Raw genomic sequence first — 57,671 nt, 5'->3', positions numbered from 1 at the left:
TTTTTGGATATGATTTAAAAAAATGGTAATAACTTGCTATTTTTTTTGCATTGAAAATCGTACTGATTTTGATTAAAAAAGAAGGACATTGAAACTAGACTGAAATGCTAGGAAATTCGTAACTGTACGAATCCATATAGTTCAAGATTCAGGTATAATCACAACATCTTATAAATATGTATACCTTAGGAGATCACATGACTGTAGATGTCACTGAAACCATTACTCAAACTGTTCATCCTGCGTTTCAGTTGATACGTCAACACCATGTTGAGGCCTTAGACGTTTTTGTGTCTGAATATAAACATAAAGTGACGGGTGCGACGCATTATCACCTTGCAAGTGATCTTGACGAAAATGTCTTTTTGGTGGCGTTCCGTACTCAACCAATGGATTCAAAGGGTGAGGCGCACATTTTAGAACATACCGCACTCTGTGGTTCTGAAAAATTCCCTGTCCGTGACCCATTCTTCCTGATGATTCGTCGTTCACTGAATACTTTTATGAATGCGTTTACCTCAGCTGATTGGACAGCCTATCCATTTGCAACGCAAAACAAAAAAGACTTTCAAAACTTACTGGAAGTGTATTTAGATGCTGCTTTTGCTGCGAATTTAAACGAACTGGATTTTGCTCAAGAAGGTATTCGTATTGAGCTAGAAAATGGCGAACCGGTTTATAAAGGCGTCGTGTTTAATGAAATGAAAGGAGCCATGAGCTCTCCTTCAGATCAGCTGTATCATCAATTGGCGCATCATTTATTCCCGAAAACCACCTATCATTACAATTCAGGTGGTGATCCTAAAGATATTCCAGATTTAACTTATCCAGAGTTAGTTAATTTCTATAAATCACATTACCATCCAAGTAATGCGGTGTTTATGACTTTTGGCAATGAATCTGCCTATCACTTGCAAGAACAATTTGAAACTTTGGCCTTGTCTAAATTTGAGAAAGGTCAAACGCTGCATTCAACACCTGAAACACGTTTAACTGCACCGGTTGAAGTCACAGAAACTTATGCTGTAGATGCAGAAGATTTAACAGATAAAACCTATCACGTGATTTCATGGTTATTACCTGAAGCGAGCGATATTAAACTGCGCTTAGGCATGCGTCTGGTTGAAGGGATTTTGCTTGAAGATTCTGCTTCGCCCTTGCTTCATTACCTCGAAACCTGTGATTATGCACAATCTACCGGTCCACTTATGGGCGTAGATGATTCAAACTTTGAAATGACTTTCTTCTGTGGCGTGCAAGGTTCAAATCCTGAACATGCGCAAGAATTCAAAGAGGGCGTATTCAAAATTCTGCAAGATGTTGCCTCTAAACCTGTTGATTCTGCAATGGTCGATGCCATTTTGCATCAGATTGAATTGCATCAGCGTGAAATCAATGGCGACGGTATGCCATATGGTTTAAGCCTGATTTTGAATGGTTTAGGCAGTGTGATTCATCACAGTGACCCGATTCATGTTTGGGATGTGGATACCGCGATTGAGCAAGTTAAAGAAGAACTCAAGGATCCAATGTGGTTGTCGAATCTGATTCAAGAACATTTGCTTGATAATACCCATCGTGTGCAGATGACTTTAGTACCTGATGCAACGAAATCTGCGAAGGAAGCTGAAGCTGAAAAAGCACGTTTGGCTGAAATTGGTGCCAAACTGACTGATGAGCAAAAAGCTGAAATCATTCAGCAAACTGAAGCGTTAAAAGTTCGTCAAGATACGCCAGATGATATGAACTTGTTGCCAAAAGTGGGTCTCGAAGATGTGCCTGCGGATCTGCATATTGTGCAAGGTCAATTACGCGAAATTATCAGTAATAATTACGATACGCCTTTGAATTTGTACCATGCAGGTACCAATGGTATTTACTATCAACAAGTGACGGTTAAAATTCCAGATGAAGTGGTGCAGTCACCATATTTCACCTTGTTGTCTGTATTGTTGGGTGAAGTCGGCGCTGGTGAGTACGATTATCTTGAGCTTCAGCAACTGCAAACAGCGGTCAGCGGTGGCGTTGGGATGGGGGCATCTTTACGCTCTAAAGTGGATGACAAAAATAAAATCAGCGCATGGTTAACCTTGACCACCAAATCGTTGGTGAATAATTTTGAAGCGATCCGTATATTGAAGTTGGCATTTGAACAACTGCGTTTTGATGAAAAAGACCGTATTATTGAATTATTGCAACAACGTAAAACTCGTTGGCAATCACGTATTTCAGGTTCAGGTCATAGTTATGCAATGCAAATTGCATCGCGTAATTGCAGTGCTTTAGCACAGCGTGATTACCAAAATACCGGCTTGGGTGCACTGAACTGGTTAGGTGACTTGGTTGCTAAAATTGAAAATGACGAAGCTGCATATGATGCTTTGATTGCGGAATTAAAAGCCATTCATCGTTTACTTTTACAAGCACCGAAACAATTCTTGTTGGTCTGTGAAGAACATCAATCTGATCGTTTGATTGAAGAAATTCAAGATGTTTGGGACAAGTTGGCCGTTGATAAAACACCGGTAGAATTAACGACAATTTTCACAGAAAATAGCAATAAAGACGAAGCATGGTTAATTCAGGCCAATGTTCAATTCTGTGCTTCCGCTTATCCTGCAGTTGAAGTATCTCATCCTGATGCAGCGCCGTTAATGGTGTTGGCTGCATACTTACGTAATGGCTTCTTGCATAGTGCGATTCGTGAAAAAGGTGGGGCTTACGGTGGTGGTGCGAGTTATGACGGCAATGCATGTTCGTTCCGTTTTTATAGCTATCGTGATCCGCGCTTGGCAGAAACATTTAAAGACTTTGAAGCAAGTATTGACTGGTTGTTGAATACCGAGCATCTAGAGCATCAACTTGAAGAAGCAATTTTAGGCTTGGTTGCAAGCATGGATAAACCGGGTTCTCCTGCGGGTGAAGCGATTAGTGCTTGCTATGCTTTATTACATGCACGTACGCCGGCAGTTCGAAAACAATTGCGTGCACGTTTACTTGCCGTGACTCTGGATGATTTAAAACGCGTTGCAGAACAATATCTAGTTCAGCAAAAACCAGTGAAAGCTGTGGTTGCACCCGTTGCGAAACGTGACACTTTGGTTGAACTTGGCTTTGATATCAAACAAGTAAACTAAAAGAATAAACTGAGGTAAGACCCTATGGCGTTCAAAACAATTGAACGCACTACTTTGCAACTGAGCATGATCATGCTCAGTTCATTGTATGTGACGAATGTAAATGCAGTAAGTCCCGAATCTTCAATTACACCGGCAAGTCCTGAAGCCTGTGTGGCATTGGAATCCAATGCAGATCGTTTAGCTTGTTACGATACTTTGTTTAAAGTTCCTGAGGCTGATAAAATACCGCTGCTTTCAGAACGTCAGGCAGCAAATGAAATGGCGCCTAAATCGACTGAACCAGCAACGATTAAAGAAAAAATCAGTCAGGGAGTCAGTAATCTGTTTGCTGTTGAAGGTCCGAAAATTGACCCAAATCGGTCATTGCTGGATAAGCGTTGGGAATTATCTTCCGACAGTAAACTCGGTACCTGGAATATTCGTGCCCATCAGCCGGTTTATCTCATGCCAGGATTTTGGACTTCTGATAAAAATGAACGTCCTTCAAGCCCGAATGAAAATAATACGGTTCAAGTGGGTGATGAGCAAAATCTGAAATCGATGGAAGCAAAATTCCAGTTATCATTAAAAACCAAAGCAGTTGAAAACCTGTTTGGTGACAATGGTGATATCTGGTTCGGTTATACGCAATCATCACGTTGGCAGGTCTATAACGCAGATGAATCTCGTCCATTCCGTGAAACCAACTATGAACCTGAAGCCAGTCTGATTTTTCGGACCAATTATGAAATCTTGGGTTTAAATGCACGTTTACTGGGTTTGACGTTAAACCATCAGTCCAATGGTCGAGCAGATCCTTTATCGCGTAGCTGGAATCGGGTGATTTTTAATCTTGGTTTTGAGCGAGATAACTTTGCGTTAATGGTGCGTCCTTGGTATCGCATTGAAGAAACTGCCAAAGATGATAACAATCCTGACATTAAAAATTATATTGGTCGTGGTGATTTAACTGCATTCTACCGCAAGAATGATCATGAATTTTCACTTATGCTGCGTCATTCGCTTAAAGGCGGTGATGATGCACATGGTGCTGCTCAGTTTGATTGGGCATTCCCCATTAGTGGGAAATTACGCGGACACTTTCAGTTGTTTGATGGTTATGGTGAAAGCCTTATTGATTATAACCACCGTGCGACCTATGTTGGTCTAGGTGTGTCATTGATGAATTGGTATTAAAATTTATTCAAGCATCATAAAAAAAACCACTCCATAGAGTTAATGCCAGTCAGTTAAGAAATTGGCTGGCATTTTCTATTTTGAATTCATCATGTTATTTGATACGCGGATACGTTATTCGCAACTGTTTGAGGCAGGATTACATTAAGAAGTTACTGTTTCTGCGATGGATTTGCTACTCGGTGGTAGTGGACGAGTTTTGCGAATGACAAATGCTTTTGGTTCTTTTGGCTAAACAAAAGAACTGATGAACTCCAAATATTTGATTTTAAAAAATAAGACTCCGCTGTGAATAATCCAAAAGCTAAGGAGTTTATGGTCAAATCCCTTAACTGATCAGCATTACTCCATAGAGTGGTTTTTTTACATCGAAAATTAATCACAGTTAACCAATTTGAATATCTGCCGGTGGGTGTTTCAAGCGACTCTTTTTAGGCGTGGCAATCAGGTAGGCTAAAGTAAGCGGTCCTAAACGACCTGCAAACATCAGCAAGATTAAAGCAATCAAGCTTGCAGGTTGAAGTTCACTGGTCACCCCACGGGATAAGCCTACGGTACAGGCGGCAGAAACCGCTTCAAAGAGTAAATCCAGAAAGTCTTTTTCTGGTTCTAAGATGAGCAGGGTGAAAAATCCAAAAAAGATTAAAATGGCCGTTATTGAAACGACGGCTAAAGCTTTAAATGAGGTGGTCTTGGAAACGGAATGATTAAAGACCCGCAATTCTTCAGAACGGCGTAAAAAAGTGATGACGCTTAAAACCACAATAATAAAGGTGCCGACTTTAATGCCACCTGCAGTACTTAATGAACCACCGCCAATAAACATCAGGATCATGGTGACTAGGGTTGAAGCATCGGTCATGCTGGACATATCCAGACTATTAAAACCTGATGAGCGTGGAACAGTTGCATGGAACCATGAATTTAGAGCTTGATCACCCAGACTCATGCTAGAAAGTGTTAGCGGATTGTTGGCCTCTAATGCCCAAATGACGATAAAGGCAAACAAGTTTAACCCTGCGATGGTGGAGAGTATTAATTTGCTATTGGTACTTAATTTTTTCCAGCGATGCGCACGTTTAATATCCATGAGGACCACAAAGCCAATTCCGCCAATAATGTAGAGCATGCTGATGGTAAAAGTAATCAAGTAATGGTCTGCAAAGCTCATTAAACTATTCGGAAAAAGGGAAAAGCCACCGTTATTAAAAGCAGAAACACTGTAAAAAGCGGCATAGAAAAAGGCGCGGGTAAACTCATATTCCTGCATCCAGGCAATGGTCAGAATAACCGTGCCCATAGCTTCAAAAAATAAGGAATATAAAAGCACGCCTTTAATGGTGAAAGACACTTTGGCCAGACTGGTTTGACCAATGGTTTCCTGCGCCATGACTTGCTGTTTTAATTTGATGTTGGAAGACAGGCTTAATGCAGCAAGGATGGCAAAAGTCATAAAACCTAAGCCACCAATCTGCAGCAAAAGCATAATCACGATTTGACCAAAGGTGGTATAGGCTTCCCCGACATTGACCACGGAAAGCCCGGTAATGGTCACGGCAGAGGTGGAGGTAAACAGGGCATTGAGCCAGCTTAATTCCCCATGATGTGAAATGGGCAGTTTAAGTAATAATGTACCTGCAAAAATAAAACTTAAGAACCCTAAGGCAAGTAAGCTGGGAGGGCTTAGATTGACGGTATGATGGTTTTTATTTTGCGCTTGATTCATATTTTATTTAAACCGGGCAGACAGTTTTCGTAATGGTTCAAGTTCACCTTCAACCACTAAGATATCACCTTCTTGCAGAATTAAATTGGGATCAATGCTATATATAATTTCCTTGCCGCGTTTGTGCAGAATCGTTTTGATCCCTGAGCCATGATCCATCAGATGATGAAAGCGCTCACCCTTTTGATTTGCCTTGATTTCAATTTTAACGATGAAATGGTTATCTTCTATACCCATATAACGACTAACCATCGGGTAGCTTAAAGACTGGGCCACGCGGGTACCCATATCTTCTTCTGGATGAATGATTTTATTCACGCCAAGATGGGTCAAAATCATGTGATGGGCTTTGGATTTAGCCTTGGCCCAAATCTTGTTCATGCCCATGTTTTTCAGATGCAGGACACATAAAATACTGGCTTCTATGTCCTCACCAATCGCAACCACGACGGCTTCACAGTTTTGAATATTCAGTTCTTTGAGCACATGTTCATCGGTGGCATCTGCAATCACAGCATGAGTGATTTGATCTGAAATGCTTTCAACATTTCTTTTGTTGTTGTCGATACCAATCACATCGTGATTTAAGTTCACCAGTTGGGTTGCAACGGTGGCACCAAAACTACCTAAACCAATGACTGTAAATAGTGCCATCCAGAGTATTCCTTATCCATTTTTATGTGGTTTTGATTCATAAAGTGTATGCAACTATAAACTCATTTTATAATTTTATTATTCATTCAGCTATCAGGCTTACAAAATTATATATAACAAAGGTTTATTTCTAAGAGGGCATAATCGCATGTAGGCAATATCAATATGCATGATTTTATAAATTATTGAATTTTTACTGCTTAATCATTTGAGGGAATTTTGAGGGTATAAAAGAATGATTGTGCTCATTGCATAACGTCACAAAAACTTCAAATAACCTGTATATAATTTGCTCAGATAATTTTCTATTTTTATAGTGAATTAAAATGGATGATAAAAAGATCTTTCAGATATTGCAGGGATGGTTTCCGCTGCTGGAACAACGGGAAATCCCAAAGAAGAAACACAGGCATACCTTTCAGCAATTTCTGGCGTGGATGGCAGCTGAAAAAGTGGCTAACCATTTCCAAGCTTATTTAATGTCTGTTGATTCTGAAAACCCTCATGAAAATGGGCTGGAGCGATGTGCTATTTTGCAGCACATGAATATTGATATGGGTTTAACCCAGCAACAAATTCGTAAAAGAACCACGCCTTTATATGAGCATTATAAGAAGCATAAAGAGGTCATTGGGAAATATTACAATGTGAATGCGCAAGCTTTTGATATTGTTTTTGAAGAAATTTTTACTTTTTTAGAGTCTAAAAATTTAGAATTATTAATCATTTATGCAGATACGGCGTATTGGATGGCAGTTCCGAATGAGGATGTTAAAATCCATAAATTCTGTAAGTCTTTCTCGAAGCAATTTAAGGATGAAGGGATTTGTATAGAACACTATATAAAACTGGACTGTTTAAGATCGACTTAAAAACTCAAAAAAGAGCCATTCACTTGCTCTTTTTTGATGTTTGAGTCTTATTTTAAGAAACGCTGATAACCCAGGTTGTTGGTAATTTCTGCATATGGATAAGTAATACTTTCCAATGTTTCGATTAAACCATCTGGATTCTGTTTCGCATCGCTTGCTTCTAAGCCAACCAGTACACGACCTTCCGCTGCACCGTGATTACGGTAGTGGAATAGGGTGATGTTATGCGTTGGACCTAGGCGTTCCAAGAAAGTCAGTAATGCACCTGGACGTTCCGGGAACTCGACACGGAATAAACGCTCATTTTCGATATCAGCATGGCCACCAACCAAATAACGGATATGCAGTTTTGCAACTTCATCATCAGACAAGTCATCAACATCATATTGCGTTGCCAAGGTGGCATAAATGTCGTGACGTTCTTTTTCACCACCTTTTAAGCTAATGCCGACAAACACTTGAGCAGCACTGGAAGTACTAGCACGATAGTTGAATTCAGTGATGTTACGACCTTGCAAGGCACGGCAGAAGTTTAGGAATGAACCTTTTTCTTCAGGAATGGTCACTGCAAAAATGGCTTCTTTACGTTCACCGAGTTCAGTACGTTCGGCAATATAACGTAGGCGGTCAAAGTTCATGTTGGCACCGCAAACAATCGACACCATGTTTTTATTTTCTAAGCCATGTTCAGCCACATATTTTTTGATCCCTGCAAGTGCCATGGCACCAGAAGGTTCAACAATACTACGGCATTCATCGTAGGTATCTTTAATGGCTGCACAGATTTCGTCAGTGTTGACCAAGACGACGTCACGTTCAACAATTGGACCTGAGTTATCCGATTTTTGCAGGCGAATCACATCAAATGGTTTTGCACCGATTTGAGCAACCGCAGTACCGTCAGCAAATAAACCTACCGATGGCAGAATCACACGTTCATTGGCTTCAAAAGCAGCTTTTAAACACGCTGATTCATCATATTCCACAGGAATGACTTTTACGTGTGGAGCAACATCGCCCAAGTAAGCAGCAACACCGGCAATTAAACCGCCACCGCCAACTGCAACGAATACATATTCCACATCGCGCCATTGACGTAAAATTTCATTGGCGATGGTGCCTTGACCGGCCATCACCAGTTCATCGTCATAAGGAGGAATAAAAGTCATGCCTTCATCTTGCGCACACTGAATGGCATATTTATTGGCAACGTCAAAAGAATCGCCATGTAATACCACTTCACCACCCAGGCGTTTTACTGCTTGGACTTTAATGTCAGGTGTCGTTTTAGGCATCACGATAATGGCGCGAATTCCCAGTTTTTGACCAGATAACGCCACACCTTGCGCATGGTTACCTGCTGAAGCCGTAATAACGCCACGTTCCAACTGAGATTTCGGTAATTGACTAATACGGTTATAAGCACCGCGTAGTTTAAAGGAAAAGACAGGTTGTAAATCTTCGCGTTTAAAGCGAATGTTATTGTTTAGCTTTTCACTAATTCGTGGCGCTGCTTCGAGTGGAGTTTCGATTGCAACGTCATACACCGTTGCTTGTAATATTTGTCGAACCAAACGAGACAGCATGTTAATTTTCCATCTAACAGTTTAAAATAGGCCTTTATTGTAACAAACCCCTGTACATTTGGGCTGAATAATCAGCAACAAATGTCAAAAAATAGTTGAGCCAAGTTATGAGTCTGTATGCGACCCAAGATGAAAAGAAACAAGCTGCTGCGAAAGCTGCTTTAAAGCACTTGCCTAAAGGCGGGATTTTGGGTGTAGGTACAGGAAGTACTGTGAACTTCCTCATTGAATTATTACCAGAATTGCAATTGGAAGCTGCGGTTGCAAGTTCTGAAGCGACAGCACAACGTCTTAAAAAATTAGGCATTGAAGTTGTCGATATGAACTCTGTAGGCGGCTTGGATGCTTATGTAGATGGCGCTGATGAAATTGACCGTCACATGCATATGATTAAAGGCGGCGGTGCTGCACTGACTCGTGAAAAAATTGTCGCTTCAATTGCGAAAAAATTCGTTTGTATCGTAGATGACTCTAAATGGGTTGAGCAATTGGGTCATGATTTCCCATTACCTGTAGAAGTCATTCCAATGGCGCGTTCTGCGGTAGCCCGTAAAATTGTGTCTCTAGGTGGTGATCCGGTTTATCGTGAAGGTGTAATTACTGATAACGGTAACGTAATTTTAGATGTGCATAACTTCAATATTTTGAATGCGCTTGAACTTGAGAAAACCCTCAATAACATTCCGGGTGTGGTGTGTAACGGTATCTTTGCGATTAATAAAGCGGATATTGCTGTTGTTGCAACTGATAATGGTATTGAAGAGCGTACTGCGGTTTAATTTAAATACTCCCTCTAAAATCCCCCTTTTATAAAGAGAGACTTCGAAGCCTAACTGTATAAAAGCACGGTTTTCTCCCTCCTTTGAAAAAGGAGGGGTGGGGAGAATTCTAAGAATAAAAGAAAAATGACTCTAAACGAATTACCTGAAATCCAAATTATTCGAAACGTCAGATCGACGCGTTTACGCTTACGTGTTGAGCCGACTCAGATCCGTTTAACTGCACCAGTATTGTACTCTAAACGACAAATTCAAAATTTTATAGATCAGTCTGAGCAATGGCTGATTCAAACCTGGCAGAAACAACAAGAAAAAATTATTCAAATAGACAAGACTTTACCGAATGAATTACAGCTGTTTAATTTAGATCAATCAGTTGTAATAACTTATCAAAGCCAAAAGCATTGTTTTATTTTTGATGATGAAAATTTACAGCTATTCATCAGTGATCGTCAGCCTGAACAGTATTTAAAAGCATTTGTAATAGCCTATGCAAAGCAGCACCTTCCTCTTTATTTGGAGGAGGTGAGTCAAGCAAGTAGTTTAAGTTTTGGCAAATGTGCGATTCGTCAACCTAAAACACGTTGGGGGAGTTGTACCTCCAAGCATGACATTATGTTGAATAGTGGTTTGGTATTATTTCCGAAGCATATTACCCGTTATGTATGCGTACATGAATTGGCACATACCAAGCATTTTGATCATAGCCCGCATTTTTGGGCGGAAGTTCACAAGCATGATGCCAATTTTCAACAGCATCGTAAAATTCTAAAAAGTAGTCCAATGCCATATTGGTGGTATTCATCATAGAATAATATTTTAATTATTAAATTTAATGAGTTGTGTTAGGTATATAAATATAAAGTTAAATCTTAACTTTTAAAATACTGTCTGGCATAGAGGTAAAAATTAGGATTAAAATTTAATTTATTTGCTGGAATTTATAATGTGGAACTTAATAAAAAATGATTTATGAAAGAGTCTATTCTTTTTAGTTATCGGCCCAGTACAATGCAGTTATCATAATTATGTGAACTGGCAAGTTGCCAAAGTCGCTGTGGAGATTGAATTGGAAATTTGTATTGAAACACCAGACAAAGAGACTTGGGATAAAGCTCAACAGGCATGCTTTAAGCGTGGATGGGACTGGGAGAGAGAAGAATGGCCTGAGTGGGATGAAGAAACGGGCAAGGATGTATGGAAAGAAGATCCTGAATTTACATTAAATAATGATAGCTGGGATGAAACAGTGACTCATCTTTGTGTGGTAGAAGGAATCTTGTGCACCAATAATATTGAAGATGGTGATCCGACGGAAGATGGCTATAAATTAATGAGTATTAAAGATTTAGAAAATCTAGACGTTAAATAATATCCCAAAAGCCTCAACTCATCATATTTAATACAAGCCCTATTCATTAATGAACTGGGCTTTTTTAATGTCTGGGAAAAGTTATGAAAGAGGTCTGATTTTAAAATTACAAAAGATAGAAAGATTTCAGTTGGTGAGAGTAAACTTGATTTACTTCCTTTTTTGGAGGCGTATATAAAAAATACGGAGCGATTTATAAATGATCTATATCAATTGTTGTGATGCATATTCATAAGTGCGATATAAATACGTATATTGGGTTTTAAGGTTAAAAACTTTAATCAGCTATCCAAAACAGTTTAGAAAACCAAAACTTCCTGTCATACTACGCAGTTACGAAATGAACACTTTAAATTTGAGGTAGTGATCGTGATTACTGTTGGTATTGTCGGTGGTACAGGTTATACAGGCGTTGAATTGTTGCGTCTTTTACTACGACACCCAAATGTGCAAGTCAATGTACTGACATCACGTACCGAAAAAGGTCGCCGTGTAGATGACATGTTCCCAAGCTTGCGTGGTCATACCGATCTTGAATATTCAGATTTAAACGTTGATGAACTAAAAAAATGCGATGTGGTTTTCTTTGCTACCCCTCATGGTGTGGCAATGAAACATGCAGCAGAACTTGTGGCAGCAAATACTAAAGTCATCGACTTGGCAGCGGATTTCCGTTTACAAGACTTAGAACAATTTGAAAAATGGTATGGTCTTGAACATGCCTGCCCAGATATTTTAAAAGATTCGGTTTACGGTTTGTCTGAACTGAACCGTGACAAGATTAAACAAGCCAACGTGATTGGTAACCCTGGTTGCTATCCAACCACGGTACAATTGGGTCTTGCGCCATTATTTAAACAAGCTGAAGCTTTGGTAAAACCTGAAAGCATTATTATTGATGCAAAATCAGGTGTTTCTGGTGCAGGTCGTAAAGCCAGCCTTGGCATGATTTATTCTGAAAATGCCGACAACTTTAAGGCCTATGGCGTAGCAGGTCACCGTCATCATCCAGAAATTGTGGAAGCATTGGAAAATATTTCAGGTCAAAAAGGCGTGTTTGATCATATTCTTTTTGTACCGCATTTAGTTCCCATGATTCGTGGCATGCTCAGCACCATCTATATCGATTTAACGGATGCAGGTGATGCAGCAGACCTTCAAAGCTTGTATGAACAATTCTATGCCAATGAACAGTTTGTTGATGTGATGCCAGCAAACAGTTCACCTGAAACACGTTCTGTGCGCGGTGCAAACCAGCTTCGTATAGCTTTGTATAAACCACAGCCGAAAAAATTGGTGGTTTTATCCGTACAAGACAATTTGGTGAAAGGTGCTGCGGGTCAAGCTGTACAAAATATGAACCTGATGTTCGGTTTTGCTGAAAATGCAGGTCTGGCAGGGATTGGTTTATTACCATAAAAAACGTTTTTCAGCTTCACACACATTTGGATTTAGATTTAAATGTGTGTTTTGAATGAATCAAAATAAGAGATGACGATGCCGAACACTGAATCAAATACTCCGTCACAACAGACAGCACTGAGTAAAAAGCTTTTTGCTAAGGGGAATTTACCTTTAGCCATTGGAGCTGCAATTCTGGTTGCGGGGAGTGGCTTGCTGGGCTATTCAGTTGGGCATCGGCAAGGTTTGACTGTTGTCGGCTATGAAGCGGATGCAGAACAACTGGTTGAAGTTGTACAAAAGCAAAAGGCCAGTCTGGAAACACTGAACAAAAATTTGAATCTGGCTGTGCAAGAGCGTGATGTTGCAGTGAGTAATTCGAATGATTTGTTTACTGCGCTGAATCAAGCCCGTGAAGATAAAGTCCAGTCTGAAGGTTTGGGGGCGATTTATCGTGAAGTGTTGCGCCAGCGTGGCGGTCTGAGCCTGACGATCCAGAATATCGGGATTAAACCTTTACCTGACAATGCTTATGAATACCAACTTGATTTGGTTCAAGTGAGTCCGAGCAAACGTAGCACCTCTGGAACTGTGGAAATACGCTTAATTCAGGGTACAGAGGTTCTGGTTGTTCCAATGGAAGACAAGAACTTTAATTTTCAAGATTCCGAGCGTTTAACTGGCCGCTGGACTATGCCTAAAGGTTTTACGCCACAATTCATTGAAGTCCGTTTAACGGGTGGAACAAGTACGCCAGTGACTAAACGTTTTAGTTGGGGCCGTGGTAAACCGATTGAGAGTCAATCTGCATTTATTTCTGAAATTCCTCAAGCAGAAGCAAATGCACAATAAATGTGAATTTTAAATCCTATGCGAATGAATAAGCGTCAAAATTGTTTAAATGCCATCAAAAGTTCTTTTCATCAATCAGGATATGTCGATTGGCATATTAGTCCACGCTTAAGCAATGACTCGCAAGATGAATCTGAAGGTGAGATCGCGGTACAGACTGCGCCACCCGAATTAAAACGTCCACCCATGTATGCGGTTGTTTTGATGAACGACGATTACACCCCAATGGACTTTGTAATTGAAATTTTACAACAATACTTTGCTTTGAATCTTGACCAAGCCACCCAAGTAATGCTAACTGTACATTATGAAGGGAAAGGTGTTGCAGGCGTTTATCCACGAGACATTGCGGAAACGAAAGCGAACCAAGTCAATAATTATGCTCGGTCACAAGGTCATCCATTACTTTGTCAGATTGAGCCAAAAGATTAGGGGGATTACATGCTCAGTCGTCAATTAGAAGTATCTTTACGTTTGGCTGTAAGCATGGCTCGTCAAAAGAGACATGAGTTTCTCACGGTTGAACATTTATTGTTGGCTTTACTTGATAATGACTCTGCTGTGAATGCGCTTAAAGCGTGTGGTGCGGACATTATCGTTCTTCGTAAAGAACTAGAAGAATACGTTGAACAACACACCCCTAAATTAGGCGAACATAGCGATCAGGCGCCACATCCGACTGAAAGTTTTGATCGTATTCTGCAGCGTGCGATTTTCCATGTGCAATCCAGCGGTGGTGATCGAACTGTTGAAGGTGCAGACATTCTTGTTGCAATGTACTCTGAACGTGATTCTTTTGCGGTTTACTTGCTTAAACGTCATCAAATTAATCGTTTAACTTTAACTCAATATTTATCTCACGGTACGCGCAAAGAAGAAGTGCAAGCCGAAGAAGAAGTTGAAGAGTTGGATGGTGAAACATCGGGTTCTTCAAATGCAGGACCTCTCGATTTATATACCACTAATTTGAATACCGAAGCTCAAAAAGGAAAAACAGATCCTTTAATTGGGCGTGAAAAAGAAATTGAACGTGCCGCGCAAATTTTATGTCGCCGTCGTAAAAACAATCCTTTGCTGGTGGGTGATCCGGGTGTGGGTAAAACCTCGATTGCTGAAGGGTTGGCTTGGCTGATTGTGAACGGTAAAGCGCCTAAACCCCTGGCTCATGCAGAAGTGTATAGCCTGGATATTGGTGCACTGGTTGCAGGTACAAAATACCGTGGTGACTTTGAAAAACGCTTGAAACAATTGTTGAATGCGTTGAAAAAGAAACCAGAAGCGATTCTGTTTATTGATGAAATTCACATGATTATTGGTGCAGGCTCAAGTATGGGTAGCACCATGGATGCATCAAACTTAATTAAACCTGCTTTGTCGAATGGTTCATTACGTTGCATCGGTTCAACCACTTTCCAGGAATATCGCCAAGTTTTTGAAAAAGATCATGCTTTGTCGCGTCGTTTCCAGAAAATTGATGTCAATGAGCCCTCTATTTCTGAAACGATTGATATTTTACGTGGATTAAAATCTAAATTTGAAGATTTTCATCATGTTCAATATGACGATAAATCCTTGGTCGCAGCGGTGGAGCTGTCATCGAAATTTATTAATGATCGCTTCTTGCCGGATAAAGCCATTGATGTGATTGATGAGGCGGGTGCACAGCGCCGTTTGAAAGCAGAGGAAGATGATACTGTAATTACGGTTGAAAATATCGAAGATATCGTCTCTAAAATTGCGCGCATTCCACCTAAAACCGTATCGAAAGATGACAAAACGGTATTAAGTAATCTTGAACGTGATCTTAAGCGCGTGGTATTCGGTCAGGATGATGCAATTGAAGCACTTGCTTCTGCAATTAAATTGTCGCGTGCAGGCTTGAAATCACCCGATAAACCAGTGGGTAGCTTTGTATTTGCGGGTCCAACTGGGGTGGGTAAAACCGAAGTCACCAAACAGTTGGCTAAACTGTTAGGTGTGGAACTGGTTCGTTTCGATATGTCTGAATATATGGAACGTCATGCGGTTTCACGTTTAATTGGTGCACCTCCGGGTTATGTCGGGTTTGACCAAGGTGGTTTGCTGACCGATGCAATTCATAAAAATCCACATTGCGTATTGCTACTGGACGAAATTGAAAAAGCGCATCCAGATGTGTTTAATTTGTTATTGCAAATTATGGATCATGGCGCATTGACCGATAACAATGGTCGTAAGTCTGACTTCCGTAATGTGATTCTTGTTTTAACCACCAATATTGGTGCGGAAAGTATTTCTCGCGCGAGTATCGGATTTATGGAACAAGACAACAGTAATGACAATAAGGATGCAATGAAGAAAGCATTCTCGCCTGAATTCCGCAACCGTCTAGATGGTGTGATTCAATTCAATGCGTTGCCAACTACGGTTATTGAAAATGTAGTGGATAAATTCTTGACTGAACTTCAAGCGCAACTTGATGACAAGAAAGTCATTCTTGAAGTGGATCAAAGTGCACGTGAATGGATGGCTGAACATGGCTATGACCGTTTAATGGGTGCTCGTCCAATGCAACGTTTGATTCAGGAACATTTGAAGAAACCGCTTGCTGAAATGATTCTGTTTGGCGAGCTTGCTGAACACGGTGGTAATGTCGCTGTTTCTGTGAAGAAAGAAAATGGCAAAGCAGTGGGCTTGAAACTCGAAGTGTTTGAAGATCAAACTGCTGAACCTGCATAATCATCTAGATTGTTAAAATAACCCGTGTTCGCACGGGTTATTTTGTTTTTATTCAGCCTCATTCTGACCTTCTTTCAAAGAGAGAAGGAATGAATCAAACGATATAAGAATTCATGGATATTCAAATCACCAAGGTAGTGACCACTTTTTGCCTTTTTTTTATTACCGCAATAGCAGAAATTTTGGGTTGCTATTTTCCATATTTAATTTTAAACCAAGGAAAATCACATTGGTTGTGGCTTCCCACAATCTTAAGTTTGGCTGTGTTTGTATGGTTGCTCAGCTTGCATCCTGCGGCATCAGGTCGAATTTACGCAGCTTATGGCGGGATTTATATTTTTAGCGCTTTAATGTGGTTGCGCTATGTTGATCAGGTGATTTTGACGCGTTGGGATATGTTGGGCGGATTGGTGGTCATACTGGGTGCGATGATCATTATTTTACAGCCCCAAGGTTTAATACGTTAATAAGTTTTATATCTCAATAGTTTTAAATTTTGTATTGATTAATTAGCTTTTTTTAATAAACTTACTGTAATTTAAATGTTTTTAACTTATAAAAACTCTTTTATTTAAAAATTCTAATAAATTAAAAGGCAGTAATATCTCTAATAAGTATTTGTGTTTTGATTTGTAATCAAATGTAATGATTATAATTGCATTGAGCTAATAATTATGAAAAACATATACTTAATCAGGGCTATATACACAATTATTATTCTGTTTATCGTCTGTATTTTAGTGGCGATCAATAATTTTTTCTTTTACAAAAATGAAGAAAAAGCCACGATTCGTGAAATGAAGTATGAGGTGATGCAATTACAAGCACTGATTCAAGAGTGTGATGTAGATAATAAAATTTGCAATCACCTTATAAAAACATTTATTGATAATTCAAGCATAAAAGGTAAAGTGGCTTTAACTTTAGACTCAAAGCTTTTCCATGAGCAAAATTTAGAAAGCTATAGAGATAATCGCAAAGCTGTTTCATATAGTCAATCTATCCCGTATAAAGATCAAGTCTATAAAGTAACTTATGAAAAATTGGTAACACCGCCATTATTCAAGAGTATGCAGCGTAGTTTGACTTTTTCTGTATTGGAGTGGAACTATGTGGCGCAAAATGGAAAAGATACGAGTTATTGGAAGAATCTAAAAAACTTTTGGCAATTCATTGCAATTCCAAGATCTAGTCCTGCAATTTGTTATTTCTTCCTGATCATTTTTTTACTCTTTTTAGGTAGAGGCTATTTTAAAACGCTCTTAAGAAAGTGGGAAAACTCAGAAACGATTATTGTTGAAAAAAACAATCAAATTGATTTCTTGCATGAAGAAAAAAACAAATTGACGGTGCAGAATGCAGCCTTAAGTAAACAGTTGGATCAAGCTGAAGTCATTGTGGTTGAATTAGAAAAACAACAGTTGATTTTTACTCAGGAAAAGCAAAAACTAGATCAAGAACTTGCTGAAATTAACTCTAAAATTGTCATTGAAAAAGATTATTTAAATCAGCAGATTAATGAAATTAAAGAGGAAAAAATAAGGGCGATGCAGGCTGCAGAAGCTAAATATGCAAATGATGTAGATCATATTTTGAAAGAAAAAACTTTAGAAATTAACTGCCACTATGAAAATGAAATTAATTTAATTAAAGAAGACAGTCACAATAAAATTGAAAATTATGAGCAAAGTTTAAAAGAGCTTGCTGTGGCGAGTCATGATTTAGCTGTGAGGAATGGTGAGCTGGTTGATGAACTACAGACTTCATTGGCGTTAATGGATGAGGTTGCAGAGAGCTTAAAGTTAACTGAAGATGAAAATAAGCAATTAATTCGAAAGTTGACAGCGGTGCAGGATGAGCTTGTTCAAGAAAAGCAAACGCAAAATACATTCATGACGAAGGATTTGAAAAAATGGATTGCATGCTACCTTTTAGCAAATCCAAATTTTAATGCTAAATCAAATCATACTGCGCCTAAGCATAATGGAAATGATCATCATGGTAATGACTACGTTGAGAAAATTTTTAACTTAGTCAGAAAAAATGAAGAAATTTCTAAATTTGTTAAAGCTGTTAAATCTGTAAACAATAATGCATTTCAGCAAAGAACTATTGTGGTTTCTAAACTGAAGCAAAAAGGCTTAAATGATCTTAATTATGGTTATATCGCGGAAGTAGTTGGGGGAGATGATCGTGGCAGCTGTGCTGGACTTTTTCTGACAGCGCAAACTGATTGGGAAGCTATTGTACAGGCCAAACTTTTATTGATATATATTAAGCAGTTAGAGAAACATACGATTATCGACAAGATATCTAATTAAATCAAAAGCCCTAAATTTTTAGGGCTTTTCCCTTATTGGAATTTACACTCAGTGTTTTTAATTTTCATATGATAGTTTTTATTATCTGAACTGAGTTTGATTGCAACATGATATGGATTTATACGCTGGAATTCATGCTCAAAAAACAAATGACAATTTTGAACTAAATTTTGTTTAATCAGAAGTTTTACTTCTTTATCGCCAATATCTTCAGCAAATTGAGTGAAATCTGGTGTAGTGATAATGCCTTGAATATCAATATGGTCGGCATATAAACGCAATTGTTCAATCACTGTGTTTTGATCAACTTGAAAGGGCATGGTGCGAGAATCTTCATCACTTATTACATCTAAAAGTTCATTCAGTGCTTTGGTGTTTTTAATTTTATAAGTTTGGTCGAGGATTTGCTTTTTAAGCAAATATTGGTCGAGTTCTGTAGCTTTGGCTTGTGCTGTGTTGACTAAAAGCAAACTGCTTAGGTATAAAACGATTATTTTTAAAGACATGGTTATAATCACTTATAAAAGTTATGTATTTATTATAGTCATTCCAGTATAAAAAAAGCACCCGAAGGTGCTTAATTTTTTTTAAGATTTTTTTAATCAATTAGTCTTTCTTTAAATTTTCATTTAGTAAAAATTCAACCAAAGCTTTTTGAGCATGTAAACGGTTTTCTGCTTCATCCCAAACCACAGCATTTTTATGGTCAAGCATATTTTCAGAAATTTCTTCACCACGGTGAGCAGGCAAACAGTGCATGAACAGGCAATCTGGATGCGCTAAATCCATGAGTTTTTCATTGACCTGAAAATCAGCAAATGCTTTTTCACGAATTTTTTGCTCTTCTTCCTGGCCCATGCTTGCCCAAACGTCAGTCACGATCAGGTCGGCATTCACAGCTGCATCTTCAGCTGAATCAACAAGTTCTACGCAGTGCGCAAATTCAGACAAGAATCTCTCTTGTGGTTCATAACCTTTAGGTGCAGCAACTTTTAATTTAAAGCCCCACATGTGTGCTGCTTCAATATAAGAGTTACACATATTGTTGCCGTCACCAATCCATGCAACGGTTTTACCTTCAATAGAACCACGGTGTTCTAGATAGGTTTGCATGTCAGCAAGCAACTGGCAAGGGTGATGATCATCAGTCAAGGCATTGATGATGGGTACTTTGGAATAAGAAGCAAAGCGTTCTACGATGTCATGACCAAAAGTACGGATCATAATAATATCAAGCATGCTTGAAATCACACGTGCAGAATCTTCAATTGGCTCGCCACGACCCAGTTGAGTATCGCGAGAAGAGAGGAAAATTGCACTACCACCGAATTGACTCATACCTGCTTCAAACGAAACACGTGTGCGGGTACTCGATTTTTCAAAAATCATGCCCATAACTTTACCGACAAAAGGTTGGAACACCTCATTGCTATGTTGCTTGCGTTTAAGTTCAATCGCGCGCTGCAAAATTTGGTTAAGTTCTAAAGTCGATAAATCGCGTAAGGTCAGAAAGTGACGTAGAGCCATGGTTACTCCACAATAATTGCTGAATAGAAAACAAAACAACAATTAGTTGTTGGTTGGTTAAGTGAAAGGGAATCGATTAATATACTATAAGCGGGCTGAATTGCAAAAAAACTAGACTTTTTGATGACCTTCCAAGAAGCGATCGACGCAATATTCGATGTATTCGAGCGTTTCTTGATCATTTTCTTGAATTGGAAGACCCATTAAAATCCGCCATTCAATATTCCGGATAATTCCAAAATATAGTTCAGCAGAGTAAATGGGTTGTTTACAGTTAATAATACCGAGTTCATCGGCTTTTGTGAGTGCACAGGCTATTGCCATTTGAATATGTTTTGGACCTTGTTCATTAATATAAAGGGCCAGTTTTGGGCTGCGCTGAGTCTGTTCTATAATTAAACGAAAAAAAGCTGCATTTTCTGGAAGCACTAAGTGATTTTTAAGATTTATGAGGGTCTGAATTAGATAGGAGCGTAGATCATCTTCACTTTGTTCAAAAGGTACACAGATGTCTTTAAAAAATTGCTCACGGCGATAATCACAAATTGCAGTAAACAAGCCTTCTTTATTGCCAAAAAATTTGTAAATGGAAGCTTTAGAGCCACCTGCGTGATTGACAATATCATCTAAAGACACCGCATCATACCCCCGTTCTAGAAATAGCTCATTTGCGCTAAGCAAAAGCGCCAGGCATCGTTCATGGCCACGTTTTGTTTGCGGTATGTCACGAGCTAAAGGTTCTAATTGAGCGAGTTCTTGCATATGGTGTATAGAGTCAATAATCAAAGAAATGAAAACATTTGCAATGATAGCAAAAATATGCACACATTTCTTAAAATAAAGGTGTTGTCTTGTTAAGACACAATTATGAAAAATAAAAATAACACTATGTGTTTGATGAATATTTGACTAAAGTTTTAGAGTATAAGTTCTAAATAGTCATAGATATGAAGAACTTTATGGCTATACTCGGAATTCGATAAGTAAAGTGAAAACTGTGGAAAGGAATATGACACAACAAATGTCTGCAGGCTTAAGATTTAGACAAGCACTGGAAGTGGAAAAACCATTACAAATTATCGGCACAGTAAATGCCTACGCAGCCATGATGGCGAAGGAAGTGGGTTATAAAGCCATTTATGTCTCTGGTGCAGGTGTTGCCAATTATTCTTATGGTTTACCTGATTTAGGAATGACCAGCTTAGACAATGTTCTTGAAGATGTTCGTCGTATTACTGAACGTGTAGATACGCCGTTGTTGGTGGATATTGATACAGGTTGGGGCGGTGCATTTAATATCGCTCGTACTGTTAAACAAATGATTGCTGCAGGCGCTGCAGCCGTTCATATTGAAGATCAGGTTGCGCAAAAGCGTTGTGGTCACCGTCCAAATAAGGAAATCGTGACACAACAGGAAATGGTCGACCGTATTAAAGCTGCGGTAGATGCGAAAACTGACTCAAACTTTGTGGTCATGGCGCGTACTGATGCCTTGCAGAAAGAAGGTTTGCAAGCGGTCATTGATCGAGCCTGTGCCTGTGTAGAAGCGGGTGCGGATGCCATTTTTGCTGAGGCAATGACTGACATTACCATGTATCGCACGGTGTGTGATGCGGTCGGTGTGCCGGTACTGGCAAACATTACCGAATTTGGTGATACGCCTTATTACACGGTAGATGAACTGGGTGAACAAGGGATCAGCATGGTGCTTTATCCACTTTCTGCAACGCGTGCAATGCAAAAAGCGGCATTGGAAGTGATGCGCTCTATTCGTGAAAATGGGACGCAAGTTAACGTATTGGACAAGATGCAACAACGTAAGGAACTTTACGAATTCCTTGATTATCATACCTTTGAAAACACTTTAGATAAATTGTTCAAATAATTGATTCAAAATGGAGAATTAAAAAAATGGCTGAAGGAAAAGTACTCACCGGCGCGGGATTGCGCGGACAAGTGGCAGGTAAAACAGCGCTATCAACAGTGGGTAAGAGCGGCGCAGGCTTAACTTATCGTGGTTATGATGTGCAAGATCTGGCTGAAAACTGTCAATTTGAAGAAGTAGCATATCTAATTTTCTTTGGTGAATTGCCAACGGCAGAACAGCTTGATGCTTATAAAGCCAAATTAAAATCTTTACGTGCAATTCCACAAGCATTGAAAGAAGTATTGGAACGTATTCCAGCTGATTCGCATCCAATGGATGTGATGCGTACCGGTGTTTCTATGCTCGGTAATCTGGAAACAGAAAAATCTTTTGATGAACAGCAAGATGTTGCAGACCGTATTTTAGCGACTTTGCCTGCAATCATTTGCTATTGGTATCGTTATAGCCACGATGGCGTACGTATCGAAGAAAATACTGATGATGATTCAATCGGTGCACAATTCCTGCATTTACTTCGTGGTGAAAAGCCAAATGAATTGCATGAACAAGTGATGAATGTATCGTTAATTCTTTATGCAGAGCATGAATTTAACGCTTCAACATTTACTGCACGCGTATGCGCTTCAACATTGTCTGATATGCATTCGTGTATCACGGGTGCAATTGGTTCACTTCGTGGTCCATTGCATGGTGGTGCAAACGAAGCTGCTATGGAAATGATTGAAAACTGGACATCAGCCGATGAAGCTGAACGTGAAATGCTCGGTAAACTTGAGCGTAAAGAAAAGATCATGGGCTTTGGTCATGCAATCTATAAAGACAATGACCCGCGTAATGGTATCATCAAAATCTGGTCTGAGCGTTTAGCGAAAGATGTAGGTGATACGGTACTTTATCCTGTATCTGTACGCTGTGAAGAAGTGATGTGGCGTGAGAAGAAATTGTTCTGTAATGCGGATTTCTTCCATGCATCTGCATATCATTTCATGGGTATTCCAACCAAACTGTTCACGCCAATTTTTGTAATGAGTCGTGTAACAGGTTGGGCAGCGCATGTGATGGAACAACGTGCAGACAATCGTATTATTCGCCCAAGTGCGGATTATACCGGTCCAGAATTGCGTAAAGTGGTGCCGATTGCAGAGCGTACTGCAGCGTAAATTATAAAAGTTGTAATAAAGCCTCGATTGAGGCTTTATTTTTTAGCTCTTTATTTTTTTAGTGTGAGTAAAACAGGATCTTCAATGCTATAGCCCGTTTCAAAAGGAATACCGAGGTATTTAACCGCGACAACGATTTTGTTGTGTTGCGGAATTTTAAATGCTTGGGAAATATTTAAATAGGGTTTATAGGCTACGGCTTTATGTTGCAGACTGCTTAATTGTGGAGTGGTGACTTTATAACGATACTGATATTCAGTGATTAAATCATCAAATCCAGAGTTTACAGATTTTTGTACGCGTGTTTTTTTCACGATTTGAACTTTAGCTGATGCTTTATTTACAGCAATTAAGGGAGTTAATCTTTTTTTAATTTTTAAAATGTCTTTATTAAATTGCGTGCTGTCTTGATCGTAATCAATTTTCTTGGTTTTAGGATTGATATAAAGCGAATTGACCTGAATGAGTTTTTCAGGCTGCTTGTTGTTTTTAAATTGATAATAGTAGAGTTGTGGCAGACGACCACGACCATCTTCATAGTGTTTGAGTAGATAGACTTTTTGGTCTTTGACATCATAACCCAAGAATTCTACATTATGAGGTCCTCCCACAGTTGCAAAACTGGCGCAGGGGAGCAGGATTAAACCGAATATAAAAGTTTTGAATTTCAACATAACTAAACTCCATCAATGAGTTTGATAATTTCTGCTGCAATATGCTGGGTTAAGACAGAAAGCCTGTGTAAAGGTGTTCCATCAATAAAATAATGAAAGTTGTGGGTTTTATTTAAGTATAAAATTGAGATAAAAAAAGTGCCTTCGGGTTTTGTTTTTGTTGCACTACCACCAGGTTTGAGTAAGCCGGTACAAGCCACAACAATATCTGCGTGAGTAAATAGTTTTTTGCCATGGATCGCCATGGCTTCTGTGACTTCGGCAGATTCGGCCGTGTATTTTTCTATAAGCTCGGCATCAATATTCAGGAGATCAATCTTGATGGAAGGATCATAACTAACCACACCACCCAGCAAAATCTCTGCACCACTGTTCTTGCAAATAGAAAATTGACTGGAAAGGTAGCCAGAGCTGGCACTTTCAATAAAGGCAATCTTTAATTGATGTTGTTCAAGTAGGTCACAACATTTTTTTAACATGATTAAAAACCCTAAAAGTTATCTCTATTTTAACTCAAATATCACTCGGCTCTGGTATTGCAGTAGAGTAGGAGAGATCAAGTTTTAAATTTTTCTACTTAATTTTTTCATTTCAAAGAATAACGTGGATTATATTTTTAGTAGTACTATTTTTGGGATTAAACTTGGATTGTTATCCATAGTGATCAAATATGGATTAATCATCCAATAAAAAACCCAGTAAAATCACTGGGTTTTTTGCATTTAAACTAAAGTTTAACTTAGTTTTCAAGCGCAGGCGTTGCAGCAGCAATTGCAGCAGCAACCGCATCATCTTCAGACTGAGTAGCAGAATTTGATTTTGATGGCGTTGCTTGAGTCGGTTTTTCTTCGGCTTTAGGCGCTTCAGCCTTCGGTGCTGCAGTTTTAGGCGTTTCAGCTTTTGGAGCTTCCGTGGTTGCTGGTTGAGTTACTTCACGGCGAATTACAGTCGTTGTATTCGCAGTTTCCTGGCGTTCTATTTCAACATTTGTAGGAGTTTCAGCTTGTGTATTTTCAGTTGCATCTAATGGTTGTAATTGAACAGGTTCATTCACTTGTTCAGTTTGTTGAGTGGTCTCAACTTTTTCTTGTTCGTCTTCCTTCGGTGCTTCTTTTTTTACACACGCTGTCAATAATAAAGCTGCTGCAATAGCGCCACAAATCAAAAAATTTTTATTCATAATTGCACAAAACAAAGCATTAATAGGATGCAAGCATTATAACAGCAAATACCAAGATGAAAATCCTATAAAGTCCCTCTAATTTTTTATCGGAAATGCTGATAGAATAACCAATTGTTTGTTGTTCTTTGAATTGATGCGGAATGACTTTGCTTTATAGGTACAGAGTAAAGTAAAATTGCGCAACATTGCAGGCCGATTTAGGCTCGATTGTACGAGAAACCCAATGACCCATTTTATTTTCGTGACTGGTGGTGTAGTTTCATCACTAGGTAAAGGTATTTCAGCTGCTTCAGTTGCTGCACTTTTAGAAGCCCGTGGTTTAAAAGTAACCATGGTCAAAATGGATCCATACATTAATGTCGATCCAGGGACAATGAGTCCTTTCCAACATGGTGAAGTTTTTGTCACAGAGGATGGTGCTGAAACTGACCTAGATTTGGGTTATTACGAACGTTTCTTGCGTCGTGCGAAAATGACCAAACTGAATAACTTCACTTCAGGTCGTGTTTATCAAGACGTACTTAATAAAGAACGTCGTGGTGACTACCTTGGTGGTACTGTTCAGGTTATTCCACACATTACGGATAATATTAAAGAACGTGTTCTTCGCGCAGGTGAAGGCTATGACGTTGCGATTGTTGAAATTGGCGGCACAGTAGGTGACATTGAATCTCTCCCATTCATGGAATCTGTACGTCAGTTGATGGTTGAGCTTGGTCACAATCGTACCATGCTCATGCATTTAACTTTATTGCCATACATCAAATCTGCAGCTGAACTTAAAACCAAACCAACACAACACTCTGTAAAAGAGCTTTTGTCGATTGGTATTCAGCCAGATATCCTGATTTGCCGTACCGAATACGACGTCGATGCTGACACGACACGTAAAATTGCGTTATTTACCAACGTTCAAGCACGTGCTGTGGTTGTGTGCAAAGATGCGCGTTCGATTTACCAAATTCCACGTACGTTCTATGAGCAAAATGTTGATGATTTAATCTGTGAACGTTTTGGTTATAACGATTTGCCAGAAGCTGATCTTTCAGATTGGGATAATGTCGTTGAAGCATTATTTAATCCTGAATATACAGTTCGTGTAGCGATGGTTGGTAAATACGTTGAACTTCCAGATGCATATAAATCTGTAAATGAAGCGCTTTTGCATGCTGGGGTTAAAAACCGCGTTAAAGTTCAAATTGATTATGTCAATGCGGAAGAACTTGAAAGCCAAGATGTGAATGAAGTATTGAAAGATGCTGATGCAATCTTGGTTCCAGGTGGTTTCGGTGAACGTGGTACTGAAGGCAAAATGAAAGCAATTCAATTTGCTCGCGAAAACAAAGTACCATTTTTGGGTATTTGTCTAGGTATGCAACTTGCGGTGATTGAATATGCACGTAACGTTGCCGGTATTGCTGATGCTACTTCTACCGAATTTAACCGTTCAACCAAATCACCATTGATTGGTTTAATTACTGAATGGTTAGATGAACGTGGTGAGGTTCAACAACGCAGTGTTGAATCTGATCTTGGTGGAACCATGCGTTTGGGTGCCCAAAAATCAGAATTGGTTGAAGGTACTAAAACTCGTGAAGTGTATGGTAGTGCTGACATTATTGAACGTCACCGTCACCGTTACGAAATGAACAACCGTTATATTCCTGTGCTTGAAGAAAACGGCATGAAAATTTCAGGTTATTCACCAGTACAACATTTGGTAGAAACTGTTGAAATTCCTCAACATCCTTGGTTTATTGCTGTACAATTCCACCCGGAATTTACAAGTTCTCCACGTGATGGACATCCATTATTTGCTAGCTTTATTGACGCTGCTAAAAAACAGTATCAAAAAACCAAATAATGTTGCTCTAGGAATAAACTAGGAAAGTTTAAATAATGTCGCAATTAAAACCACAAGAAATTGTACGTTTAGGCGATATACAAATGGCAAATCACTTGCCATTTGTATTATTCGGCGGAATGAACGTACTTGAATCTAAAGACTTAGCTTTTGAAATTGCTGAAACTTATGTTGATATCTGCACACGTTTAGATATCCCATATGTATTTAAGGCAAGTTTTGATAAAGCCAATCGCTCTAGTTTGCACTCTTTCCGTGGCCCAGGTCTGGAAAAAGGTCTTGAGTGGTTAGCGGACATTAAAAAACATTTCAATGTACCGATCATTACCGATGTACATGAGCCTTACCAAGCTGCGCCTGTAGCTGAGGTGGCTGATATTATTCAGCTACCCGCATTTTTGAGTCGCCAGACTGACCTTGTTGAAGCAATGGCAAAAACTGATGCCATCATTAACATCAAAAAAGCACAATTCCTTGCTCCACATGAAATGCGCCATATTTTGCATAAGTGTTTAGAAGCAGGAAACGACAAACTGATTATTTGTGAGCGTGGTTCGGCATTTGGTTACAACAATTTGGTTGTAGACATGTTGGGCTTCGACATCATGAAAGAAATGGATGTCCCTGTGTTCTTTGATGTAACGCATGCGCTTCAAACCCCAGGTGGTCGTGCGGATTCAGCAGGTGGACGCCGTGCGCAAATCACCACGCTTGCGCGTGCAGGTATGGCAACTGGTTTGGCTGGTTTATTCCTGGAAGCACATCCAGATCCAGAACACGCCAAATGTGACGGTCCATGCGCACTCCGTATGTCACAGCTTGAGCCGTTCTTGGCGCAATTAAAAGAATTGGATACTTTGGTTAAAGGATTCAAAAAGTTAGATACTCATTGATGCTTTAAATAGCATCTAGTTATTCAATCAACTGAGGAATTGTTCATGAGTCAAATCGTTGACATCCGTGCACGTGAAATTTTAGACTCTCGTGGTAACCCAACCATCGAAGCAGACGTAATCTTAGAATCTGGCGTAGTTGGCCGTGCATGTGCACCATCTGGTGCTTCAACTGGTTCTCGTGAAGCTTTAGAACTTCGTGACGGTGATAAATCACGTTACTTAGGTAAAGGTGTTCGCACTGCTGTTAATAACGTAAATACGTTAATTCGTGATGCTTTAGTTGGTAAATCAGTATTCGAACAAAAAGACATCGACAATACGATGATCGCGTTGGACGGTACTGAAAATAAAGAAAAATTAGGCGCAAACGCAACTTTGGCAGTTTCTTTGGCTGCTGCGCGTGCTGCTGCTGATGAAAAGAAAATTCCTCTTTTCCAATACATCGCAGACTTACGTGGTCAATCAATCTTGACTATGCCTGTGCCAATGATGAACATCATCAATGGTGGTTCACATGCAGACAATAACGTTGATATTCAAGAGTTTATGATTGAGCCTGTGGGCTTTACTTCATTCTCTGAAGCGCTTCGTGCAGGTGCTGAAATCTTCCATTCTTTAAAATCAGTTTTAAAGAAACAAGGTTTAAATACAGCGGTTGGTGATGAAGGTGGTTTTGCACCAAACTTACGCTCAAACGAAGAAGCAATTACCGTAATTCTTGAAGCGATTGGTCAAACGGGTTACAAAGCTGGTTCTGACATCATGCTTGCGCTTGACTGTGCATCTTCAGAATTCTACAAAAATGGTCAATACATTCTTGCGGGCGAAGGCAACAAAGCGTTCACAAGCAATGAATTCTCTGACTATTTAGCTGGTTTGGTAAAACAATACCCAATTATCTCGATTGAAGATGGTTTGGACGAGTCTGACTGGGAAGGTTGGTCTTACTTGACTTCAATCCTTGGCGATAAAATCCAGTTGGTTGGTGATGACTTGTTCGTAACGAATCCTAAGATTTTACAACGCGGTATTAATGAGAAAGTCGGTAACTCGATCTTAATCAAATATAACCAGATTGGTACCTTGACTGAAACTTTAGATGCAATCTACCTGGCTAAAGCAAATGGTTACTCTACTGTAATTTCACACCGTTCAGGTGAAACTGAAGATTCTACCATTGCGGATCTTGCAGTAGGTACAGCAGCGGGTCAAATCAAGACCGGTTCACTTTGCCGTTCTGACCGTGTGGCTAAATATAACCAATTGCTTCGTATTGAAGAATTGACTCATGCTGCATATCGCGGTAAAGCTGAATTCAAAGGTTTGAACTAAGCGACTAATGCGATTTATGTTAAGTATATTTAACTCCGCTGCGAGTAAAGTATTATTGGGCCTTGCGATCATTTTGATCGCGGGGTTTCAGTACTTATTCTGGTTTGGCGAAGGTGGTTATCATGACCATCAAAAACTGGCCCAAAAAATTCAACAACAAACAGAAATAAATACGGAATTAAAAGAACGTAACCGTGTTTTAGCTGCTGAAGTCTATGACTTGAAAAATGGTATTGAAGCCATTGAAGAACATGCCCGTTTAGACCTAGGTTTGGTCAAGCCGCGTGAAACTTTTGTGCAAATGAGCATGATTGGCACGCACTATAAACCGATTTATATTGACCCAAATGCCAAAGTAGATTTAAGAACAAATGAAGACGACACGGGAGCACCACCCGCAAATGCGCCATAAAATTTGGGCGGTTATTCCTGCTGCGGGTTCTGGAAGTCGTTTTTCTAAAACTGAACTTAAACAGTATCAGATGATTCAAGGTCAGACTGTATTAGAGCATACAGTGAGCCGTTTGAATGATTTGCCACTTTCAGGTTATGTCTTGGCAATCAGTGAAGATGATTCGGTTGCAAAAACATTGAATTTTACTCAGCCTGATAAAGCTCATTTTTGTGTCGGTGGAGCAGAACGGGTTAATTCTGTTCTGAATGCGCTGACTTATTTAAGCCAGATGGCTTCACCTGATGATTTGGTCTTTGTGCATGATGCTGCACGTCCTTGTGTCACCCAAGATTGTTTGAATCGTTTAGTGAATACTGCAACACAGGAAAACTGTAGTGCGATTCTGGCCATTCCTGTTCGTGATACTTTAAAATTTGTTGAACAAGAAAATAATATTGATAAAACCGTAAGCCGTGATTATTTATGGCAAGCACAGACACCACAAATTTCAAAGTTAGGTATATTGAAGCACGCCATTGAAAAAGCGTTGCAGGATGGCATCACGATTACGGATGAAGCCAGTGCTTTGGAGTATGTGGGTGAGCCAGTAAAAGTGGTACAGAGTCGTTCAGACAATATTAAAATCACCTATTCTGATGATTTGGAACTGGCCAAATTGATTTTATCCTCACAAAAATAAAATAAAAAATGGCTTCAGATGTATTATCTCTAGAGCTTTAAATTTATACTTTGCCATCGCATTTAAACACTCAAATATTTCAAATGATACCATCACCTCAGTATCGTTTTTTACGTCACTCTTTACGTGATGGTAGAAGCATTAAACATGATTCATCCAGATGGACTAGATTACATTTAGATCCATGGCTACTTTGTTTTCTTTTATTGAATTCAGTGTTGGGATTGATGGTGGTCTATAGTGCAACCATGCAAGATAGCAGCATGGTCATCCGCCAAGCCACAAGTTTTGGTGTCGGCTTTATCATCATGTTTCTTTGTGCACAAGTTCCGCCAAAAGTCTATCAGGCAGCAAGCCCTTATTTTTATATACTGGGCATTGTGCTGTTGGTACTGGTGCTGATTATTGGTGATACCCGTTTGGGTGCCAAGCGTTGGCTAACCATCCCGGGTATAGGCAGTATGCAGCCCAGCGAGATTATGAAATTTGCCATGCCGTTAATGATGGCTTGGTTTTTCTCTCGTCGTGCTTTTCCACCGACATTCATGCAAATTGCCATTGGACTCATGTTAATGATGTTTCCTTTCGTATTGGTGGCTTTGCAACCTGACCTGAATATTGGACTTATTATTCCCGGTATTTTTGCTTTATTTCTTTGTGGGATGTCATGGCGCCTCATTTTGGGTGCATTGACGGCACTGGCGGTGGCAGCACCTCTTATTTGGATGTTCTTATTACAGACCTACCAAAAGAAACGGGTTTTAACTTTGTTTGATCCAGAATCGGATGCATTGGGGGCAGGCTGGAATATCATCCAGTCGAAAATTGCCATTGGTTCTGGCGGCTTAACCGGTAAAGGGTATTTGACCGGGACGCAATCGCATTTGGGTTACTTGCCTGAACATCATACTGACTTTATTATGTCGGCCTATGCTGAAGAATATGGCTTTATCGGGGTGTTTTTATTATTCAGTCTTTTTGCGGCCATTATTATTCGTTGCTTAATGATTGGGTTGAATAGCTTCCACAATTTTGGTCGTTTATTTGCCGGCACCATTGGATTGACGTTCTTCTTCTTTGTATTTTTAAACTCGGGCATGGCGAGCGGTATTTTACCCGTCACTGGAGATCCGTTGCCGCTGATGAGTTATGGTGGTTCAGCCGTTATTTCATTACTGGCAAGTATGGGTATTGTGATGTCGATTCATACTCATCGATAAACAAAATAACTATTTTAAAGCGAGATGATAATCTCGCTTTTTTGTGAGAGGGGAAAATGAATCTGTATGAAAAATCATCAATGATGATTGAAGAATTAAACAAACAATTAGATAGTTCAGAGCTGATTGATGGCGGGTTAAGACTTGATTTGGTTTATCAATGTTGCGAAATATCCATAGAACATGGAATTGCTGTAAAGACACTTTTAGAAACTGAATTGTATACTTCAGCACTTGCATTGTTTAGAGTGCAATTTGAGTCTACTGTCCGTGCATATTGGTTGCTTTTGAGTGCGACAAATAATCAAATTCTGAAATTTCAAACTACAAGCATTGCGGACCTATTTAAAAATGAAAAAATACCAATGGTTTCTGAAATGATAGAAAAATTAAAAAATATTGAAGAAATTAGGCCTATGGCACTACAGTTTGAAGAATTTAAATTTTATTCACTTAAGCACTTAAACTTGATTGTTCATACTGGTAAGCATTCTTTAGTAAGAAGTACATTTGGTCTAAATGAGAAGCAGTATAGTGATGTAATGAAACAATCCAATGGATTAACAACTATGGCTGGACAAATTCTTTTAAGACATAGTGGTAAAGAAAAATGGATACATATTTTGCATGCTAAGTACCGTGATTGTTTTTTGATGCAAAAGGATATTTCATCTGAAGAAAAAGCAAGAATTGATGCAATGTATAATAAGTAATAAAGAAAGCCCTCAATCGAGGGCTTTTTTGTTTAGGTGAAGAGCCACGTGTAGTAACCCCAAAACATCAGTGGCCATGCCAGAAATGGGCTAAACAACCATTTCCATAACCAAAACTTTGGAATAAAACCTACACCGTGAATAAAGCCCCCTGAAATACCGATCATGATATACATCATGGTACGGTGGCTATATTCACCATTTGCATCTAGCATCATCGCTGGATGAATCAATAAAATGGCTGCAAGCGGCAATGCCAACAAAAATGAAATGGCCATTGCAAACTTGTTCGGCTTCTTGGTCTCTGTTGTTATTGCAGCTTCAGTCATTTTCTATTCCTCATCCAGATCTTGATGGTGTTCAATGTAAAGGGCGCTGAGTACACCTGCAAAACACGCCATTAAAATTCCAAGAATCCAAGCGAAATACCACATATTTATTCTCCTGACACACAAGCCTAGTAAAGGCTGTGTGAATTATCCTGAACGTGTTTATTGGTGATTACACCCCACATTTTGTAGTAACACCAAGTGGTGTAACACAAGATTAGCGGTACAAAAATACAAGCTGCCACAGTCATTACAGTAAGTGTGTTTTTACTAGAAACCGCATCCCACATGGTCAAGCTGATGGCTGGATTAAGGCTTGATGGCATTAAGAATGGGAACAATGCAAAACCAGCAGTTAAGATTGAACCGATGACAGCCAGACTCGAACCTAAAAAGCTAAAACCAGCCTTGTTTTTCCCTGCAGCAAGCACCACGATGATGCCGCCAAGAATACCCATGATTGGTGCAATCATAGTGATTGGGTAGGTTGAGTAATTGTTCATCCAGCCGTGGTTGCCATTGGTAAGCACTTCTTTGGCTAATGGATTGGCAACCCCATTGGTATCAAATGGTTGTACCAATGTATAACCTTCAATACCACCGAAGTATAACCATGCACCTGCACCCAAGAAGCATGCTAAGAATACCATGCCCATGATTTGAGTGGCTTTGGCAGAACGTGCACGTAAATCACCATCGGTACGTAGCATCAACCAAGCACCACCATGTGCACAAAGCATTGATAAGCTGACTAAACCACAAATCACTGCAAATGGATTAAGCAGGGCAAAGAAGCTACCTGTGTAGGTTGATCGCACAGTTTCATCTAGGGTAAATGGAACACCTAAGAACATGTTGCCGAACGCGACACCAAAGACTAACGCTGGCACAGCACCGCCGACAGCTAAACCCCAATCCCAAGACGTACGCCATTTGGTATTTTCTAGTTTAGAGCGATAGTCGAAACCGACTGGTCGTAAGAATAAGGCGAACAAAACCAGAAGCAGTGCCCAATACATGCCAGAGAAGGCGGTTGCATAAACCATTGGCCATGCAGCAAACAGTGCGCCGCCGGCAGTAATAAACCAAACTTGGTTGCCGTCCCAGTGTGGGGCAATCGTATTGATTGCCGCACGACGTTCATCATCATTTTTACCCACGAATGGCATAATGGCCATTGAGCCCATGTCGAAACCATCGGTCAGGGCGAAACCAATCAGCAATACGCCAACCAATACCCACCAGATAATTTTGAGAAGTTCATATTCGATCATGATTGAGCCTCCGCAGCAGCGTGGTTTTGAGCATCATCTTTTTCAAAATGGTATTTACCAGTATGTAAAGAACTTGGACCCAAGCGAGCAAACTTGATCATTAAGTACATTTCGATAATCAGAAGTACTGTATAGAATGCTGCAAGTGCAATGATTGAACCCCAAATGTCACCAGTGCTTAAGCTTGAAGCAGATAGGTGTGTAGGTAAAACCTCACCAATTGTCCACGGCTGACGACCACCTTCAGCCACATACCAGCCAGTTTGTGTAGCGATCCAAGGCAATGGAAGCCCGTAAAGCGCAAATTTAAGTAGCCAAGGCTTGTTCTCTGCATTGCGTTTAGCCACTGCATAAGTTGCAAGGATAAATAAAAGCAGCATTAAGAAACCTGAAGCCACCATGGCACGGAATGAGAAGAACAATGCAGTTACGTTAGGAATAGTATCCTTGGTTGCTGCTTTAATGTGCTCTTCAGAAGCATCTACGACATTTGGTGTATATTTTTTAAGAAGTAAGCCATAACCTAAGTCTTTTTGATTTTCTTTGAAAGAAGCCATAAGCGCTGGAGAACGGTCGCCTGCACGAAGTTTTTCAAGTTCACCATAAGCATTCATACCATTGCGGATACGGAGTTCATGTTGAACCATTAGGTCTTTAAGACCAGTCACTTCTTTATCTAAAGAACGTGTCGCAATAATCCCCATTACATATGGAATTTTGATGGCGTAGTCAGTGCGTTGTTCTTCCTGATTAGGAATACCAAACAATGTGAATGGTGCTGGAGCAGGGTGTGTATCCCATTCTGCTTCAATTGCAGCAAGTTTTGTTTTTTGCACATCACCTAACTCATAACCTGATTCATCACCCAATAAAATTACAGATAATGTAGAGGCTAAACCGAAGATGGCAGCGATGGCGAAAGAACGACGTGCAAATGGAACATCGCGTTTTTTCAACAAGTAGAAACTTGAAATTGCCAGAACAAAGATTGCACCAGTGACATAACCTGAAGATACAGTGTGTACAAATTTAACCTGAGCCACTGGGTTGAAAATCAAGGCACCGAAGTCAACTAACTCCATACGCATGGTTTCAAAGTTAAACTCTGCACCTACAGGGTTTTGCATCCAGCCATTCGCCACCAGAATCCAGAGTGCTGACATGTTGGAACCGAGAGCAACCAGCCAAGTCACACTTAAATGCTGGACTTTAGAAAGTCGATCCCATCCGAAGAAGAATAAACCAATAAAAGTTGATTCCAGGAAGAATGCCATCAGGCCTTCAATCGCCAGTGGAGCGCCGAAAATGTCACCGACATAATGCGAATAGTACGCCCAGTTTGTACCAAACTGGAATTCCATGGTTAAACCAGTGGTCACCCCTAAAGCGAAGTTAATACCAAAAAGTTTTCCCCAGAATTTAGTCATGTCTTTATAAATTTCTTTACCGGAAATCACATAGGTGGTTTCCATAATGGCAAGAATAAAAGCCAGACCAAGAGTAAGAGGTACAAAAATAAAGTGATACAACGCGGTCATTGCAAATTGGAACCGCGAAAGATCGACCACGCTTTCAGAAATCATCAACGTGTCTCCTTGATTTGGGAAGGACTGCCGGCGATACGCTCGGCAACTTGAGAGTCAAAATTTTTGGGAATAGTGGGGGCGTCGAACCAGATATGTTTAATCGTCAACAAGAGAGCAATCTTAATTATTAATATGATTGTTATCTCGCGAACTAATCGTTGATTAAAATCTTTGGGTATTAAGCTCATGCAAATAAGCCTATTTTTAAAACATAATGGATATTATTAAACAAAAAGTAACTAAAAATAAATAGATTAAACAGTTAAAATAAAAATATATTATTTAAATTAGTAAAAACAATAACTTGTTTGTTGTATATGTTAAAAAATAAACTAATATTTATTTGCTTTAAAGTAGACTAAAAAGCTTTGTATTAATGTTTTTAATCCCAACTAAAATGGTCATGTATTATATTTGAAGTTGACTAAAGCAGTTAAGTGTTGTATTTAAATCCGACTAAAACAGTCGTATATAATTAAAAAAATATTTATTAAATGAGATTGATTCATATTTTAATTAAAATTAAAGGACTTTTAAAAAAGAGAATAATAGGGTTGTGGAATTAAATATTCTATTCATCAAAGCTGTTATGAAAATTTAGTTTAAATAAAAAAGACCGCCCTCAGGCAGTCTCATGTTGGATATTTTGAATTCTAGAATTTGATTTCCATACCTAAACCGTAAACACTTTCATCAGCGTTACCTTTTTTAGGTGAGTTATCCCATTCACGCTGAACTGCGTTAGCAAACAATTTGGTTTGGCTATTTAATTTGTAATCTGCTCCAATACCCCATTGGTCTACAGAGCTATCACCCGATGCACCACCCAGTACTGCATAGTCAGTATCAGCTTGTTGATATTGGGCTTTAAAAGTCCACGGTGTATTTGCAAGTTTGTAAGTTGCAGAGATTAACCATGCATCTTCTTCTACTTTGTTATAGTCACCTGCATAAGCTTCATTAACTGCTAGTGTAGCGGGATTATCGAGAGTTAATCCTTTAAGATTGGTATAATCTGAAATCTCAGCAGTTTGCCACATTGCACCTACAGATAAACCGGTAGCACCAATTTTACCTAGGTCGAAAGAACCACCTACACGGATTGCATCAGCAGGAGCATTTGAGATACCGACAGCAGCGAAGTCGCCTACAGATTTGAAGTTTCCTGCAATCACGCCTTCGAAGCCTAAATCTTTATTGGCATATGAAAGTGAAGTAGAGATACCATCACCAATGCTGTCACGTGCTCCATCAGTATATTTAGTTGTTTCAGTGGTAGACTCACCTTGTTGAGCTTGAAGTGCAAATACTAAACCACCCATCAGTTTAGGATCGGTTTCAATCCCAATGACATTTTCTACACGCTCTTCACCATACATCATTTCTTTGATGTCAGCATGTGCGTAGTCATTAAATACGTCACGGTATCCACCAGCAGCGTCTTTAAATGGGGTATCTATAATACCTGCTTTTAATGTACCTACATCAGCCCACTTTAAACCAGCGAAGATATTACGTTTTTTAAATACGTCATCACCACCATCTACATCTACTTCCCATTCGGCTTGGTAAATAGCAGCAAGTTTATCAGTCAGTTTTTCTTCACCTTTAACACCAAGACGTGAAGCATTGGAGTTTAATTCAGTGACTGAATCTGTACCATTATCATAGCTGTCAACACTTACATTCAATTTACCATATACAGTTGGTGCTGCTTGTGCTGCACTCATCCCCATAGCCGCTACTACAGTAGCGAGAAGCAATTTTTTCATTGAGATTTCTCCAAAACACGGTTCTAAATGGCATTCGCCTTACTTAACACTTCTTTTTAGTTTGCTTAAGTACAAAAAGTTACAGAAGCTCACCAACTTGCTATGCAGTATCTGTAATCTTTGTGACAAAAAAGTGAATGACAAATGACAGTTTGATGACGCGTTTAGATTGATCTTTAAACTAAATATTTCTTTTTTATTCTGTATTTATAAAAAAATGGAGCCAAAGCTCCATTTTTTGGATTCATTTTAAATCAAAGTGCGGCTTTAATTTTTTCCGCCAAGGCTTGGATTTTTTCTTGATCACCCATGTGCAAAGCATGCTTACCTAATTCATGAACCGAACTTGGAATAAGGTGAAAATGTACATGCGGCACAGTCTGACCAGCGGATGCGCCTGAAAGTTGCATCAGTACAATGCCTTTTACTTCAAGTGCTATTTCCATCGCTTGCGCAACTTTTTGCACAATTTGAATGGTGTAAGCAGCAGCGTCAGGAGGTAGATCAAGCAATGTTATAGCAGGTGTTTTAGGGATGACCAGCGTGTGACCTTCAGCTTGAGGCATGATGTCCATAAAAGCGAGAACTTGATCGTCTTCATACACTTTAATTGCAGGAATTTCGTTGCGGATAATTCGTGCAAAAATATTTTGATCATCGTAAAGCATGTCTAATCCTTGAAAGTGATTGTGTACTGTAATTATTTACAGTTCAATTCTTTCTGACGATCTTTGATAGCGTCAAGTCGTTGTTGCTCTTTTTCTGAAAATTTTGGTTTAGTTGTATAGCAATTATCATTGCCAAACTTCGCCTTTGCATCCGGGTCTTTAAAGCAAAAACCTTTAGATGCGTAAATGACATCATGGTCATTTTTCAATTTTTGACATTCTTGCTCTGGCGTTGCTGCAAAAGCACTTGCCCCAATAAAAGTTGCAACACTAGCAAAAATTGCAAAACTTAACTTAGTCATGAGAGTTTCCTCTGTAAGAACATTGTGTATAACACATAATCACAATATTAGGTTTCGTTATCATTATTCAATGGCGAGTTATTACTCAAGTGTAATTTTACTCCATGATTCGTACATTTTTACAGCGCTAGAAAAGTCACTGTCTTTTTCAGCTAAATTACTGGAAGCCTGAATTAAACTTTGGGTGAGGGCAATGACTGGCGCAGAAAGTTTGGCTTCACGAACCAAGTCTAAAGCAATACCGGTATCTTTGGCTAATAACGGTAGGGCAAAGGTCAGAGGAAAACTACGGTTTAAAATACGCTGCGGTAAAACAGTTTCCGTGACACCGCTTTTACCACTGGATGCATTAATACAATCTAAGGCTTCGTTCAAGTTTACGCCATGTGCTTTGAGGGCAGTAAAACCTTCGGCAACTGAACAAAGATTTACAGCCAATAACATATTGTTTACTGCTTTAACTGCAAATCCTGCACCTGGGCCACCGACATGTTTAATCAGTTTGCCGAAGGCTTGAATAGCGGGCAGGGCTTTTTCAAAAGCTGTAGCTTCTCCACCAATCATCACAGTCAACGTAGCATTTTCTGCACCAATGGTTTGACCACTGACAGGTGCATCAAGGAAATCTACATTTTGTAATTTGAGTTGCTTTGCTAAGTTTTTTGCAGATTCAGGAACACCACTGGTGCAATCTACCCATATCGCGCCAGATTTAATCTGAATCGTTGCAATGAGATCTTCCACTTCTTTACTGGTCGGCAGGCAAGAAAAAATGATATCTGCCTGAACCGCTTGTTCCAGTTCGACTGCCTGAGTGCCAAATTCAGTTGCATGTTGTTTGGCTTTTTCGAAATTACGGTTCCATACATAGACCGTGTCGAAATGTTGAGGCAAATGTGCTGCCATGCGGTAACCCATAGCCCCTAAGCCGATGAATGCAACTGACTGAATCATGATGTGTCCTTTATATTTTGCTTGATCTGTGTTTTAGCCAAGTGGTCATAAATGGCCAGAACTCATTGGCACTGGCTCGGCTGGACATCAGCCCTAAATGACCACCGGGGATAAGAGTAAACGTGACATCTGGACTATTTGTCAATTCAATTAAAGGCTTAACCGCTTCTATAGATACAATCTGATCGCTACGACCCGCACCCACCAATACAGAGCACTCGATATTCTTTAATTCGATATTCTTATCTTGTAATTGGATAATGCCATTTTTTAGTGGATTTTGTAGCCAGACATTAAAAATCATGTCCTGATTGATCCCACCGGGATAATCAATCATGCGGTTGAGGAAGCGTCCCATCGTCGCGTGCTCATACAAAACTTGCGTGTTATCCAGATTCAGCAGCAGCTGCTTTTGACTTTGAATCCATCCAATAGGATCAATAATTTTAAACCCGAATGAATTTAATACTCCCGGAGTATGGAGCAGCGATTTAGGTAAAGTTTCGGAATAGATTTTGTTTTGCAGCGCTTTATTTTTGGTAATGAGTTGATTGACCTTTTGAAAAAGTTTACCGGTACGACCCGAGGCATGACTGTCCACCGGACTGCCCAATACAATTAAATTTTTAACGTAGTTCGGTTTATGCAGTGCGCAATACAGCATGACAAATACACCGGCCATACTCCAGCCATGCAGTGAAATTTCATCGCTGTTGGAATGCTGACGAATTTGGGCAATGCAATGGGGGATTGCATCATCAATAAATGACATGAAATTGAGGAAACGGTCTTTATAGTTGTATTGACCCCATTCCACTAAATAGACATCAAAACCACTATTTTGAAAATGCTTTACCAATGAACGGTAAGGGTATAAGTCATAAATGGCCATGCTGATTGCCAGAGGTGCAACAAAAACCAGTGGTTCTTTATATTGTCTATCCGGCGAGGCGTAATAACGAATACGGGTTTGTTTGTACTCTGCAATGATTTCATAGGGCGTAGTTTGCGATAAAACTAGCGATTTTGAATTAAACAAACGGGTCGACAGGTTTTTAAGCTTGCTTTTCTGTTTGGCAATTTTATTTTTAACTTGAATCATTGCTGCGGGTACTAACATATGAGTGGATTGATCGAAGTGTAGGCGATAATTATGGATTATACCTTGACCTTAAATACCATAGGCGCTCAAAATGTTGGCAATTATTAGCAACGGCAGTCCAAGGACTGGGTAGGAAAGATGAGCCAACAAGACGACATTGAATACCAATTAGATACTTTAGCCATTCGTACAGGTCATACACGTAGTTTTGAAGGTGAACACAGCGAGCCAATTTTCCTGACATCTTCATTTGTTTATGAAAATGCAGCAGAAGCAGCCGCTAAATTTTCGGGTCAAGAACCGGGAAATATTTATTCACGTTTTACCAATCCGACTGTAGCGATGTTCGAAAAACGTTTAGCAGCTTTGGAAGGTGCTGAACGTGCTGTGGCAACCAGTTCTGGTATGGCAGCCATTATGGCTGTTGCAATGTCCTATTTGAAAATGGGCGATCATGTTATCTGTTCACGCGCCGTGTTTGGTTCGACTGTATCTTTGTTTGAAAAATACGTGGCTAAATTTGGTGTAACTGTTGATTTTGTTGATTTGACAGATTTGCAGGCATGGAAAAATGCCATCAAGCCTGAAACCAAACTATTGTTTGTAGAATCTCCATCCAATCCGCTTGCTGAAGTTGCTGATGTTCAAGCCTTGGCAGATCTTGCCCATGCCAATGGTGCATTACTTGCGATTGATAACAGCTTCTGTACTCCAGTCTTGCAACAGCCGATTAAATTTGGCGCGGACTTGGTGGTTTACTCGGCGACTAAATATCTTGATGGTCAAGGCCGTGCTTTGGGTGGCGCCGTAGTCGGTAACCACAAACTGCTTGAAGAAGTATTTGGTTATGTACGTACCACCGGTCCATCAATGAGCCCATTTAACGCTTGGGTATTCTTGAAAGGTCTGGAAACTTTACGTTTACGTATGCGTGAACATTCAGCAAGTGCACAGAAACTGGCTGAATTCTTGAACAACCATGAAAAAGTTGAAAAAGTGTATTACGCTGGTTTAACTTCGCATGTGGGTCATGAGCTTGCAGCGAAGCAACAAACTGGTTTTGGCGGTATTGTTTCGTTTGAAGTAAAAGGTGGTCGTGAAGGGGCTTGGAAAGTCATCGACAATACCCAATTTATATCTATCACCGGTAATTTAGGTGATGCGAAATCGACAATTACTCACCCAGCGACGACAACTCACGGTAAACTCTCAGCGGAAGCGAAAGAAGCTGCAGGTATTCGTGAAGGTTTAATTCGTGTATCTGTTGGTTTAGAAGATATTGATGATATTATTCGCGACATTAGTCGTGGTTTAGATTTAATCTAATTTTTTATAAACATTGATTTAGAAATTGATTGTTCGGAGAATTTTATGAACATTAATATGTTGATGCAGCAAGCGCAGCGCATGCAGAAAGATGTTGAAAGCAACATGAAAAAAGCCAAAGAAGAGCTTGCTCAAACAGAAGTTCATGCTGAAGCAGGCGGTGGCTTGGTGAAAGTGACCATGACTTGCCGTAACGTGGTAAAACGTATCGAAATCAATCCTGAACTTCTTCAAGAAGATGCAGATATGATTGAAGACTTGATCGCTGCTGCCATGAATGATGCTGCACGTCAGGCTGAAGCGGTTTCTGAAGAACGAATGAAAGCGGCTAACTCTGGTATGGGCTTGCCACCAGGCCTTGCTGGTTTATTCTAAGGAATACGTTTAGTGTTTAGTGATCGATTTGATCAACTGGTACAAGCTTTACGTATTTTGCCAAGTGTTGGGCCGAAATCGGCTCAGCGCATGGCATTACACCTGATCATGAAAAATAGAGAAGGTGCAGTCGGCTTGGCACATGCCTTAAATGAAGCAACGACCTATATTCATGAATGTAGCGTTTGTCATTCGCTGACTGAAAATGAAGTGTGTGATATTTGCCTGTCACATGAACGCGATGATCAGCTGTTATGTGTGGTGGAATCGCCTGCAGATGTCATGGCAATTGAGCAAAGTGGCAGTTTTCGTGGCAAGTACCATGTACTGGGTGGGCATTTATCGCCACTGGATGGTATTGGCCCTGAAGAAATCGGTATTCCGTATCTGATTCAGCGCTTAAGTCAAGGCAATGTTTCTGAAGTGATCCTCGCAACCAATGCCACAGTAGAAGGTCAGGCAACTGCACATTATCTGGTTGAAGCCACCAAGCATTTACCTCTGAAAATGACCCGAATTGCTCAAGGTGTTCCTCAAGGGGGGGAGCTTGAATATGTGGATAGTCATACTTTAAGTCAGGCTGTTCATAACCGGATGCGTATGAAATAAGTGCCATGCTACTTATTTCATCACTTTTGTTTAGCTTGAAATTTGAGTTTTCCTAGTTTTAATTAAGCTTAAACTTATACAAAAAATATATAAAAGCTGATTGTGTTTTGATTTAAACCCTAAAATAGAGTGAATATGCGTGCTAGATGTAAAATTTGTTATATCTAAATGTTATATATCGGTTAATATGTTTTTAAAGAGAATCTGATTTTAGACTCGGTAATATGTTTCAGTTCATTCAGCAACAAAAAGACTTAGATAATATTTTGCATTTGATGGGTCAGACATCCATTTATGGATTAGACACAGAATTCATCAAAGTGGATACCCTGTGGCCTAAATTAGGTGTATTTCAAATCAATGTTGCAGGTCAGGTCTTTTTGCTCGATGGGACAAGTCTGGATTTGTCTGCATTTTGGCAAAAATTATTTCAAGCACATCAGAATATCTTCCATGCCTGTAGTGAAGATATCGATCTAATTTATCACTATGCACAGCAAAAAAGCCTAAGCAATGTTTTTGATACTCAAGTGGGATTGTCTTTTCTGGGACACGGACTGCAAGTCAGTTATCAAAATGCATTGAAACAGATGCTTGATGTCGATATTGATAAAGGTCAAACGCGATCTGACTGGTTGGCACGTCCGCTTAGTCCAGAACAGCTGACTTATGCTGCAAATGATGTGTTTTATTTGATGAATTTATCCAATAAAATTCAGCATGAATTAACTGAAAAATATTTGCTCGATTTTGCACTCGAAGATTGCCGTCATCTGACCCATGAAATTGGTCAGGAAACTCCATTAGATTTGCTCTACCATGATATTGGTAATTATCGACATTCGCGCCGTCAACTGATGCAGTTACAACAACTGGCTGTGTGGCGTGAACAGATGGTTAAAGCGCTGAATTATCCACGCAGCTTTATTCTGAAAAGTTCAACCATGATTGATTTGGTGGAAAAAAATCCCCGTAATCCTTTCCAGTTATCCGGCATTAAAGATATTCGTCAAAATATCGTGCGCGATCATGGGAAGACCCTTCTAGATTTATTGAAATTCTTGCCCGAGCAGGCGGAATGGCCCCTTCGTATGGCACGTCCAATTCGTCATTCATCAAAAGATATTGGTGAAAAGGTCGATAAAGTCATTCAGGCTGTAGTAGAAGAAACCACCGTACCGAAAGAAGTGCTGATGCGTAAAAAATGGCTCAATGCTCTGTATCAACATGTGGTATTTCATAATGATGAGCAGGATTTACCGGCTTATCTTTTAGGTTGGCGCTATGACCTGTTAACCAAGCCACTGATTGATGTTTTGCATGCTGACGAACAATACCTGTCTACCCAGATGAAGGTGGTGGAATAATTTTTAAACAGATTGATTAAAGAATTATCGTTTATACAAAATCAAGACTGATGCGTTAATAATCACTAATGTATCCGTCTTTTTTTTGCTGTATGCTTGAGCTAAGTTTTATGAGTACTGTTTCACCTATGCATTGTTCAATTTTCAAATCTAGCAAAAAAGATGAAATGTATCTTTACATTGCCCGTCCTGAGCCAACTGAAAACGAAGCTGAAGCAGCAAGTCCACTTGAAATTTTGCCAGAACCGATGCGTATTGCATTTGGTCGTGCAACTTTTGTGATGGATTTAGAGCTATCTGAAAGCCGTAAATTGGCACGTGTAAATGTGTTGCATGTGATTGACTCAATTCAAACCAAAGGCTTCTTTATTCAAGTGCCGCCAGAAGGTTTAATTAATCCTAATCAACCTGCCCCAGAAGGGTTGCGCGGTGCCTAAAGTCGATTCAGGAGTTGCACGATGAATAGTTTTCTTTCACTACTAGATTCAATTCCTGAAGACAGCATCGCTGTCACGGTTTATGTATTAGGCAGCATTATTATTCTTTGGGCGTGGTATGCGATTGCAAAACGCTTGCCTAAACCTTTGGGTGGAATCACGTGGATCATTGGATTTGCGATTTTACTCACGCCTACGGTATCTGAAGGAAATAATGCTTCCATCGCCCCGGCAATTTTTGGGTTGTTATTTGGCATTTTAACCAAAGAAACCGTTTTGGTGTGGTCAAATGCTTCTCTCATTTTATTTGTTGTGGGACTTGGTTTAGTGGTTGGCTATTTATGGTCAAGATACACAGCCAACAAAGCAAAATTTGTAGTACGCAAAAATAGTTCACCGCTTTAAGTAAAACAATAAGGTTAAATCATGTCTGTGGATACTCAACAATTTTCTGGTACAGATCAGTACATTGCGACTGATAGTTTAAAACTTGCTGTAAAAGCTGCACGTGCATTGCAAAAACCACTTTTGGTTAAAGGTGAGCCGGGTACAGGTAAAACTTTACTTGCCGAACAAGTCGCTGAAAGTTTAGGGCTTGAACTGATTACCTGGCATATCAAGTCAACCACCAAGGCGCAGCAAGGTTTGTATGAATACGATGCAGTATCACGTTTGCGTGATAGCCAACTGGGCGACGATCGTGTTTATGACATTAAAAACTACATCAAACCTGGAAAATTGTGGGAAGCATTCACCCGCGAACAACGCTGTGTATTGTTGATTGATGAAATTGATAAGGCAGACATTGAATTTCCAAACGACTTATTGCATGAACTGGACAAAATGTCGTTCTTTGTTTATGAAACCGGGGAAACCATCACCGCGACGCATCGTCCGATCGTGATTATTACTTCAAATAATGAAAAAGAATTGCCGGATGCATTCTTGCGCCGTTGTTTCTTCCATTATATTGAATTCCCTGATGAAGCGACCATGCGCGAGATTATTGATGTGCATTTCCCGCAGGTTTCATCAGCTTTGGTCAATGAAGCTTTGCAAGTTTTCTTCAAACTTCGTCAAATTCCGGGTTTAAAGAAACCGCCTTCAACCTCTGAATTGATTGACTGGTTAAGCTTGCTGATGGCAGATGATATGCCGGAAGACATATTGCGTAACCATGATAAATCGAAAGCCATTCCACCGCTGTATGGTGCGCTGATTAAAAACGAGCAAGATGTGCAGTTGCTTGAACGTTTAGCCTTTATGTCGCGTCGTTAATAAGGAGACATCGCCCCATGTTTGTGCGATTGTTTTATACCTTGCGACGTTACGGCATACCGGTTTCAACACGTGAACTGATTGATCTGAATGAGGCGGTTGCTTCTGGTCTGGTTTTTGCAGATCAGGACGAGTTTTATCAACTCGCTAAAACCGTCATGGTCAAAGATGAACGTTTCTTTGACAAGTTTGACCGTGCCATGAAAGATTACTTTGATGGCATCTCAACCTTTGATCTGGATGATTTACTCAATCAAGTGCATAAATTGCCGAAAGACTGGTTTGATCTTGAATTGATTGAAAAGCATCTGACACCCGAACAGCGTGAAGAGCTTAAAAAAGCCGGTTCACTTGAAGATCTAATGAAGATGCTGGAAGAGCGTCTTCGTGAGCAGCACAAGAAGCATCAGGGCGGCAACAAGATGATCGGTACGGGTGGCACATCGCCATTCGGTGCTTATGGTGATCATCCTGAAGGTGTGCGCATTGGTGGACCGGGACGTAAACGTTCTGCCGTTAAAGTCTGGGAACAGCGTAAATATCAAAATCTCGATGACGAACAGATTTTAGGGACACGCCAAATGCAAATGGCACTCCGTCGTTTGCGTAAATTTGCCCGTCAAGGTGCTGCTGAAGAACTGGATATTAATGGTACGATTCGTGAAACGGCGAAGCAGGGTATTTTAGATGTGCAACTGGTGCCTGAACGTCGTAACCGTATTAAAGTTTTGATGTTGTTCGATGTCGGTGGATCAATGGATTCACACATCGCCCAATGTGAAAAACTCTTCAGCGCTGCCAAAACAGAATTTAAAACTTTAGAGTATTTCTATTTCCATAATTGTCTTTACGATTATGTGTGGAAGGACAATATCCGTCGTTCTAACACCCGTATGAACACATGGGATTTGTTCAATACTTATGGTCGAGACTATCGGGTAATTGTTGTGGGCGATGCCAGTATGGCACCCTATGAGCTAAGCTCGGTGGGTGGTTCGGTTGAATATATGAATGATGAAGCGGGCAATGTCTGGTTGCAGCGTTTACGTCAGCATTTTGAAAAAACCGCATGGCTGAATCCTGAAGAAGACCGTTATTGGCATTACACCCATACCATTGGTCAAATTAAGCAGATTTTTGAAGATCATATGTATCCAATGACCTTGAAAGGTGTGGAAGATATGACAAAATATTTAGCTCGTTAAGCAGAATAAAACTCAACGCGATCATTTTAAATGAAGGAATTGGAAAATGACTCATCAAATTAATGGTATCCCATTGCCAAATGAAGAAGGTTTCTTTGGACAATACGGCGGTCAATTTATTCCACCTCATTTAAAAGAAGCGATGGACGAAATTAATGTGGCATATGAGCAAATTCGCCATACTGCAGAATTTCAAAATGAATTGGCAGATTTGTTTGCCAACTATGTTGGTCGTCCAAGTCCGCTGTTTCATGCCAAGCGTTTATCCGATCAATTGGGTGGAGCGCAAATCTACCTGAAACGTGAAGATTTAAACCACACTGGCGCTCACAAAATTAACCATTGCCTAGGCGAAGCTTTGCTTGCCAAATATATGGGCAAAACTAAAGTTATTGCAGAAACCGGTGCAGGGCAGCATGGTGTGGCTTTGGCAACCGCGTGTGCCTTAGTCGGTATTCCGTGTGAAATTCACATGGGGCAAGTGGATATTGAAAAAGAACATCCAAACGTCGTGAAAATGAAAATTTTGGGTGCCACCCTGATTTCTGTCACACGTGGCACAGCAACTTTAAAAGATGCTGTGGACAGCGCGTTTGATGAATATCTAAAAGATCCGAAAAACTTTATCTATGCCATTGGTTCAGTGGTTGGACCTCATCCATTCCCGAAAATGGTGCGTGATTTCCAATCGATTATTGGCGAGGAAATTAAAGTTCAAACCCATGACCGTTTCGGTTCGAATCCAGATTACATCGTGGCATGTGTTGGCGGCGGTTCAAATGCCATTGGTGCTTTCACTGCATTCTTAAATGAACCCGATGTGAAACTTGTGGGTGTGGAACCTGCAGGACATGGCCTCGATACCAATATGCATTCAGCAACCTTGACTTTGGGCAAACCGAGTCAACTGCATGGTATGGCTTGTTATGTGCTTGAAGATGAGCAGGGTGAACCTTTGCCGGTACATTCAATTGCTTCTGGTCTGGATTATCCGGGTGTAGGTCCACAGCACAGCTTCTTGAAAGACTTGGGTCGTGTGGAATACTCAACCGCAACAGATAAGGAATGTCTGGATGCCTTTGTGACATTGTCGCGTGTAGAAGGCATTGTTCCTGCGCTGGAAAGCTCTCATGCGGTAGCATGGGCGATACGTGAAGCACCCAAAATGGCCAAAGATGTAAAAATCGTGGTGAACTTATCCGGTCGTGGCGATAAAGATGCTGATTATGTTGCGGAAAAATTAGGCTTAAACTAGCGAGAAATCTCCCTCTTGCGCCATATGCAGCTCATCTTTGAAAAAGTGGGTAGTAAAAGTCTCACTTTATTAAAGGGAGATTTAGAGGGATTAAAAAAACCTCTCATTTCGAGAGGTTTTTTTATTGGATTTAAGCGTTTAACTGGCAATATATTGTTGCAGTTGATCAATCAGTTTACGCTGATCATCCATAACAGCTTTGACCAAGTCACCAATTGAAATCAAACCTATCAGTTTGTCGTTTTCAACCACAGGAAGATGACGTAAATGGCGATCTGTCATAAGATCTAAGCAATCTTCAACACTGGTTGATTTGGTCACAGTTAATACTTTTGCAGTCATAATTTCACTGACTGATGTTTCTTTAGAGGTACGTTCCATCAACATAATCTTGCGCGTGTAATCACGCTCAGAAAGAATACCGACTACTTTATCCTGGTCAGTGACCACAACTGCGCCAATGCCTTTATTTGCCATAAGTGAAATTGCTTCAAGTACAGTTGCTTCTGGACTAATGGTAAAAATAGTTTGTTCAATTTTGTCCTGAAGAACTTGTGCTACATTGGTCATTTATTATCATCCTTTGTTGTTTATTCTTTGACATTAAACTTAGCGCGAAATCAGAAAAATGCAAACACTTTTCAATTCAGAAACTTAATTTTACATTTCTCTGTATTTCGCTTTAACGATTTGCACAACTGCCTAAGCATGTTGCAAAGATTCAGAGAAAAAGAAATGACGCATTTGTTGAGTGGTCAATTTAAATTTTCGACTTGAAGAATTACATAAAGCAGGCGTGACTTTTAAGCGCGTTAATGTCGGCAGTAAGGATTCTTGAAAATCCTTGGGCGTGATTTTACGGGGGGTGTAATCTGGCCAGTGTAACTGGGCATAGTTATGCGCTTGAGCACTGTTGAGCCAAAATGGAAAAATGAAGTCCTCATGGTCAGACATCATTGCCCAGCCTTGTTGGTGATATAAACCCCAGAGTACACCGCAGTACGTCATCGACTTTAAAAGTGTGATTTTAAAGAACAAGTCTTTAGGAATAAGCTGTAAAGATTTAATTTGATTCATACCAAAAGCATCTAGTGACTTCAGGAGCTATTGTAGGAAATTTAGATTAAAGTTCAGTGTAAGCTTTGAGAAACAATGTAAGAAAATATGTATTTAAAAACAATAGGTATTAAAAAACGCCACCTTAGTGACGTTTGATTAAGCTTGCATGGTGGCTAAGTTCTGCCAATATTGTGCTTTTAGCGAGTCTCGTTCTACACGGAAACCTTGATAATAGAGTTCTGCTAGGAACAATGCTGCTTTACCATGCCCAGCACGAGCGACTTCTTCCAATTTTTGAACCGCATCTGCAAAATTCATTTGAGATTGAATAGTGTTTACTGCATCTGCATATGCATGTTCTAAGTCTTGATGAGAGAGTTGTTGAATCATATTAAACTCCTTATTGTAATTATGATTGCTAGTGTAAGACTTTTAAGTTCGTCTTGATACTAATTTAACTAGGTATTATTAAATTAATATTACATTAAACCTAAATTGTCAAACAATATATCTGGGTGGGTGTTAATAATTCAAGTTTACATGATTAAACAATGCACAAAATGATTTTTTATTAATATAGATATACGGAAATTGTTAAGTATAAGGAGAATAACATGACAAAAACATTAGATGGTTTGAATTTTGATTTGCCTCCAACAGAAGCTCAAATTATTGAGCTCGCTCATCAACATCGCAAAAATTTAGACGAAGCAGTTTTTCATCAGGAAATTCATCTGGGTGATTTTTGTTTGGCTCAGCGCAAAAGAGTTTATGATTTTACCCGTCAGTTGGATCCACAACAACGTGAACAATTTTATGATGTTTATAATGGTGAGTTAAAGCGTGTCGCGGATGATGATGAACTACATCCAGTTGATTCAGAAAGAGGTGTCGGGGTTTTTGCAATTGCGCTGGTATTGGGGATTATTGCGTTGGTACTTTACTTTGCAGTGATCAGAAACGTAATAGGATAAGCAATTGAGGATTGCTCAATTTCTGCTACAAGTGCTTGGAAATTGAGCAAATCTGCTTGTACTTATTTTTAGCGCACCATACACTACCTTGAGTTCGAGGTAGGTTATGCATATCGCTATACAAAAAATTGTTCAATTAAAATCTGAAATAAAGCTTGAAAATGTTTATAACGTGCTCATTGTTACGATTATCGCAATTATATTAACCCTTGCTTTAATTGCCCTGCATCGACCAATTTCAGTGACACAATTTGAAAATATTGTGAAACTTTCATCCCAAGCCAATTATCCCGATACCCAAGAAATGGCTTTGCTACTGATGCAGCAGCATCAGGTTCCTTATGGTCAATACTTTAAATTGATGCAGGCGCATCAGTTGGAAATGACGCGGGCGCATCAATTACCTCCTTTGCAGGCGGAGCAATAATTGTTTTAGGTGTCTGTTTTATTGAAGGTGAAGGAAGCGTAGGGACATGTGGAAGCAGATTTTGATTGAGTGTTGTTTGCAAAGCCTGTTTATCTAATTTGTCATTGACCACAATGAGTGTTAAGCGTTCAGGATGCAGGTGTTTCCGGATCGCATTTTGTATATCTTGCGCAGTCATTTTCTCTAATAATTGTGGGTACTCATTCAAATAATCGGCAGTTTGGTTGTAAAAACCCATTGAGCCTAACTGGGCATTAATATTGGCATTGCTACTATAATTATTTGGAAAAGCCCGTAACATTCCAGCTTTGGTTTCTTCCAGCTGTTTTTGGTCAATCGGTTGCTGTACAAAATTGACCAAAGCCTGATGAGCGACTTGTATGCTGTCGAGGAGTTGGTCTTGTCGGGTTGAGTAACTAAAACTAAAAGTGCCGGGAACCTGGCTAAATGAAAAAGAACTATAAGCCCCATAGGTATAACCTCGTTTAACCCGCAGCTCTTTCATCAAGACAGAATTAAAACCACTCCCACCAAACATCTGATTGGCAACTTCTAAGGCTAAACGATCTGGATCAAATCGTGTGGTGCCTAAATGCCCCATAATCATATGCGCTTGGCTAGAGTTGAAGGTCATGTGGCGAATATCAAAAGCCGATTTGTCGAGTGGTTGAGCCAGCGGCTTGGCTTTTTCGCCCTGTTTCAAATTACCTGCAATGCGTTCAGAAAGTTGTAGTGCTTCTTTGGCATTGAGTTGACCGGTAATGGCGATATTCAGATTTTGTACCACCAGAAATTGATCACTAAATTGTTTCAGTTGTACTGGGGTAATTTTACTAATACTACGTTGTGTTCCGGTAATGGGTTCTGCATAGGGATGCTTTCCATAGAGTGCTCGATAAAACTGAACATTCATCATCCGGCTTGGGCTTTCCTGGATCTGCTTTTGACCCACCTGAGTATTGCTTAATACCAAATTAATACTCGATTTTTCGAAACTCGAATGATTTAAAACTTCCATCATCATGCCTAAAGCTGGCTCAAGTTTTTTAGGGTCAGATAGCACCCTTAATTTTACAACGAACATATCCCGGTAAGCTTGGGCACTAAATTGAGCACCAACCCGTTCAAAAGTACTGGCAATTTCGTTGGCGGTATATTTTTCTGTGCCTTCATCAATCAGCTTTGCCGCCATATTGGCAATACCATACAAACCTGGAGCGATCTCTTCATCCCGTGCTGCACCTGCATTAAATGTCAGTTGAATATCGACCATGGGGAGATCTTGTGATTCTACAAACAGGGTGCGGACTTTATAGCGATTTTTCAGCTCATGAACATAAGGGGCGCGCAATTGAAGTTGTTGATTATTGATTTTTAAACTTTGTAAAAGGGGAATCGAAATCAAATGGGTTGGATTGTCATCGGTGATGTTATTTAAATCTACGTCCGCAATTGCAGATTGAGCAGCAACAATAGACCCAAGTAAAACAATATCGCGTAGCTTTAACATGTAAAATTCCGTTATGGTGCTTTGTTTTCGGGAGAAAGATATAAAGTGCTGAGATTGTCACGGGTAAAATAAATATTCGCCACGCGCTGAATATCTTTGGGGGTGACCGTTTCAAAATACTTTGGCAGTTCATCCATTAAGCGAAAACTTAAACCGTTGATTTCTAAGTTACCGATCATTTTGGCTTGTCCGGCAATATCATCTTGGCTATAGACTAAATTTGAAACGAATTTAGCCGTCACACGTTCAACCTCTTCGGGTTTAATCAGTTCAGTTTTTAATAGGTCAATTTCACGTTGAATGGCTTTTTCAGCCTCTTGCAAACTCACGCCATCAGCAGGTAATGCGGAAATACTCAATAAGCTGTCTCCACGATTATAGGAATCATAGGAAACACTGATCGCGGTCAAAATTTTCTGGTCGCGAACGAGTCGGTCTTGCAGTCGTGAAGAAATACCACTATCCAGCAAACTTTTGATAATCGTCAGTGCATAGGCATCTTGTGGATTTTTGGCGGTGACCAGTGAATGGACATTCCAAGCCATATATAAATTAGGTACTTGTACAGGTAAGTTGAGTTCCATGTGGCGATAACCAATGCGGTCAAACTCCAATACGTCATTTCTGGCCGGTGTTTTTCTGGCCGGGATGTCGCCAAAATACTTTTGTACTTGCAGCAAGGTACTCTCAGAATCGACATCACCAACAATAATCAATATGGCATTATTTGGGGTATACCAATCCCGATACCATTTTTTGACATCTTCAAGTCGAATATTTTGAAGATTCTTCATGTGCCCAATCACGGGTTGTCGATAATGACTGGTTGGATAAGCAATCCATTTGAATCGTTCGAAAGCGAGAGATCTCGGATTATCGTCTGTGCGTAAGCGCCGTTCTTCCATCACCACTTTAATTTCTGGATCGAAATCTTGCTGACGTAACAGCAGGTTGCTCATGCGATCCGCTTCAAGCTCTAAAGCCATCGGTAAATAGGTTTTTGGGTAAAGCTGATAATAATTGGTGTAATTGGTAAAAGTTGAAGCATTGATACTGCCGCCATAAATACGGCTTAAACGGGTAAATTCGTCATTGGGAACTTTATGGGTTCCTTTAAACATCATATGTTCTAGAACATGGGAAATTCCCAGTAAATTACCTGATTCATCACTACTTCCCACGCCGTACCAAATTTGAGTCATGACCATGGGTGAGCGATGGTCTTCGCGAATAATCACTTTTAAGCCATTTTTAAGCGTGGTTTCAAAGGTGGTGCGTACTAACTCACTCCGTGTCTCGGCATGAACCCATGGGATTTGCATTGAGAGCAAGGCAAAGCCCATGGGTAAAATATGTTTTTTAAAAAAAGACAGCTTTGGAAAAAGTGAGACGTAAATTTTGAGCACAATATTTACCAAAGTGATTAATTGTATTTATGATTATTTTTAAGAAATTCCTGTTTGAAAGCAAGGCGGAGTTGTTCGTTTTTGGTGTGTTGTACGTCTACTGGGGATTGCAAAGGAAATCTATGCTAGAATCCTTGTTTTTCAACGCAATGCTTTTCAAGGATTCGGCATGCAACAGCAATCTAATGGGCAAAATAAATTTTTGATTGATGCTGATATCGGGGATGACGATGTCACTTTACCGAATTTACCTGCGGTAAATGTACCTATTGTTGAAGCTCCAAAACAAGAACAAGCAAGTGTTTCTGCGCCTGTAGCCACAGAAACTGAGCAAGATGATGCATCCAAAAGTGGCTTTTTTAGCCGCATGAAAGTGGGCTTAACTAAAACCCGTAAAAACCTTGCAGATGGCATGGTGAATATTCTGATCGGTGGTAAAGAAATCGATGATGAATTATTAGAGGAAGTTGAAGAGCAATTACTGGTTGCAGATATCGGTGTAGAGGCAACGAAAACCATTATTGCCAATTTAACCGAACGTACCACACGTGGCGATTTGATCTATTCACATTCATTGTATAAAGCTTTACAAGAAGAGTTGGTGGCGATCCTTGCTCCACGTGTCAAGCCTTTACACATTGACCCAAATAAAGCGCCGTTCGTTATTTTGGTGGTGGGCGTTAATGGTGTGGGCAAAACCACAACCATTGGCAAACTGGCAAAACGCTTACAAGGTGAAGGCAAGAAAGTCATGTTGGCCGCGGGGGATACTTTCCGTGCTGCAGCAACAGAACAGCTTCAAATTTGGGGTGATCGTAATAATATTGCAGTGGTTGCACAAGGTCATGGTGCGGATAGTGCATCAGTGATTTTTGATGCTTTTGAAAGTGCGCGTGCTAAAGGTGTTGATGTACTGATTGCCGATACTGCGGGACGTTTACATAATAAAAGTCACTTGATGCAAGAGCTCACCAAAGTTAAACGGGTGATGCAAAAAATTGATGCAACAGCACCGCATGAAATTATGTTAGTGGTGGATGCGGGTACAGGTCAAAATGCGATTAATCAAGTCGAAATGTTTGATGAGGCCGTTGGCCTAACCGGACTTACCATTACTAAACTTGATGGTACGGCTAAGGGTGGTGTGCTGTTTAATATTGCCAGTCGTACCCATGTACCGATTCGTTTTATTGGTGTGGGTGAAAAAATCGACGATTTACGTCCATTCTCGGCAAAATCGTTTGTTGCAGCATTATTTGAAACAGAAAAGTAAAATGCTTGATGTTTCACATAAACTCCGCCAAGTGCGGAGTTTGTTGTTTTTAAGCTAATTGTTTGATTTAAAAAACAACATATAAAAATAACTTATTCAAAGAAGTGCTCTGGAAACGATTAGAATCAAAGGATATTAAAAGCTTGGGCATTCGTATTGGGGAGTACTGCTGTGGCATTGTTAGAAAAAATTGGTCATGTCCTGACGGCAGATATCACTAAAGATTTTAAGCTTAAAAAACGGGCTGCTGAAGAAATACACGAACTTACTTTTGTTGATCATTTGAAAAAACGTCGTAGCATCTATGTGCTCGGGAAAAAGGTTCATTATAGTCAAGCCTACTTGGCAGAACTTATTCAGGAAGCGGTACGAAGTTGTCCATCTGCCTTAAATTCTCAAAGTTCACGAATCGTGGTGCTATTTGGGGAGTCTCATGAAAAATTTTGGGACATTGTCAAACAAGTACAACGAAAATTAGTTGCGGTGCATGTTTTTGCCGGTACAGAGATGAAGATAGACCAATGTGCCGCAGGTTTTGGTACGGTTCTTTTTTATGAGGATCAGCAAACCATTCAGCGATTACAAAAGAAAATCCCTTTCAATGCGGGTGATTTTCCGGTCTGGTCAGAACAGACTTCAGGCATGGCGCAATATGCAGTATGGACGGCCTTAGCTGATTCAGGTATCGGCGCTTGCCTGCAACACTATAATCCGAGTATAGATTCAACAGTTGCTGACTATTTTAATATAGACGCATCGTGGTTGCTTCGAGCGCAACTGGTTTTTGGTTCAATTGAGCAAGACGCTGAGCTTAAACATGATCCGCAAGATGGCGATCGATTTAGAATATTGGTCTAATCGATGCTATGAACAAATAAAGCACTTTTTACAGGTGCTTTATTTGTTTTTAAATAAGCATAAAATTCAAAAAATACTTTATCAAATTGTTCTATAAATAAAACACAATGTCACTTTTTTAGTCATGCACTCATCATAGAATTAACCTAAGATTAATCTATCCTAATAATGTTTAACAAAAATCAGAAGAGGGTTATGTAATGTCATTTTTAGATCAGATGAAACAACGCCGTACGATTTACGCAATTGGTAAAAATGTTCCATTAACACAAGATAAAATTGAAGAAATCATTAAAGAGGCGGTTCGTAATAGCCCATCCGCTTTTAATTCACAAACGTCGCGAGTGGTTACGCTATATGGTGATTCGCATACCAAATTCTGGAATATCGTACGTGAAACACTACGTAAAATGGTGCCAGAAGATGCCTTTGAAAAGACCGATGCAAAAATTAATAGTTTTGCAGCTGGTTATGGCACCGTTTTATTTTTCGAAGATCAAGATGCTGTAAAGTCGTTGCAAGAACAATTTGCTTTATATGCGGATCATTTCCCAGCATGGTCAGAACATTCAAGCGCTATTGCACAGTTTGCCGTATGGACGGCATTGGCAGAGCAACATGTCGGGGCTTCATTGCAGCATTATCATCCTGTAATTGATGAGGAAGTTGCAGAGACTTTTGATATTCCTAAAAACTGGAGATTACGTGCTCAATTGGTGTTTGGCTCAATCGAAGCACCTGCGGGAGAAAAAACATTTATGGATGATAAAGAGCGCTTTAAGAAATTTGACTAAATTTTTCTTAATTTAAAATTATAGAGAGCGTTATTTCACGCTCTTTTTTATGGCTAAAAAAGACTTCAATATTTATATCTACGAAGTTGCAAAGCTTATCTCAACAAAGTCTTGAAAATGCTCGTGTATTGAAAATGGCTTTGTCATAAAATCGTCATTTATACATTGCATAGTGCAATTCAATTTTAACAATGAAAGAAGAGAAAGCAGAATGGCTTTAAGATTAACTTTTGCTGCAGCTGCATTAATGATAAGTAGTGCTACATTTTCGGCGGTCACGATTACAGCACCTGAAGAAATCAAAATTGTTGCGGTAAATGATCAGGAAGTTAATACTGGATTATTCCGTTCTGCGAATAATCAATATAAAGTCGATGCAGGTGAAAGTAATATTAGTGTGCGTTACACCCAATATTTTGAGCACCTGAATGGTGAGCACGACATTGTGAAGTCTGGTGTGGTAACGATAAAGACTCCATCATTAAAAGATGGTGAAAATTACCGATTAGATTTAATTAATGCACCAGCAAGCTTTGAAGCTGCAAAAAAATATGCTGAACAACCTGTCGTTGCTTTGGTTGATAAAAATAAACAAATCCTGGTTCAGCAAACTGGTGCAAACACAGAGCAAAAACCTTGGCTGGGACAAGGCATTTTTGCAAAAGCCACAGATTTAACGCAAAAGAAATCAACACCAGTGAATCAGCCAGCACCAGTTTATACACAAGCAGCAGTTATTTCAGGTGCTGCTTTACCAGCGAGCTTAAATTCTAGCGTATCAACTCATTCTGCAAATACCGCAGATCAGCAACTGATTCAGCTGTGGAAAAATTCGAATAAAGCCGAACGTCAAAAATTTATGGCTTGGTTGGCTGAACAAGCAAACTAATTCATGGGTTCATTCATTTAAAGAAAAAACTAGTCAAAGCTGGTTTTTTCTTTTTCGAGAGAAGTAAGAGGTTGAAATTTGTATTTAGGGATAAGAAGTGGTAGAAAAAGACTTAAAAAGTGAGAAAAACAGCATTTTGGTTTAAAAAATAAACAGTTGATTCTGTTTTTGAGTTATTTTGATAAATAGGGGTTGCGCCCCTACAGAAACTGTATAGAATATGCGGCATACCAACGAGATATGTTGAAACGAACGAAACGCGAAGCGTTGAGTTGTTGAGATTACCTTGTTGCTTCTTGTCTCTGACGAAGAGCAAGATAGATCATTAAGAGATTATGAAGAACAACTTGTGTGGATTTTTACCGGTTGATCGATCGAAATTATTTTCATTGATTGATGGTAGAAATTACTCGAAGTTTATTTGAGAAATTAAAGTCAGAAAATTGATGAGCCAAGATTTGTAGCCATAAGCTACTAATGATTTTTAACTGAAG

At 39.7% G+C, this 57,671-nt stretch carries 60 protein-coding genes; 36 read left to right on the top strand and 24 right to left on the bottom strand.

Going from position 1 to position 57,671, the window contains the following annotated elements; all coding sequences use genetic code 11:
* The first annotated feature begins 197 nt into the window (after positions 1 to 197).
* Positions 198 to 3,137 (top strand): insulinase family protein, encoded by a 2,940-nt coding sequence (locus B9T23_RS05945; protein WP_086193411.1) that lies wholly within the window; start codon positions 198 to 200, stop codon positions 3,135 to 3,137.
* A 24-nt stretch (positions 3,138 to 3,161) separates the two neighbouring features.
* Positions 3,162 to 4,316, top strand: a complete 1,155-nt coding sequence (locus B9T23_RS05940) for a phospholipase A (protein ID WP_086193410.1) — start codon at positions 3,162 to 3,164, stop codon at positions 4,314 to 4,316.
* Between the two features lie 385 nt (positions 4,317 to 4,701).
* Here B9T23_RS05940 and B9T23_RS05935 read toward each other — a convergent pair whose 3' ends face one another.
* The gene (locus B9T23_RS05935; RefSeq protein ID WP_086193409.1) at positions 4,702 to 6,042 is read right to left on the bottom strand and encodes a TrkH family potassium uptake protein; all 1,341 of its coding nucleotides are present in this window, start codon (positions 6,040 to 6,042) and stop codon (positions 4,702 to 4,704) included.
* A 3-nt stretch (positions 6,043 to 6,045) separates the two neighbouring features.
* Positions 6,046 to 6,696: a potassium channel family protein gene (locus B9T23_RS05930; protein WP_067724688.1), complete on the bottom strand. Its 651-nt coding sequence runs from the start codon at positions 6,694 to 6,696 to the stop codon at positions 6,046 to 6,048.
* Between the two features lie 326 nt (positions 6,697 to 7,022).
* Between B9T23_RS05930 and B9T23_RS05925 the strand changes: the two genes are divergently transcribed.
* On the top strand, positions 7,023 to 7,568 hold the full coding sequence (locus tag B9T23_RS05925; RefSeq protein WP_086193408.1) for a hypothetical protein: 546 nt from the start codon (positions 7,023 to 7,025) through the stop codon (positions 7,566 to 7,568).
* A gap of 47 nt (positions 7,569 to 7,615) precedes the next feature.
* Here B9T23_RS05925 and ilvA read toward each other — a convergent pair whose 3' ends face one another.
* Complete coding sequence (gene ilvA, locus B9T23_RS05920; RefSeq protein ID WP_086193407.1) at positions 7,616 to 9,154, bottom strand: threonine ammonia-lyase, biosynthetic; 1,539 nt, start codon at positions 9,152 to 9,154, stop codon at positions 7,616 to 7,618.
* Between the two features lie 107 nt (positions 9,155 to 9,261).
* On the opposite strand from ilvA, the gene rpiA reads away from it, so the two are divergent.
* The 9 genes from rpiA (at position 9,262) to B9T23_RS05875 (ending at position 18,597) form a co-directional block, all read left to right on the top strand.
* The gene (gene rpiA / locus B9T23_RS05915; RefSeq protein ID WP_086193406.1) at positions 9,262 to 9,933 is read left to right on the top strand and encodes a ribose-5-phosphate isomerase RpiA; all 672 of its coding nucleotides are present in this window, start codon (positions 9,262 to 9,264) and stop codon (positions 9,931 to 9,933) included.
* A gap of 126 nt (positions 9,934 to 10,059) precedes the next feature.
* A complete protein-coding gene (locus B9T23_RS05910) occupies positions 10,060 to 10,743 on the top strand; it encodes a M48 family metallopeptidase (protein WP_086193405.1) in 684 nt (227 codons plus the stop codon).
* 220 nt (positions 10,744 to 10,963) lie between these two features.
* Positions 10,964 to 11,305, top strand: coding sequence for a hypothetical protein (locus tag B9T23_RS05905; RefSeq protein ID WP_067724699.1), 342 nt, complete (start codon positions 10,964 to 10,966; stop codon positions 11,303 to 11,305).
* Between the two features lie 363 nt (positions 11,306 to 11,668).
* The gene (gene argC, locus B9T23_RS05900) at positions 11,669 to 12,724 is read left to right on the top strand and encodes an N-acetyl-gamma-glutamyl-phosphate reductase (protein WP_171263060.1); all 1,056 of its coding nucleotides are present in this window, start codon (positions 11,669 to 11,671) and stop codon (positions 12,722 to 12,724) included.
* Positions 12,725 to 12,802: 78 nt separating this feature from the next.
* The gene (locus B9T23_RS05895; protein ID WP_086193403.1) at positions 12,803 to 13,558 is read left to right on the top strand and encodes a DUF6776 family protein; all 756 of its coding nucleotides are present in this window, start codon (positions 12,803 to 12,805) and stop codon (positions 13,556 to 13,558) included.
* 18 nt (positions 13,559 to 13,576) lie between these two features.
* Positions 13,577 to 13,990 (top strand): ATP-dependent Clp protease adapter ClpS, encoded by a 414-nt coding sequence (gene clpS / locus B9T23_RS05890; RefSeq protein WP_067724705.1) that lies wholly within the window; start codon positions 13,577 to 13,579, stop codon positions 13,988 to 13,990.
* A 9-nt stretch (positions 13,991 to 13,999) separates the two neighbouring features.
* The gene (gene clpA / locus B9T23_RS05885; RefSeq protein ID WP_086193402.1) at positions 14,000 to 16,276 is read left to right on the top strand and encodes an ATP-dependent Clp protease ATP-binding subunit ClpA; all 2,277 of its coding nucleotides are present in this window, start codon (positions 14,000 to 14,002) and stop codon (positions 16,274 to 16,276) included.
* A 113-nt stretch (positions 16,277 to 16,389) separates the two neighbouring features.
* Positions 16,390 to 16,743, top strand: coding sequence for a YnfA family protein (locus B9T23_RS05880; protein WP_086193401.1), 354 nt, complete (start codon positions 16,390 to 16,392; stop codon positions 16,741 to 16,743).
* 273 nt (positions 16,744 to 17,016) lie between these two features.
* Positions 17,017 to 18,597 (top strand): hypothetical protein, encoded by a 1,581-nt coding sequence (locus B9T23_RS05875; protein ID WP_086193400.1) that lies wholly within the window; start codon positions 17,017 to 17,019, stop codon positions 18,595 to 18,597.
* A 32-nt stretch (positions 18,598 to 18,629) separates the two neighbouring features.
* Here B9T23_RS05875 and B9T23_RS05870 read toward each other — a convergent pair whose 3' ends face one another.
* The 3 genes from B9T23_RS05870 to B9T23_RS05860 form a co-directional block, all read right to left on the bottom strand.
* Positions 18,630 to 19,103, bottom strand: coding sequence for a hypothetical protein (locus B9T23_RS05870; RefSeq protein WP_086193399.1), 474 nt, complete (start codon positions 19,101 to 19,103; stop codon positions 18,630 to 18,632).
* Positions 19,104 to 19,203: 100 nt separating this feature from the next.
* Positions 19,204 to 20,124 carry an ornithine carbamoyltransferase gene (gene argF / locus B9T23_RS05865; RefSeq protein ID WP_086193398.1) on the bottom strand — a complete coding sequence of 307 codons (921 nt, stop codon included), beginning with the start codon at positions 20,122 to 20,124 and terminating at the stop codon, positions 19,204 to 19,206.
* A gap of 111 nt (positions 20,125 to 20,235) precedes the next feature.
* Positions 20,236 to 20,886 (bottom strand): TetR/AcrR family transcriptional regulator, encoded by a 651-nt coding sequence (locus B9T23_RS05860; protein WP_086193574.1) that lies wholly within the window; start codon positions 20,884 to 20,886, stop codon positions 20,236 to 20,238.
* A gap of 247 nt (positions 20,887 to 21,133) precedes the next feature.
* On the opposite strand from B9T23_RS05860, the gene prpB reads away from it, so the two are divergent.
* Entirely contained in the window at positions 21,134 to 22,009 is an 876-nt protein-coding gene (gene prpB, locus B9T23_RS05855) for a methylisocitrate lyase (RefSeq protein ID WP_067724715.1), read from the top strand.
* Between the two features lie 26 nt (positions 22,010 to 22,035).
* Positions 22,036 to 23,172, top strand: coding sequence for a bifunctional 2-methylcitrate synthase/citrate synthase (gene prpC, locus B9T23_RS05850; protein ID WP_086193397.1), 1,137 nt, complete (start codon positions 22,036 to 22,038; stop codon positions 23,170 to 23,172).
* A 50-nt stretch (positions 23,173 to 23,222) separates the two neighbouring features.
* Here the strand turns inward: prpC and B9T23_RS05845 are convergent, their stop codons facing one another.
* The 3 genes from B9T23_RS05845 to B9T23_RS05835 all read right to left on the bottom strand — a co-directional run bounded on the left by B9T23_RS05845 (position 23,223) and on the right by B9T23_RS05835 (position 25,026).
* Complete coding sequence (locus B9T23_RS05845) at positions 23,223 to 23,846, bottom strand: aminotransferase (protein WP_067724720.1); 624 nt, start codon at positions 23,844 to 23,846, stop codon at positions 23,223 to 23,225.
* Positions 23,847 to 23,848: 2 nt separating this feature from the next.
* Complete coding sequence (locus tag B9T23_RS05840) at positions 23,849 to 24,325, bottom strand: CinA family protein (protein ID WP_067724722.1); 477 nt, start codon at positions 24,323 to 24,325, stop codon at positions 23,849 to 23,851.
* A 260-nt stretch (positions 24,326 to 24,585) separates the two neighbouring features.
* A complete protein-coding gene (locus B9T23_RS05835) occupies positions 24,586 to 25,026 on the bottom strand; it encodes an internalin (protein ID WP_086193396.1) in 441 nt (146 codons plus the stop codon).
* A 226-nt stretch (positions 25,027 to 25,252) separates the two neighbouring features.
* On the opposite strand from B9T23_RS05835, the gene B9T23_RS05830 reads away from it, so the two are divergent.
* The 7 genes from B9T23_RS05830 (at position 25,253) to B9T23_RS05800 (ending at position 32,148) form a co-directional block, all read left to right on the top strand.
* Complete coding sequence (locus B9T23_RS05830) at positions 25,253 to 26,893, top strand: CTP synthase (RefSeq protein ID WP_067724726.1); 1,641 nt, start codon at positions 25,253 to 25,255, stop codon at positions 26,891 to 26,893.
* 35 nt (positions 26,894 to 26,928) lie between these two features.
* Entirely contained in the window at positions 26,929 to 27,786 is an 858-nt protein-coding gene (gene kdsA / locus B9T23_RS05825) for a 3-deoxy-8-phosphooctulonate synthase (RefSeq protein WP_086193395.1), read from the top strand.
* A gap of 45 nt (positions 27,787 to 27,831) precedes the next feature.
* Complete coding sequence (gene eno / locus B9T23_RS05820) at positions 27,832 to 29,121, top strand: phosphopyruvate hydratase (RefSeq protein ID WP_086193394.1); 1,290 nt, start codon at positions 27,832 to 27,834, stop codon at positions 29,119 to 29,121.
* A 16-nt stretch (positions 29,122 to 29,137) separates the two neighbouring features.
* Positions 29,138 to 29,533 (top strand): septum formation initiator family protein, encoded by a 396-nt coding sequence (locus tag B9T23_RS05815; protein ID WP_086193393.1) that lies wholly within the window; start codon positions 29,138 to 29,140, stop codon positions 29,531 to 29,533.
* Positions 29,523 to 30,215, top strand: a complete 693-nt coding sequence (gene ispD / locus B9T23_RS05810) for a 2-C-methyl-D-erythritol 4-phosphate cytidylyltransferase (protein ID WP_228145901.1) — start codon at positions 29,523 to 29,525, stop codon at positions 30,213 to 30,215. Before B9T23_RS05815 ends, ispD begins: the two co-directional genes overlap by 11 nt.
* A gap of 83 nt (positions 30,216 to 30,298) precedes the next feature.
* On the top strand, positions 30,299 to 31,435 hold the full coding sequence (gene rodA, locus B9T23_RS05805; RefSeq protein ID WP_086193391.1) for a rod shape-determining protein RodA: 1,137 nt from the start codon (positions 30,299 to 30,301) through the stop codon (positions 31,433 to 31,435).
* A gap of 56 nt (positions 31,436 to 31,491) precedes the next feature.
* On the top strand, positions 31,492 to 32,148 hold the full coding sequence (locus B9T23_RS05800; RefSeq protein ID WP_086193390.1) for a DUF6988 family protein: 657 nt from the start codon (positions 31,492 to 31,494) through the stop codon (positions 32,146 to 32,148).
* Between the two features lie 32 nt (positions 32,149 to 32,180).
* On the opposite strand, the gene B9T23_RS05795 is transcribed toward B9T23_RS05800, so the two are convergent.
* From B9T23_RS05795 to B9T23_RS05750, 10 genes are all read right to left on the bottom strand, one after another.
* A complete protein-coding gene (locus B9T23_RS05795; protein ID WP_086193389.1) occupies positions 32,181 to 32,477 on the bottom strand; it encodes a cyd operon YbgE family protein in 297 nt (98 codons plus the stop codon).
* A 3-nt stretch (positions 32,478 to 32,480) separates the two neighbouring features.
* Complete coding sequence (cydX, locus tag B9T23_RS05790; protein ID WP_002120988.1) at positions 32,481 to 32,582, bottom strand: cytochrome bd-I oxidase subunit CydX; 102 nt, start codon at positions 32,580 to 32,582, stop codon at positions 32,481 to 32,483.
* 23 nt (positions 32,583 to 32,605) lie between these two features.
* Positions 32,606 to 33,751, bottom strand: a complete 1,146-nt coding sequence (cydB, locus tag B9T23_RS05785; RefSeq protein WP_086193388.1) for a cytochrome d ubiquinol oxidase subunit II — start codon at positions 33,749 to 33,751, stop codon at positions 32,606 to 32,608.
* Positions 33,748 to 35,334, bottom strand: coding sequence for a cytochrome ubiquinol oxidase subunit I (locus tag B9T23_RS05780; protein ID WP_086193387.1), 1,587 nt, complete (start codon positions 35,332 to 35,334; stop codon positions 33,748 to 33,750). The genes cydB and B9T23_RS05780 overlap by 4 nt, the downstream gene beginning before the upstream one ends.
* Positions 35,334 to 35,525: a cytochrome oxidase putative small subunit CydP gene (gene cydP, locus B9T23_RS05775; protein WP_067724744.1), complete on the bottom strand. Its 192-nt coding sequence runs from the start codon at positions 35,523 to 35,525 to the stop codon at positions 35,334 to 35,336. Before cydP ends, B9T23_RS05780 begins: the two co-directional genes overlap by 1 nt.
* A 465-nt stretch (positions 35,526 to 35,990) precedes the next feature.
* Positions 35,991 to 37,109 (bottom strand): porin, encoded by a 1,119-nt coding sequence (locus B9T23_RS05770; RefSeq protein ID WP_086193386.1) that lies wholly within the window; start codon positions 37,107 to 37,109, stop codon positions 35,991 to 35,993.
* Between the two features lie 254 nt (positions 37,110 to 37,363).
* Positions 37,364 to 37,777: an HIT family protein gene (locus tag B9T23_RS05765; protein ID WP_086193385.1), complete on the bottom strand. Its 414-nt coding sequence runs from the start codon at positions 37,775 to 37,777 to the stop codon at positions 37,364 to 37,366.
* Between the two features lie 32 nt (positions 37,778 to 37,809).
* Positions 37,810 to 38,079, bottom strand: coding sequence for a YARHG domain-containing protein (locus B9T23_RS05760; RefSeq protein WP_086193384.1), 270 nt, complete (start codon positions 38,077 to 38,079; stop codon positions 37,810 to 37,812).
* An 81-nt stretch (positions 38,080 to 38,160) separates the two neighbouring features.
* Positions 38,161 to 39,033: an NAD(P)-dependent oxidoreductase gene (locus tag B9T23_RS05755; protein WP_086193383.1), complete on the bottom strand. Its 873-nt coding sequence runs from the start codon at positions 39,031 to 39,033 to the stop codon at positions 38,161 to 38,163.
* Between the two features lie 10 nt (positions 39,034 to 39,043).
* The gene (locus B9T23_RS05750) at positions 39,044 to 40,135 is read right to left on the bottom strand and encodes an alpha/beta fold hydrolase (RefSeq protein WP_086193573.1); all 1,092 of its coding nucleotides are present in this window, start codon (positions 40,133 to 40,135) and stop codon (positions 39,044 to 39,046) included.
* Positions 40,136 to 40,273: 138 nt separating this feature from the next.
* Between B9T23_RS05750 and B9T23_RS05745 the strand changes: the two genes are divergently transcribed.
* The 9 genes from B9T23_RS05745 to trpB all read left to right on the top strand — a co-directional run bounded on the left by B9T23_RS05745 (position 40,274) and on the right by trpB (position 47,987).
* Positions 40,274 to 41,461 carry an O-succinylhomoserine sulfhydrylase gene (locus B9T23_RS05745; protein WP_086193382.1) on the top strand — a complete coding sequence of 396 codons (1,188 nt, stop codon included), beginning with the start codon at positions 40,274 to 40,276 and terminating at the stop codon, positions 41,459 to 41,461.
* A gap of 45 nt (positions 41,462 to 41,506) precedes the next feature.
* On the top strand, positions 41,507 to 41,836 hold the full coding sequence (locus tag B9T23_RS05740; protein WP_067724754.1) for a YbaB/EbfC family nucleoid-associated protein: 330 nt from the start codon (positions 41,507 to 41,509) through the stop codon (positions 41,834 to 41,836).
* Between the two features lie 12 nt (positions 41,837 to 41,848).
* Positions 41,849 to 42,445 carry a recombination mediator RecR gene (gene recR / locus B9T23_RS05735; RefSeq protein ID WP_067724756.1) on the top strand — a complete coding sequence of 199 codons (597 nt, stop codon included), beginning with the start codon at positions 41,849 to 41,851 and terminating at the stop codon, positions 42,443 to 42,445.
* A gap of 224 nt (positions 42,446 to 42,669) precedes the next feature.
* Positions 42,670 to 43,812 (top strand): ribonuclease D, encoded by a 1,143-nt coding sequence (locus B9T23_RS05730; RefSeq protein ID WP_067724758.1) that lies wholly within the window; start codon positions 42,670 to 42,672, stop codon positions 43,810 to 43,812.
* Positions 43,813 to 43,940: 128 nt separating this feature from the next.
* Positions 43,941 to 44,249 carry a YcgL domain-containing protein gene (locus B9T23_RS05725; RefSeq protein WP_067724796.1) on the top strand — a complete coding sequence of 103 codons (309 nt, stop codon included), beginning with the start codon at positions 43,941 to 43,943 and terminating at the stop codon, positions 44,247 to 44,249.
* A 21-nt stretch (positions 44,250 to 44,270) separates the two neighbouring features.
* Positions 44,271 to 44,654, top strand: coding sequence for a hypothetical protein (locus B9T23_RS05720; protein WP_086193381.1), 384 nt, complete (start codon positions 44,271 to 44,273; stop codon positions 44,652 to 44,654).
* A 21-nt stretch (positions 44,655 to 44,675) separates the two neighbouring features.
* Positions 44,676 to 45,527, top strand: coding sequence for an AAA family ATPase (locus B9T23_RS05715; protein WP_086193380.1), 852 nt, complete (start codon positions 44,676 to 44,678; stop codon positions 45,525 to 45,527).
* Positions 45,528 to 45,544: 17 nt separating this feature from the next.
* Positions 45,545 to 46,732 carry a vWA domain-containing protein gene (locus B9T23_RS05710; protein ID WP_086193379.1) on the top strand — a complete coding sequence of 396 codons (1,188 nt, stop codon included), beginning with the start codon at positions 45,545 to 45,547 and terminating at the stop codon, positions 46,730 to 46,732.
* Between the two features lie 46 nt (positions 46,733 to 46,778).
* On the top strand, positions 46,779 to 47,987 hold the full coding sequence (gene trpB, locus B9T23_RS05705; RefSeq protein WP_086193378.1) for a tryptophan synthase subunit beta: 1,209 nt from the start codon (positions 46,779 to 46,781) through the stop codon (positions 47,985 to 47,987).
* Positions 47,988 to 48,125: 138 nt separating this feature from the next.
* Here the strand turns inward: trpB and B9T23_RS05700 are convergent, their stop codons facing one another.
* From B9T23_RS05700 to B9T23_RS05690, 3 genes are all read right to left on the bottom strand, one after another.
* Positions 48,126 to 48,557 carry a CBS domain-containing protein gene (locus tag B9T23_RS05700; RefSeq protein WP_086193377.1) on the bottom strand — a complete coding sequence of 144 codons (432 nt, stop codon included), beginning with the start codon at positions 48,555 to 48,557 and terminating at the stop codon, positions 48,126 to 48,128.
* Between the two features lie 132 nt (positions 48,558 to 48,689).
* Complete coding sequence (locus B9T23_RS05695; protein WP_086193376.1) at positions 48,690 to 49,064, bottom strand: DUF2750 domain-containing protein; 375 nt, start codon at positions 49,062 to 49,064, stop codon at positions 48,690 to 48,692.
* 138 nt (positions 49,065 to 49,202) lie between these two features.
* Positions 49,203 to 49,436, bottom strand: coding sequence for an SEL1-like repeat protein (locus B9T23_RS05690; RefSeq protein ID WP_067724773.1), 234 nt, complete (start codon positions 49,434 to 49,436; stop codon positions 49,203 to 49,205).
* Positions 49,437 to 49,660: 224 nt separating this feature from the next.
* On the opposite strand from B9T23_RS05690, the gene B9T23_RS05685 reads away from it, so the two are divergent.
* Both B9T23_RS05685 and B9T23_RS05680 read left to right on the top strand, forming a co-directional pair.
* The gene (locus B9T23_RS05685) at positions 49,661 to 50,020 is read left to right on the top strand and encodes a hypothetical protein (protein ID WP_086193375.1); all 360 of its coding nucleotides are present in this window, start codon (positions 49,661 to 49,663) and stop codon (positions 50,018 to 50,020) included.
* A gap of 106 nt (positions 50,021 to 50,126) precedes the next feature.
* A complete protein-coding gene (locus B9T23_RS05680; RefSeq protein ID WP_067724776.1) occupies positions 50,127 to 50,447 on the top strand; it encodes a hypothetical protein in 321 nt (106 codons plus the stop codon).
* Here the strand turns inward: B9T23_RS05680 and B9T23_RS05675 are convergent.
* Positions 50,374 to 51,957 (bottom strand): M16 family metallopeptidase, encoded by a 1,584-nt coding sequence (locus B9T23_RS05675; RefSeq protein WP_086193374.1) that lies wholly within the window; start codon positions 51,955 to 51,957, stop codon positions 50,374 to 50,376. The two genes, B9T23_RS05680 and B9T23_RS05675, sit on opposite strands and share 74 nt — an antisense overlap.
* A gap of 11 nt (positions 51,958 to 51,968) precedes the next feature.
* Positions 51,969 to 53,279, bottom strand: a complete 1,311-nt coding sequence (locus tag B9T23_RS05670) for a M16 family metallopeptidase (protein WP_407640417.1) — start codon at positions 53,277 to 53,279, stop codon at positions 51,969 to 51,971.
* 253 nt (positions 53,280 to 53,532) lie between these two features.
* On the opposite strand from B9T23_RS05670, the gene ftsY reads away from it, so the two are divergent.
* The 4 genes from ftsY (at position 53,533) to B9T23_RS05650 (ending at position 57,177) form a co-directional block, all read left to right on the top strand.
* Positions 53,533 to 54,636: a signal recognition particle-docking protein FtsY gene (ftsY, locus tag B9T23_RS05665; RefSeq protein ID WP_067724780.1), complete on the top strand. Its 1,104-nt coding sequence runs from the start codon at positions 53,533 to 53,535 to the stop codon at positions 54,634 to 54,636.
* Between the two features lie 171 nt (positions 54,637 to 54,807).
* Positions 54,808 to 55,494: a nitroreductase family protein gene (locus tag B9T23_RS05660; RefSeq protein WP_086193373.1), complete on the top strand. Its 687-nt coding sequence runs from the start codon at positions 54,808 to 54,810 to the stop codon at positions 55,492 to 55,494.
* Between the two features lie 200 nt (positions 55,495 to 55,694).
* Entirely contained in the window at positions 55,695 to 56,288 is a 594-nt protein-coding gene (locus B9T23_RS05655) for a nitroreductase family protein (protein WP_086193372.1), read from the top strand.
* A gap of 211 nt (positions 56,289 to 56,499) precedes the next feature.
* Positions 56,500 to 57,177, top strand: a complete 678-nt coding sequence (locus tag B9T23_RS05650; RefSeq protein WP_067724787.1) for a DUF2057 domain-containing protein — start codon at positions 56,500 to 56,502, stop codon at positions 57,175 to 57,177.
* The last annotated feature ends 494 nt before the right edge of the window (positions 57,178 to 57,671 follow it).

The sequence above is a fragment of the Acinetobacter terrae genome (assembly GCF_002135195.1).
GTDB classification, from domain to species: domain Bacteria; phylum Pseudomonadota; class Gammaproteobacteria; order Pseudomonadales; family Moraxellaceae; genus Acinetobacter; species Acinetobacter terrae.
The sequence above is the reverse complement of the archived record's forward strand: the minus strand, read 5'-3'. Positions and strand labels throughout refer to the sequence as shown.

Coding starts and splice junctions, on each gene's coding strand:
- ftsY (WP_067724780.1), top strand. CDS start 53,533: ATGCAACAGCAATCTAATGGGCAAAATAAATTTTTGATTGATGCTGAT.
- B9T23_RS05710 (WP_086193379.1), top strand. CDS start 45,545: ATGTTTGTGCGATTGTTTTATACCTTGCGACGTTACGGCATACCGGTT.
- B9T23_RS05700 (WP_086193377.1), bottom strand. CDS start 48,557: ATGACCAATGTAGCACAAGTTCTTCAGGACAAAATTGAACAAACTATT.
- B9T23_RS05800 (WP_086193390.1), top strand. CDS start 31,492: ATGAATCTGTATGAAAAATCATCAATGATGATTGAAGAATTAAACAAA.
- B9T23_RS05880 (WP_086193401.1), top strand. CDS start 16,390: ATGGATATTCAAATCACCAAGGTAGTGACCACTTTTTGCCTTTTTTTT.
- trpB (WP_086193378.1), top strand. CDS start 46,779: ATGACTCATCAAATTAATGGTATCCCATTGCCAAATGAAGAAGGTTTC.
- clpA (WP_086193402.1), top strand. CDS start 14,000: ATGCTCAGTCGTCAATTAGAAGTATCTTTACGTTTGGCTGTAAGCATG.
- B9T23_RS05835 (WP_086193396.1), bottom strand. CDS start 25,026: ATGAATAAAAATTTTTTGATTTGTGGCGCTATTGCAGCAGCTTTATTA.
- B9T23_RS05945 (WP_086193411.1), top strand. CDS start 198: ATGACTGTAGATGTCACTGAAACCATTACTCAAACTGTTCATCCTGCG.
- B9T23_RS05750 (WP_086193573.1), bottom strand. CDS start 40,135: ATGATTCAAGTTAAAAATAAAATTGCCAAACAGAAAAGCAAGCTTAAA.
- argF (WP_086193398.1), bottom strand. CDS start 20,124: ATGGCTCTACGTCACTTTCTGACCTTACGCGATTTATCGACTTTAGAA.
- B9T23_RS05650 (WP_067724787.1), top strand. CDS start 56,500: ATGGCTTTAAGATTAACTTTTGCTGCAGCTGCATTAATGATAAGTAGT.
- cydX (WP_002120988.1), bottom strand. CDS start 32,582: ATGTGGTATTTCGCTTGGATTCTTGGAATTTTAATGGCGTGTTTTGCA.
- B9T23_RS05655 (WP_086193372.1), top strand. CDS start 55,695: ATGTCATTTTTAGATCAGATGAAACAACGCCGTACGATTTACGCAATT.
- ispD (WP_228145901.1), top strand. CDS start 29,523: ATGCGCCATAAAATTTGGGCGGTTATTCCTGCTGCGGGTTCTGGAAGT.
- B9T23_RS05910 (WP_086193405.1), top strand. CDS start 10,060: ATGACTCTAAACGAATTACCTGAAATCCAAATTATTCGAAACGTCAGA.
- B9T23_RS05845 (WP_067724720.1), bottom strand. CDS start 23,846: ATGTTGAAATTCAAAACTTTTATATTCGGTTTAATCCTGCTCCCCTGC.
- B9T23_RS05860 (WP_086193574.1), bottom strand. CDS start 20,886: ATGCAAGAACTCGCTCAATTAGAACCTTTAGCTCGTGACATACCGCAA.
- kdsA (WP_086193395.1), top strand. CDS start 26,929: ATGTCGCAATTAAAACCACAAGAAATTGTACGTTTAGGCGATATACAA.
- B9T23_RS05670 (WP_407640417.1), bottom strand. CDS start 53,279: ATGCAAATCCCATGGGTTCATGCCGAGACACGGAGTGAGTTAGTACGC.
- cydP (WP_067724744.1), bottom strand. CDS start 35,525: ATGAGCTTAATACCCAAAGATTTTAATCAACGATTAGTTCGCGAGATA.
- B9T23_RS05755 (WP_086193383.1), bottom strand. CDS start 39,033: ATGATTCAGTCAGTTGCATTCATCGGCTTAGGGGCTATGGGTTACCGC.
- B9T23_RS05680 (WP_067724776.1), top strand. CDS start 50,127: ATGCATATCGCTATACAAAAAATTGTTCAATTAAAATCTGAAATAAAG.
- B9T23_RS05830 (WP_067724726.1), top strand. CDS start 25,253: ATGACCCATTTTATTTTCGTGACTGGTGGTGTAGTTTCATCACTAGGT.
- B9T23_RS05725 (WP_067724796.1), top strand. CDS start 43,941: ATGCATTGTTCAATTTTCAAATCTAGCAAAAAAGATGAAATGTATCTT.
- prpC (WP_086193397.1), top strand. CDS start 22,036: ATGGCTGAAGGAAAAGTACTCACCGGCGCGGGATTGCGCGGACAAGTG.
- prpB (WP_067724715.1), top strand. CDS start 21,134: ATGACACAACAAATGTCTGCAGGCTTAAGATTTAGACAAGCACTGGAA.
- B9T23_RS05770 (WP_086193386.1), bottom strand. CDS start 37,109: ATGAAAAAATTGCTTCTCGCTACTGTAGTAGCGGCTATGGGGATGAGT.
- B9T23_RS05840 (WP_067724722.1), bottom strand. CDS start 24,325: ATGTTAAAAAAATGTTGTGACCTACTTGAACAACATCAATTAAAGATT.
- B9T23_RS05740 (WP_067724754.1), top strand. CDS start 41,507: ATGAACATTAATATGTTGATGCAGCAAGCGCAGCGCATGCAGAAAGAT.
- B9T23_RS05695 (WP_086193376.1), bottom strand. CDS start 49,064: ATGAATCAAATTAAATCTTTACAGCTTATTCCTAAAGACTTGTTCTTT.
- B9T23_RS05795 (WP_086193389.1), bottom strand. CDS start 32,477: ATGACTGAAGCTGCAATAACAACAGAGACCAAGAAGCCGAACAAGTTT.
- B9T23_RS05685 (WP_086193375.1), top strand. CDS start 49,661: ATGACAAAAACATTAGATGGTTTGAATTTTGATTTGCCTCCAACAGAA.
- B9T23_RS05940 (WP_086193410.1), top strand. CDS start 3,162: ATGGCGTTCAAAACAATTGAACGCACTACTTTGCAACTGAGCATGATC.
- rodA (WP_086193391.1), top strand. CDS start 30,299: ATGATACCATCACCTCAGTATCGTTTTTTACGTCACTCTTTACGTGAT.
- B9T23_RS05925 (WP_086193408.1), top strand. CDS start 7,023: ATGGATGATAAAAAGATCTTTCAGATATTGCAGGGATGGTTTCCGCTG.
- B9T23_RS05930 (WP_067724688.1), bottom strand. CDS start 6,696: ATGGCACTATTTACAGTCATTGGTTTAGGTAGTTTTGGTGCCACCGTT.
- B9T23_RS05730 (WP_067724758.1), top strand. CDS start 42,670: ATGTTTCAGTTCATTCAGCAACAAAAAGACTTAGATAATATTTTGCAT.
- eno (WP_086193394.1), top strand. CDS start 27,832: ATGAGTCAAATCGTTGACATCCGTGCACGTGAAATTTTAGACTCTCGT.
- B9T23_RS05780 (WP_086193387.1), bottom strand. CDS start 35,334: ATGATTTCTGAAAGCGTGGTCGATCTTTCGCGGTTCCAATTTGCAATG.
- B9T23_RS05815 (WP_086193393.1), top strand. CDS start 29,138: ATGTTAAGTATATTTAACTCCGCTGCGAGTAAAGTATTATTGGGCCTT.
- B9T23_RS05765 (WP_086193385.1), bottom strand. CDS start 37,777: ATGCTTTACGATGATCAAAATATTTTTGCACGAATTATCCGCAACGAA.
- B9T23_RS05690 (WP_067724773.1), bottom strand. CDS start 49,436: ATGATTCAACAACTCTCTCATCAAGACTTAGAACATGCATATGCAGAT.
- B9T23_RS05870 (WP_086193399.1), bottom strand. CDS start 19,103: ATGTCTTTAAAAATAATCGTTTTATACCTAAGCAGTTTGCTTTTAGTC.
- B9T23_RS05720 (WP_086193381.1), top strand. CDS start 44,271: ATGAATAGTTTTCTTTCACTACTAGATTCAATTCCTGAAGACAGCATC.
- cydB (WP_086193388.1), bottom strand. CDS start 33,751: ATGATCGAATATGAACTTCTCAAAATTATCTGGTGGGTATTGGTTGGC.
- ilvA (WP_086193407.1), bottom strand. CDS start 9,154: ATGCTGTCTCGTTTGGTTCGACAAATATTACAAGCAACGGTGTATGAC.
- B9T23_RS05715 (WP_086193380.1), top strand. CDS start 44,676: ATGTCTGTGGATACTCAACAATTTTCTGGTACAGATCAGTACATTGCG.
- B9T23_RS05675 (WP_086193374.1), bottom strand. CDS start 51,957: ATGTTAAAGCTACGCGATATTGTTTTACTTGGGTCTATTGTTGCTGCT.
- clpS (WP_067724705.1), top strand. CDS start 13,577: ATGCGAATGAATAAGCGTCAAAATTGTTTAAATGCCATCAAAAGTTCT.
- B9T23_RS05745 (WP_086193382.1), top strand. CDS start 40,274: ATGAGCCAACAAGACGACATTGAATACCAATTAGATACTTTAGCCATT.
- B9T23_RS05935 (WP_086193409.1), bottom strand. CDS start 6,042: ATGAATCAAGCGCAAAATAAAAACCATCATACCGTCAATCTAAGCCCT.
- B9T23_RS05760 (WP_086193384.1), bottom strand. CDS start 38,079: ATGACTAAGTTAAGTTTTGCAATTTTTGCTAGTGTTGCAACTTTTATT.
- rpiA (WP_086193406.1), top strand. CDS start 9,262: ATGAGTCTGTATGCGACCCAAGATGAAAAGAAACAAGCTGCTGCGAAA.
- B9T23_RS05895 (WP_086193403.1), top strand. CDS start 12,803: ATGCCGAACACTGAATCAAATACTCCGTCACAACAGACAGCACTGAGT.